Source organism: Paenibacillus sp. FSL M7-0134, assembly GCF_038007865.1.
GTDB classification, from domain to species: Bacteria; Bacillota; Bacilli; order Paenibacillales; family Paenibacillaceae; genus Paenibacillus; species Paenibacillus polymyxa_B.
Genome location: NZ_JBBOXV010000002.1, coordinates 1,960,828 through 2,018,498, shown reverse-complemented (window position 1 = coordinate 2,018,498; position 57,671 = coordinate 1,960,828). Strand labels below are relative to the sequence as shown.

Below are 57,671 nucleotides of genomic sequence, written 5' to 3'. Positions count from 1 at the left end.
ACAGCGCACTAAACCCACCAAGGAGGAAAAATGATGAATAAAGTTCCTGTTATTTTAATCAGTGGTTTTCTTGGAAGCGGCAAAACAACACTGCTTTTGCGCCTATTAGCCCATACTCGTCAAATCCCCCTTCGTGCTGCTGTTTTAATGAACGAAATGGGCGAATATGATGTAGACAGCGCTATAATTTCAGAGGAAATGCCTGACGTAACAGTAGAAGGATTGCTAGAAGGCTGCATTTGTTGCAGCAAAAGAAATGAGCTGGCAGGGGCTCTGCATACCCTGCTCAGCCACGAGCCAGATCTGATCTTCATGGAAACCACCGGGGTAGCCAACCCCGAACAAGTACTGGAGGAGCTTCGCTCCCCTCTACTGGCAGATCGGCTTTATCTGGTTCACAGCATCAGTGTTGTGGATGCTGAGCTGTTCCATGAATACAACAGCCGCTTTACGGCTGATAAAGAACTGGTTCGCACCCTGCACGGACAGCTGCGCACCGCAGACTTCATTGTGGTGAACAAGACGGATGCAGCAAGCAGCCGTGAAGTGACGAAGGTCGTCAAGAGCATCCGCAAGCTCAACGATACGGCCAAGCTGCAAACTACTGAATATAGCCGGGTTGACCTTGAACCACTACTAGAGCCTGTTCTGGCCTCCGCATCCGTTGCCGCGAAACCTGCACAGACACCTCAACCAGCACCTGCACAGGTCCAGCTCACTGATGCAGATGCACCGTTCGTCCCCATTCCCGTCAAAAGTATCGGAAGCACCAGTAGTGTCTCCAGAAGTACGGCTTTCAAAGTTATTTCGACACACAGTCATAACCACGATCCTAAGCAGCTTCATTCGTTCTCCCGTCTGGAGAGCATAACGCTGCATCAATATTCTCCTCAGCCACTCGAAAAACAACGATTAGAAAACTTTCTAACCGGGTTAGGTTCCTCACTGCTTCGAGCGAAAGGTTATTGCGTGCTTCCTCAGGAAGGTACAATGCTTTTGCAATTTTCAGGAAATCACTTGGAGTGGCAGCCTACTGCACTTCCCGTGAGTCAGGGATATGTCACGCTAATTGGGGAGCAGCTCGACAAAGCATCCATTACCGACCAATGGGAACAGTGCTTCCTTTCGCTATAAATGACAGGTCTAGATTAAGACAAAAAAACCTCCTGCATCTGCAGGAGGTTTTTTAAAAAGCGATGTTCACGGATTATTAGCATAATCCATAAACATAACGCTCGACTGTTCTTACTTAAGGTTATATTTTTTGTTAAAGCGATCCACACGGCCACCGATATCCACGTTTCTTTGTTTACCAGTGAAGAACGGGTGGGAAGCGGAGCTAGTATCTACACGGATAACTGGGTATGTGTTGCCATCTTCCCATTCCATCGTTTCTTGCGAATATTTAGTGGAAGCACTCAGGAAAGTAAATCCACAGCTAGGGTCCAAAAAGATAACTTTGTTCAATGTTGGATGAATATCTTTTTTCATTAGTTTCACCTAATCTTTCATATAGTTTTAGTTTCAAACTCAAACGTACTGGCGCAATACTCCATCAGTTGGCAAAAGGAACGGTTATGTCCCAGAAAAAAAGACGACAGATCATAACGGTTGCGCTCAAGCTCGTAAACGACAAGCAAACGATGCCGCATATATCGCATCGCCCATTGCACGAACGCTCCGGATCTTTCGTCAGCCTTCATCGTTATATAAGCATATAGTGAATGGTCCTCCGGCTCGTCCCAAATGCTGACACCAGCACAGGAGAACTCGGTAGCCACGTGCTTTCGATTCAAAAGGCAAAGCGTGCCATGTAGCTCGGCATCTATCATACAGCCTTGAAAAAAAGCCGATTTCTTAGGTGCAAGCTTTAACTTTGGACGCTCTGTCCACTGGACTAATTCAAGTTTTCGCCGGTTCCATAACGCAGGCTTTTGCAAACTTAACACGATTTCTTCATCGTTAACTGGAGAGATCATGCCGCAGCTCCTTTCATGAAGCCCTATATTCATTAGAATTACAGGCTCCGTTCAGGATGCAGGATCATTCAGGTTGCTATATAGCAAGCCTCAAATTATCTAGTTTCACGATGGATCGTGTACTTTTTCAGACGCGGAGAGTATTTTTTCATTTCAAGACGCTCCGGATGATTTCTTTTGTTCTTGGTTGTTGTATAGTTGCGATCACCGGATTCGGTGCATGCCAAGGTAACAATTACGCGCATTTCTCTTCCTCCTTAATTGGAATACATGGTATACAATTACAATAGTAATTTTTACGATTAGTTCTATTCTATAATTCATGCTCCGCTTTGTCAACCTTAGAGTCACGGTTTGTCGCTTCTTCTACCGTGTTCCAGCGATTACGGTACTGTGCAAGCTTCGGATGAAGTTCCTGGGGTTCGCTCGAAAGCAGCAATCTGACATTTCTAATCCATTCTCCAAACGATGCATAGGAAGCGCACAAATTTGCAGTTTCAGGACTCATGTACAAAAAAAGTGGGGTCGTATACTTTTCCGCCAAAAAACGGATGGCTGCTTCAATCGGCGTATACTTTTTACGCTTACCTTCCCAACTCTCAATCACAACAGCACTCAAAGCCTGCTCCCGCTGCCACTCTCCCAGCTCGTCCACCCGCTTGTAATACGAACGTACCGGCTGCTTCCACATTCTTCTGACGGTTTCTTCATGTAGCGGATACAGCACCAGCTTTGTAAAAGATAATGCAGCCCCCGTTTCGGCAAAAAGCTCTAGCTCTCTGGCTGTAATCTGCTCAAACGTATCATAGTAGACCATGGTCCCTTTATGCGTCTCGATCGGAGGCTCATAACCATAGGGCACATATTGAAGGTTTCTTGTCATGCTGGACACTCCGTCCTTCCATAGATGAACTTTTCCTTCTATATTATACCCTTGTTTTGGCATGAGTTTGCATCAAATGTTTATCCTTGTTCAACAGCAGGCGTATTACGGCGTGAACCCCTTCGGAATTGCAACGCATAAAGTCCCATCGTCACAAGCGCAATCAGTGCAAGCACCGTAAAAATATTGCTAAAATTGAACACCTGCACATTAGATACGACAGGATTCAAATGAAAGGACGACGAACTATCCAGCGTTTTGCCCAAAATACTTGTCGTGATCGCTCCGGCAATGAAATTCAGCAGAGATAGCAGCCCCATTCCAACACCAATCTGGTCTTTCGACAAGGTACGAGAAATCGTGTTGGACATGGCAATTTGCATGAAGGTCTGACCTACGTTTCCGAAAATAAGCAAAAATAAAATCAGATACGGAGATGCACCCACAAACGTAGACAAGCTGATAAAACAGATGAACAAAAGCGATACAGCTGTATAGACGAGAAACGAATTTCCTTTACTATCCGCCAAACGCCCCCCTCTTTTACCCAATAGAGCCGAAGCAATAGCAGCCGGAAACATAACCAGTCCAATTATTGCCGGCGTAAGCTGATTGAGACTGTTCAGAAACTGCGGTGCCAAGTACGGCAATCCAAAGCTAATCCCCGTCCCTAAAAAAGCGATAAGGAGCCCGTATGAATATTGCTTGTTACGGAACAGCTTCGGCTGGATGAATGGATCATGCGCAGTGTTAATGCGCCATATAAACAGTGCAAATAACACCATACCGAGCAGAAAAAACATCATATTGGTTTGCGAAATCGAAAGTAACAAGAAGGCTACTGTTCCACCCAGCAATAATCCACCAAGAAAATCGAACTTCTGATCCTCTCCACGCTGATCGTCCAAATATTTACGAAAGAACGGCAATGCGATCAGTGGCAGCATGGAAATGACGAACAAAAAACGCCAGCTTGCAAAGCCTGTGATCAAACCGGAAATAATCGGAGCCAGTGCAGTACCTAACGCCAAGCCGATTGCTGTGACACCCAAAGCACGTCCTCTTTTTTCAGCCGAGAAATAACGGACTGGGACGATCATAGCAGTTGCCGGAATAACAGCAGCCCCTGCAGCCTGAAGCAAACGAGCTACAATGAGCATCCAAAATTGATTGGCCAACAGTCCAATAAGCGAACCCAGTGCAAAAAAGATAATCCCAAACGTCAGCAAATCCTTAAGACGATATTTATCTGCCAATTTGCCGTAGGTCACTGAACCAACCGCATACACAATCATATAGCCAGTCAGCAACCAACTTACATCGGAAGCACTAATATGAAACTCCTCCCGAATCACAGGCATAACGACATTAAACATAAAAGCGTTCATCACTGAAAAAACAAGTGTGAAAGCCAACACACGCATAAGCTTATCCGCATTGGGATAAGTTTGTTCATTTATCATTTGGTTTTCTCCCTCTCCTGTAAACCTCTTATCTAAGATCGTATTTCACTGCTTTTGAATATCCCTATCCGGGCAAACTCTCTATATATCCGCTCAAACGCGGGTGTTCGCATAACGGTAATCGTGGAGAATTTTTTTAAGCAGGCCGCGCAGCGTCTCCGATTCTCCGACAGATAACGTTTCACCTACCGAGCTTTTAATTGCCTCAATGGTACGTTCAGCTGTCTTGTGAATCTCCAAACCTTCCTCAGTCAAATAGATTTGCTTCATTCGTGCATCTTCCGGGTGACTTTTGCGTACTGCCCAGTTTTTCTTAACGATCCCGTTAACCAGGCTGGTAACGCTTGATTTATCAATAAGCAATAGCTTTTCCAAATCCGTATTGGTGACTCCAGGCGACATCGCCAGTATATAGAGCGTCTGCGATTGTGGGGAGGTGAGCCCCAAAGGGCGCAGTGCTGTTTCAATTTCGCGCCGGACGGTAGTGAAAATCCATTTAATTAAATACATCGTGCTCTCTTCCTCCCAAGGAAGACAAACGGGATACACCTCACTTCCCATCTCACTACTAACCTCCATAGCTATCTAATTTTAATAGTTTGAATTCCAACTAATTTTAATCAGCTGCCTACTTGGTGTCAATACTTTCGTAAAATGATGTTTTATTAGATAAGGTGAATTTCAAATTACGAATTCATCCTTTATGTAAATATAGGCATAATAAAAGACGAGTCCTTGAAGGAAACCCGTCTTTTACTTCATTCATCATTCATTTCTGTTTTATAGTTGCTTAGTCTGCAGTTTTCACTTGAACTAGCGGATATTCTTCTCCATCAACGGTAACCGTACTAGCATCATTCAGCTCCAGCCGTTGCCAAATGGTCAACAGCGTACGATAAGGATACTTCTTCAGATCATACTCCGATGGTGCGTCAGTGTCTGTGTTGGTTCCATTACCACTACCCTCAGTAGAAATCTCTGAAGTCGAGCCTCCGTCCGTATTGTCTGTCACTGCTCCAGACTGATCGCCGCTTTTTCCGCTGGATGTACCACCACGAGCTGTGGAACTACTGTCCGTGGATTGTCCATCTGCTGTTGTGCTTTTTGTAGTGGGATTCCCAATGTTTACGTCACTGGATGGATCATTGTTCGCTTTAATGGCTGCTTCCTTGTCGTTCTGTTCAGCAAGCGTAAAATTTTCGTATAAGTGCTCCTGTTGATCCGCCCCGACAATGACGAGCTTCTTCGGCTTAAATTCTGCCTGCTCTGTCGATGTCTGAAACGCAAACAACAGCTTGACCATTTTCGTAGTGGACTTGGTATTAGGCACATGTGTCACTATGGCCGTAGGCTCCTCTTTTACGGGCACTGTAGGCTCTACAGGCTGTTGTACAGGCTTCGGGGCAGCAACAGGCGCAGGTGTGTCACCAGATCCGATCACCCCGGTTGCTTTAAGGCCACCTAGCGTACCTGCAATGACAATCAGCACAATCCCGGAAATCACCCCGCCTTTACGGAAACGACGAAGTGTTTTGACCAACGGCGTGTCCGTCTCCCGCTTTGCTGCCAAATAGAAATTTTTAAAAGCAGGCTTTGCAGGTTCAAAATATTGACGCCACAGCGTTTTTTTGTGCAATCCCTCTCGTCCTTCCTTTTGGAAGAATAGAAGTAGCGCACGTCGATACGCCGGTTCGAAACCGCCACGTGGAGTAGCAAACTCGGGGTGTTCCTCCGACCATCGGATAAAGCGGTACATCGTATCGTTATCCTTTGCCCATTTTCGGATCGAACTGACCAGGCGAGCGAAGTCCAATATTCCTTCTCCCGGCCCGTCAGAACGATAGAAAGCAGGCAACAGACGGGCAAAATGGCCTTCCGCAAGCTGCTGGGGCAGCCAGCCATAAGCCCAATCCTGTACCTTTTCTACTTCGCCAGGCTCCAGGCCCTCCAGCACCGCCGGTTCCGGTTCCTCCGTATTAAACCAATCGTAAGCCGCAATCAATCGCACTGCTTGTCCCTTGAGAGGAGCAGGCAGCTTTCCAACCCACTGCACCAAATCGGGCCGTGTGAAAAATGGAATCTGTACGACCTGATCGGGTGATATTTCTTTTAGCTCTACTTCGGTAAGTAAATACCGATCCGACGCTTCCTGCAAGCGCTCTGTCAATCCAGATTGCTCCAGCGGGGACAGTTTGCCTACGGCAGAGCTGCTGTCCCATTGACGCAAGCGTTGGTGAATGGCAGCCACAGCCTCTACTGGTTTTCTTTCGGCACGCAGTCTGCCCATCAGCGCAGATTCTGCCAAAAGCTGAAAATCGGCATTCGCCGACACTTCGATATACCGACTGCCCCATTCGTGCACAACAGCCAGCAGTCCCTTGGCATCCGGTGTTCTTTTCATCTGACTGTCCATGTAGGGAATGAACAGCATTTTTGTAAGTGCTGGATTACCCAACACTTTCGTAAAATATGCCTTGCCTAATGATGGATTTTCTTCAATCGTATGATAAATATACGTAACTGCTTCCGTATTTCTGGCAGTATAAGCATTGTTTAGCGAACGGATTAAATATTCCACCAACCGATTTTCGCTGCTGCGTGCATGAACTTTATAATAGTCCTTGAAACTATCGACTAGACCTACGTCTGGAATATATCCATCCTTCACCCGATCAAATTCATGATCAAAAAACGACAGAAACAGATCATTCAGCCTCATTTTACGTGGCAGCGCATCGGGTGGCGATAAATAATCAGTCAAGCTTCGTAACACAGCGATTCGTTGTTCGTTGTATAATGCCCGCTCTCCCTGCTCAATTCTGTACAACGTAATGAGCTCATGATAGCTGGATGGCGTCAAATCACGCCCGGCCTCCATATCTGTCAGCATTTGCTCGGCAAATTTGAAGAAATCGTCCGGCGTCTCACCATTCAGCAACGTACGAACAATCCAGTCAAAATACGGCTGTCTCACCTGCTCTGCATCCACATTAAGTATTCGACTATGGTTAGACAGGTCAAATACAAAGTCCTTTTCCACATTCCGATCACCGGGACGCAAACTAAAAGGCTCAACGAACATCAAGTGAATGCCTTTTCTGCTGTTCGGTTCCTGTGCATATGTAAGAAATCCGAGTCTGTTACGAAATGCATAAGGCAGTGCCGCATACAGCACACCCAGTAGCTGCTTGGCTGAAGATCCGACCGCTTCTACAGGAACATTCAGCGCTACATATACCTTTTTGCGACCTGCTGCGGACATCATGACTGCGTATAAAAGCTGTTTGAACACTTCTTCGCTCAGCTGTAATTGAGTCAGCACTGTAGACGGGTCAACAGCCGGAAATACACTTCCACCCGGTAGACGCTCCAATTCCGACAAATCCGTTCCCTGCTCAATATCATAGGTATCAACAAAGGATGTGTTCAGCCACTGCTTATAGTCAGACGGAGATTCACCATGTCCGGCTGGAATCACATAGTTGTGCGTGAAAAAGGCGCTCCGCAGCCCAGTAAAATCCGCGGCCTTATAAATACTGCGGCCAAGCACTACATCCCCGGACTCCGTCCGTACCAGATGTATAGCTTCCGGATAGACGCTTTCCTGTTTCTCACCACGCGCCGTCAAAGCAGCAGGCGCATCATATACACATAAGGGATGGAGCACCTTTTTAATAAAAGAAGCATCCAATCCTTTGGAATTAGCCACTGTATCGAAGCCTTCCGTAGAACGGAAAATACCACGCCGTTCCCGTGTGTACATCTGCTGTTGTATTAAATGAGAGGTAGAATAACTCACTGTGATTCTCTCCCCTCAATGTACTTCAACTTATAAAGCAGCCAAATGAATGGCTCATCCACACGGATCGGACTAACCAACCCTTGCAGCTTTTGCTCCACCGGATTGCTACCCAGCGCGGAAACTGCGAAATAGGCCGTATCCGTAAAATATACATCCATCGTGCCCTTGAACGGCTTATCCACCTTTTCGATGAAGCGTCGAACTTCGCCATCAATGTTCGCGAACTCATCCAAATCCATATATTTGCGATGCTCCATCGGATTAAAAATATTGCTGTTCGTCTTGATGTATGTGCCTTCTTCATCTGCCAACGCAGTAAGCATATCACTTTTGGTCAGGACGACAGCGGTCGGAATGTCCGTTTTCCCTTTTTCCTGATAAGCGATAAAATCGCCGAACATCGTAAGTACGACATCACGCGGTTCATCATATTGCGAGACCCATTCACCCGGCTTATCGCCAAGGTTAATCTTAATGCGCTCCCGAATAGAGCGGATTTGCAGTGGATCGACCATAAAGAGAATACCTGCAGAATTCTTAATATGCTGTCCATGCAGTCCCAGATAGTCCTGATCTACCATTCCCTCACCGGCGACATCAAAAAATACCAGCGTCAGTGGCGGCTTTTCCTCATCCTTAAATACAAACTGGAAGATAAAAGGCTCCTGCATCTTTTCTTTTTGTGTCGATGTAAGCAGATCCCCTCGTTCAAATAGGGGTTCCTCATACATGGTGCGGAACTTTCGGCTGATCTCTGCATTGAGCGGCATGCAAGCCGCGTCAAAATGATCGGCCGTAACATGCTGCAACGTGTGAATCAGTGAGGTCATATAAACAGATTTCCCCGCCTGCGAAGCTCCAATGATCGAAATGATATTGCTAGGCACCTTACCCGCGGTCACGGGCAGTTCGTTATGGCAGTGCGGGCACAGTCGGTGACGCGTCAGCTCGCCATAACGGTCCGTCAGTCCTGTCAGTACATGATCAGAATACAATCGATGTTCCTCAGGGACATCATGGGGATGCAAAATCGCCTCCATATCATGCACACTGTCCAAACCAAAACGCTCCCGATATTTGTTCAACAGCTCATCTTCACCCAAAGCGTAGTCCTCGTCATCTTCACGGTGATGAGAAGCACGGAATACCACTTCCTCCGGGGAAAATTTACTAAAGCAATAAGGGCACACAATATCATAAAATAACGGCCTTGGCGCTGCCTGTGGCTTTCTTCTGAATAAATTGCTAAGAAAACTCATCGGTTGCGGCCTCCTTTCATTCAGGGACTAATTCATATACCGTGCCATATTTCTGGCCATCCGTAAAAAACAGCCGCACATATTCATCTCCCCCCACTTCAACAGAGGGTAAAACATTCCGTCCCGCGGCAAAAGGTGCCGTGAACGGATACAAGGTTCCATCGTCCCGGTCTGCTGGATAACCCCCGCGCTTCTTCACGTAGCAAAGCGCCTCTTGCGGGACAGGAACTTCGGCTGTCACCTGAATCTGGACGGTTTTGCGGCTGCGAAACCAGCTTTTTTTATGGTGAACTGCATATCTGATTTTAGCCCTCCCCGTGCTCAACTCCAGTTGGTTGGCTCCGTCTTGCTGACGGATCACGTAAGTGTCTCCATCCTCCCGAACAGCTGGATATACGATATACCGCACGCGTCCAATGCCTTCAATTCGGTCACGATAGCTGCCAGCAGCCTTATACTCCTCGCGTGTAAAAAGTTTTAGGCTTGAAAAAGGCGGTAAAACTTCACCTTCATTTTGCCCATTCACACCTGCATCGGCTGATTGTTTCGCAATATATACCACGGCTGCGCCCTCAGGCCACTGCCAGCGTAACACAACCCGGTTGTCATCAATTTTGTGGCTCAGCTCCGAAATAATAGGATCACCGGGCTGTGCTTCCCTATACTGCATAAGTTCCAGCCTCCCGTTCTAAAATCCACTGCTGCGTCGATTGCGCGTCGGGGCTTCCGGTGCCCCTCTCCGGCGTCCTGATGGCGCACCCTGACTTCCTCCACCGGAAGATCGGCGAGTATTTTCCGCAATCGGCAGAACAAGCGAAAAGACAGCAATAAGGGCTGCCAGTACGAGCGCTGCCACCAAACGAATCATCAAGTCGCCTATAGGCGAGCCAGATAGTCCCTTTTCCAAAATAAAACCAGCGAGCAAGCCTGCCGGGACTCCTCCAATCGCAAAATTCCGTGCGAGAAAACGGTTATCGAACATCAGCCCAAGAGCCAATCCCAATAAAGCGCCGATAATGACCAGCGCCGTTACGCGATAAATGGCAAAATACAGACTGTCGGCATACTCACCTGTCCGCTCCGTTACCAGTGTGCGATCACCGATTTTGTTATATATTTTTCCGAACGCCTGAGTAAGTCCTTGGGCATTGGCTACATTAGAATAAGTTCCGCCCGTCAGGTCAGCAATATTTTGCAATAAGGCTATACCATCCGACTCTGCCAGTTTCAGCCCGATCGTATTAATCGGAATCTGGCGGGCGATATAAGGAGCCAATGCTGTCTGGGTATCCAGATCGCTAAAGCCATCAGAGAGCATGATAACGAGAGAACCTTTTTCTGCATTACCTTGGGTTTCAATCTCTTTGATCGTCTCGTCCAAAGCAAGCCCGATCTCTGTACCGCCTGACATTATAGTCTGCATACTATCGATTTTGGAATAAACCGCTTGCTTCTCTGCATCTGTGCCAATGGGAGTAAATGGCTGAACCAACTGCGCAGCAGATTCAAATGAAACAATGGCTACCCGCTTGTCTCCATCCATTTGGCCAATCAGACTCTTGGCAGCCGTTAGGCGCTCATTATCGGGATCTGTTTGCTGCATACTCCCGGAATTATCAATCACAAGCACGAGGTCCTGTACGCTCTTGCGCCCTTCAGGGTTAACCTGATAGCCCAACTCCAATAGCAGACCTGCCACGAACAACATCACTAGTGTAGCAGGCACCAGTAACTTCCAGGATAACCCGGAGTAGCGCTGCCGCCATGAATGCCCATTTAACTGTGGCGAAATTAGTTCGCCAATCAGACAACCTAGGCCAATGCACAGTGCCATGATGCCAAAATACAGCCCAATCACGACGATATGCGGCCAGTGCCCTATCAATTTGTGAAGAATAAGCTCTCCCAAGATGAAGCCTACTACAGCACCCAACAAGCCGAACAGTAATAGGAGAACGTTAAATTTACGTTGCTTCATAAGAATCGTTGCTTCCTTCCATCATTAAAGTAGGATTAATATGTGGCTACCGCAATTCCGGCAACCGGTCCACGTCGATTCCGTGAAACACGAAACCATTCGCAGTATATGTCTCATAATACGTTTTGCCGTTGCGGTAAACCATCAGATCCTCCAGATGGAAGCCGCCCATCAAATGCAGCTTTTCCACCCCGCTGCTGCGACGCTCATGTACAAAACCCAACTTGTAAATACGCGAAGTAATGTCCACATCCATCGCATAAGGAAGAAATTCGCCTTCGTAGTCACCAAAGAAGTACTTTTCTTCATACCGATGCTCATGGGTATAGTCGAGCAAACGTACGTTAATTCCACCATGTTCCTCTAACGTTTGATACAGTTTCTTAAACAGCTCATCCTTCGGAACGACCAGCCGATTTTCATATGCAGCAGCTACATTGGCACGCCGCAATAATTCTTCTTCGAAGGTCTGATTAAACGGCTGTGAACTGAGAATCAAGGTTCGACAGGTCTGCGTAAGTCGATCCACCAATGCGGACAGGCCCCCGTCCAGCAATCCGGATACAGGCCCCATATGCCGGGTATCAAAGAATATAGATTTTCCCCGCTTGCTTTCCAACTCACGCATGACATCCTCCGTCACACGCTCGTAATACTCGAACAGGTTTTGACCTGTGTAACTATCAGCCTGCCGAATACTATCCGTTGCAGCTTGATGCAGTTCACGCTCCAGGCTGGAAAGCTGTACTGTAATATGCTTCGCCTGTGCATGCCATTTTTCTAGTGCCAGTTCATAGCGACGAAGCAGCTCCAAATCGGCTTGAATTCGCAGCATGTGCAGTTTGTGCCCGTAAACCGTCTCGGTCAGGTAACGAATCAAGCTGCGCACATTATGCTTATCCATGAGTGGCAGTCGTTGAAAAGGCTGGTCCTCCACCTGACCGCTATACAGGGTGTCCAGTTCAGCGGTACTAATCTGCAAGTCATTGGACGTATCCCGAATCAGCCCCCGAATGGCCGTAAGCACATTTCCTGTTTTATTTTCATCCGTCCAGTCTGTCAACTCGAATAAGCCGATTTCAGGATATTCCTTGGAAGCTGCATTCACAGCCAACTGCAGACCTGATTCCGCCTGAAAATCTCCCAACCGTTTGTGCATAATCCGTTCACAGTTATCGCGGAAAAAGGCTTCGCAGCCCTGACCGAACAAGGCTCCCTCCGCCTCACGTAATGTCATTCGCTTCAAGGAGCCGTAGCTGGCTCCGCTGGTCATCAGTGCGCTCATGTCCGTGATCGCCTCATTACCAGGAACGAGATCATTTCGCGTGCGACCGCGCTCAGCAGCATCTAAACCAAAATAATTCAGCTTATCGCGTATGTCCCACTCCTGCTCTGTTCTCATACGCTCTAGCAGCTTCACATAAAAATGATACAGCACCGTAAGTGCGATTGACTGGTTAGGGCGGTTGACTCGGGAAAATCCAGCCGACACATAACCCTGCCGCCCGGATTCCGTCATGATGTTGTTTTTAAACGATGTATTGTTGTATCCCCCATCCTGTGACCGATAGGAATCTCCTGCCTGATAGCGGTTTTTAAGAAGCTGAATGTGGCAAATGATGTCACAGCTTTCCCGCAGGCTATTCGGCACCGTTACGCCGCGTTCGTTCTTGTCGGACAGCACATAGACGAGATCGAACAACGGTGATGGAGCATGGGATACTGGAATGGTCAATTTGTCCTCAGTCATATGAAGCGGTGCCGTAAACGTATACTCTGGACTCTGGATATAGTCCAGCTCCCGCATAAAAGCAACGGACGTTGCACTACTGTAGCCGAATTGGACAGCCTGATCGCTTTCATTCACCAACACATACAGATCCATTTGTACCGATTTAAAAGACTGTGCAAAAATATACTCCGCCAACAGCGTAATTTCAGGGATTAATACGTTCATGGGGTCATCCGCTGTCGTCAAAATCGACAAATGAACACGCTCGAACGAAGAATACAACCGACCGTAATCTGCCAGATGTCCACTAGCCCGGCGCAACGCGGTGTTAAGCTCAATTAGCTGCGATTCATGTGTATAAAAAGCCTGGTGCAAGTCACGGCGTATCGTTTGGTGGCCACTTTCCTCCGGTACCGCTATCGTATGAACAATAGCATCCACCGAACGATCTACAGCCGCATGTTCTTCCTGCGAGCGGATCTGAATATACGTTACTCCCGTGCTGTTATCCCACTTGGTCCGGTTGATATCTGCAATGGTGTTCATCACCGGGTTCATGCGATCACCGATAAAAAGAAACACGGACGGGAAATGGATGCTACTGCGTCCATCTCCGCTTCCGATTAATTGGTCCTCTGCGACTGCATAGTCAGCCGCATAACGTAACAGCTGCTCTCTCATACTTTACTTCAACTTTCTGCGGATGTCGTTTAATTTTCCAGCCATTTGAGCATAGAATGCATAAAGTTCCGCTCCGTTAGCCAGCTCCACCTTTTCATATTCCAATTGATTGCGGGCCTCTGTGTAAATCGCAGCCAGTTCGTCCAGCTTCGACAGCAATGGTGTAATATCCTCAGATGAAGTCAATACAGCATCACGGCGATCCGCCTTGCGCATTAGAGCAGCAAATTTCTTTTCTTCCAAACCGCGGAAGTTTGTAAACACTTCAAACTCCACATAATTACGGCTCTTCATGACATTGGCAAACGGCTCCCAAGCCTCTTCCTCTTCGTCGCGATCATAGACGTACAAAGCACCTTTTTTCGTAATCGTGTCCGTATAGAGTGCCTGAATGAACTGATCCAGCCATTTTTCTTCATCCTGATATTTGCCCAGCAAAGCTTCCAATTCAGCGGCTTTCGCTTCAATTTGTGTATATTTCGCCAGTTCTTCACGAACCACCTGTGTTAATTCTGGTGAACGGATCAGGTTTTCCTTCGCCATCTCTTCATTGATGCTGCCAAAGATGTCCTTGCTTCCGGCCTGCTCCAGCCCTTCAGCCAGCAGACGTTTCAACTCAGACCATGCTCTTTTTACTTCACCCAAATTCGGCTTGGATTCCTGCAAGCGCATATCGTAGCCTGCCAGCATCGCATTCAGATCTAGCGCATGTGAACGGATTACAGTGAAGCGGCTGCTCGTATTCTGATCGACATCCTTTTCCCGAATCACGCCAAGTGACTTGGCACGGTCAAAATCATTACGAATGCGGGCATTGTAAGCTTGCACACGCGAATTGACGTAAGTTTCGCCCCATGACTTTTCAGGAATCGGCGACGGCAGATTAGTCCAATTGTTCTGACCTGTTTGCACCAGATGACGGCCAATACCTTCGCGGTCAAGAATCGTTTTTTCATAGCTTTCTTCATACACTTTGAGCGGCGTATATACAAACAGAGGAACACCATTACGCGTATTGAGCCAGAAAATCCGGTTACGAACTTCACTCTCTTTAATAGTAAAATGTGATTTGCCAATTGCATTATTTTGATAATTGCGAACGCCTTTCAGGATATTAGGCGACTGTACAGGTACTGAAACGAATCCCCATGATGGGAAGTACAAGTTGCCAGAGCTATTGCTCAGATGGAACACAGGTACAGCTTCCTCATCCAGTTTACTCGCAATGTAGCGCTCCACAAATTTTTCAATGGCTTCATCTTGCCCGTATTTCATGACGAGGAAATCCTCCATGGAACGGGTAATGAGATCACCGAACTTATCAGTCAAGAAATTGGAGATTGAGCTGATGATGTCCATATCCTGATCCTTCACCCATTGATCTGAATTTTCGAGCAATTCTTGGGCAAAATCACGAATCAAATCATCACCGTTGCGGTTGTCCAGCAGCTTGGTCACAACTTCAGAAATATCCGGTACACTTACCAGATTCCAATAGTACGTTTTATTACCTTTGTGATCGGACTGTTCCTCGCCGTTAATCAGCAGATCGCCATTCTTCTCGAAAATTGCGCTCAATGCGTTCAAAATTTCAGTAAATACATTATAAATGCGGCTATTTTCCTTGTTCAACAGGTCATACAGGTCTTCATAAAATTCAATGAGCTGCTCTGTACGTTCCACATCAGCCCGCAGCCAATATTCGTTAATTTTCGCTTCAATGTACGCATTTTTCTTTTTATCCTTGGACACAAACGCGCTCTTGGCATCGCCCAGCTTTTCGTTCGCCTGCTCACGCGCCCATTCAATGTCCGTTGGAATACGGTGCAGTGATTCACGCAACGTCTCAACATATGACAGCAGCATTTTCAGCAAGCTAAATCCTTTTTCAGTATAAATCATGCGGGATACATAAAACGGCCCTTGCTCAGGATGCAGAAACATCCGGCGGATTTGGTCCGTAAACTGTCCTGTAATTTCGCCAGGAAGCTGTTTCTTCGCTTTGATATACTCTTCGCGGGCACGCGTCAGGAACGTTTGCTCCAGCTCGGTGTCCATATTGACAACTTGCATTTTAACAACATTGCTATAACTCAACCGTTCACTGTTTTCAAAGCCCGGAAGCGGCTCAGGTACACGGGATTCAAAGTTTTTGATCATGCTATCCAGATCCACGCCCAGCTTGCGGGCAAACTTCTCTACATCCTCTTGATTTGGCGATTGCTCAAACATTTTGGACATTTTGCCAAACATTCGATAGGCCAGATATGTCGTCATTTCCTCCATTGGCAGTACCGCCGAGGAAGCCCCGATAATATTGTAATCGTAGTTTGCCGGATAGGCCTTATTCATTTGTGCGATGTTGGTACGGATATTGCTGATATAGTCATGAATGGCAAACTCTTCACCTGACTGTTTTTCCTCACTCGCCATAAAGTTGGTGATGTTCTCGGCGGTGACATTCATGCAGTAATCATAAGCATTTTCCAACAGCTTGCCTTCCGTATTCGTGGCCGAAATGAGATGACACAGATTAAACGGCGGAAGCGGCGAGTTCACGGTCAAAATATTTCCGTACTGCTGTTTAAAGCGTTCACCACGGCTGTCTACATTCATCCAATAGTCCAGTTCTTTCAGTGCAGCATAGCCGTTCTTTTTAATATATTCACGTGTATGCTCGCTCAGGCTTTTGTTCGCTAAATTAATATCCGGTGTAAACAGATAACCTAATGTATTTACACGGTCTACACCTGCAGAGCCATAGTCACGCTCAATAATTCCTCGGACGATATATGAGATATCGAGGAAAGTACCGCTTCCTGTACCGCCGGACAAACCGGACAGCAGGAACACCATAAGCTTCTTGTTGGTGCCTTCAGACAAGGTTTTGATTTTTTTGTCAATGCTTTGTACGACCTGATTGATTTTGGTGAACAGCAGTAATCGTCCTGCCTGACGTACCCCTGCCGCCCCGTTCATACCATCGGTAATGCTCAGCTCTGGAGACAGCCAATCGGTAATGTACGGCTCAAGAATGCTGCGGTTTTGCAGCAATCCGCCGATTTCCGCATTGGATAGCAATACAAACTCATTGATGGGGTCCAAACCAATCCCCTTGTATTTTTTGTTACGGTCTTGTTCATTCGTTTCAAAAGCGAGAAATTCCACATTGTCCGGTTTATCGCTCTTTTTCTTGGAGATCGGATCTGCTGGAAGCTTGAATCTGCGGTTAATTTGATATTTCAAGCGGAGAAGGGCATCAATTCCCGTGCCTCCGAGTCCGATAATTAAAATAGGATTATCAATAGTATCAACTCTGATCTTATCGCTTACGATCCCCCCGCCGAGTGATACGTCTAATTGTTGGATATGCTCTCTAACTACTGGTTTCATAGATATGACCTCCTAAGGGTTCGTTTAGCTGTTTACTGAAATAAATTCCAGTAAAATGGTTTTGTCCACACTGGCTAACGGGATGGTCAGACGATCACCGTTTTTGAGTTCAAAACCGTTGCCTGTGTCTACAGCCCGTCCGGATTTCTCAATCGTAATCTCGGGGGTACTGCGCACAATGATACGATCCTGATTGGCTGGTGTGAACACGACCTTGTCGGTTCCAGCAAATTCCGGTGCCAGTTGCAGCAACTGGTGCAGATTAAATTTGCCCCGGAAGGTGTTCAGCTTCTTGTATTGTGGATACGTTTTTTCGCCAGTGTTCTCATCCCGGATTTCCAGTACGATTTGACCGACAAAGCCACGGTTGGCCTTTTTGACAGCCTTCCAGATGAAATATGCGGCAACCAGCAGAATGAGCAGCCCCAGCCCTAAAAGAATGAGTGGCATTAGCTTGGACTTTTCAGCAGGTGTTGTTGGCTGCGTTGTGCCTGTATTCGTACCGCTCGTCGCCCCTGCTTTAGCACTGATGGTTACAGGCTGTGTTTCACGGTAGAAGCTCTTCTCCTCTGCTCTAACGGTTAGTTCGTAGTCATGCTCATCTGGAATCGTATAGCTACCGGTAAAAGAATCCCCTGCATTGGTTAACGGCACCTCATTCGTTGTACCGGAATCCAGATCCTTGACCTTCAGAACAGCATTCATATTCGCATACAATTCCTGATCCTGAAGCTGCTGGCTATTGCTCGTCAGGTAGGAACGAATTTGAACTGCATCGCCTTTTTTGTATGATTTGGCGGACGGTGCGTCCATTTTCAGCTCCAGATCGTAGTTAAACACCAGATTAATATCAATCTGATCCTGCTGGACTCCCTTGACTTGGAGCTTCCAGTCACCAGCCACAGGCTTGAGCAGTTTAATCAGCGAGTAGCTTTTGGACTTGGACAGCAGCACATCGCTCGAAGGAATCGGCTTGGTGTTACCCGACGGGTCTATCAGTCTCGCATCCACCGGTTTCGAGGACATGATCGAAATGTTAGCCTCCAGCACACTATCATTCGGTACGGTTACCGTTACATCCTGATAGTCGCCGTTTGCCGTAATGGACTGCAAAGGCACCACTTTCAACTTCAAATTGCTGGCGAAAATTTCACTTAAAATGTTCGGCAGGTCATCCGCTGAGCTTGTAATAAAGGACTTGCCGCCCGTTTGCTGCGCTATGTCGGCAAGCTTGTTTTTATTCAGCTTCCCATCTGCATTCAAGCCGATGGTGTAGATCGGAACGCCGCTATTTTTAGCCTCGGCTACAGCCTGTGCCATATCCTGATCTGATTGGCTTTCGGTTCTGCCTGTCGTCTTATTAAAATCGTTGTTACCGTCGGCCAACATGACGATCATAGGCGCATGTCCAGCTGTTTTACCATCTTGCAAAATGCGGATCGCTTCCTTGACACCCACGGAGGTGTCAGTATACGCCCCCCGGTTCAGTCCGTCAATAAACGTCTTCAGTTCCTGCTTATCCGCTTCGGATGTAATATTAAGCAAGGCTTTCTCGCGCTGTACGACATCCGTATACGCTACAATCCCGACCTTGTCATTTTGCGTCGACAGCATATCAATGAACATTTTCATGGCTTCATTGCCAATTTTCCCAGGATCACTGGTGTTCATTGAATTACTTACATCGACGACCAGCACCGCATCCACCTTAGAAGCAGAGGGCGAAGCGGCATTCGCCATCTGTGGCTGCCATGCCAAAATCGAGGTCATGATCATTGTACATATGATTCCGATGACCAAAAACCATTTTCTGTCTCTACTAAACATCGCTTGTACCCCTTTGCCGGTTAATTCTCATTCTAAATTACAGTTGTACTCCCCTACTATTAAATTATAATGAGTTTTACATGAACGCCAGCTGAAAATACTGCCCAAATGGTCTGAATCCAACCAAAAAGCCTGTCATACCGCGAGATTTTACCAATATCCTGCAGTAATGATATAATTATACCCCAACAAGGGCAATCGGGCACCAGCCTTCTCCTTTATACGACAAAAATGACAGTAGCGAAACCCGCCCATGTAAAATATTGAAGTAAAAATCCAAGCAGAAAGAGGAAGTACACTATGATCTCATACGGATGTCTGGCGATTATGTTTCTTTTTGTCGCCATCAAATCACTAATTTACTATATACATAAAAAACGCGCCCCGTCGATTACACAAATCGACACCGAGCTTCTGGCACTGCTGAACCGGAGAAGTGAGCGCAATGAATAGTTCCAAACAAGCTGTACAATTTCGCCCATTTACCCGCACAGAGCACGCCTTCCAAAAGCTAAGAGTCTGCAAGCGTTGTGGACAATTCACCGCCCTTTGGGAAGAGAAATGTACATCATGTGGTCGGGATACACTAGTTCCTGTAGAGCAATATGCCAAACTTAGAGCCAAACGTTATTTTCGTAAAGACCTTGCCGTCGGCGTCATATTGCTGGCCGCTACTGTTTTTTTCGGCCACTCGCAGCAACAAATGTTTCTATGCGGTATCGTCGGTGCGTTCTTTCTGCTGCCCTTGGTGCTTCTACAGCAGGGTATTTATCCTTATGAACAGCGTAGGCAGCTTATACGTCTGTTCAGAGGTCGTATAGGGCAGATCCAGGAAGGACTAAACGTTAATCATAAAAACGCGGTTGCCCTGCGGCAGCTCAGTGAGCGTGTCTCCTATGAAATGCTGCGTGAGATGGCTGTACTCATTCACAATGATCGGATAAGGCTCCAGCAGGTCGCCCTGCTGCAATCTTTTGTTCTCCGCAAAGACATGGAATTAACGCTCGATCCTCTCCTGATCAAGAGCTTCGAGCCGCTTATGGTCAGATATATCGGAGAGATTGCCAGACTCAATCGTGAGCTGATCAAGGACCGGACATTCCGATACGTAGTCTTTTATGAGCGCCGTATTCTGGAATTGGCAGGGGGCGAAGATATTCTCGTCCGCGTAGCCAGTGCAGCTGTCCGTAAAAAGCGCTACGTAGTCACCCATGCCGCTTTCATTTCCAGATATGTACGCAAACTGCCAAAGGAACGAGTCCAGCGTTTATATCATATCATTCAAGAGAATCCGTTAGAACCCTTTGGAGATTTGGCCGATGAAGTAAAGATCATGTACCTGATGGAGCAGTATAAAAACTGATCTGTCCTAACGCCCTTCTATATATGACGTCATTACCATGACAAACCACTGCAATAAAGCAGCAAAAAACCGTCAGGATCGCCTGGGTGGTATCATCCCCTTCAAGTAGACACTCTAAAAAAACCTTGTGTGTTACCATGAGGGTATGAGTGAACCTGGAGGGGATTTTCGTATGGCTAACCAACTCAAAGTTTGGGTGAAGAAGGTTCGAAATGCTGAACCGCTCGATTGGCGCAAGGGTTCATCCAACCCGATGAAGGGGCGTACACGTTCCTCCTTTTCCAGTATCAAAGAAGAACGAGATTACTTGATAGCTCAGGGGTGGACTACTTAAAAAGCGATATTCAAATCTGGTGACGGAGCGAAGCTCAGCGGTTTCAGGATAAACTCAAAAAGCGCGCCCCGATCGAGTATCGGCACGCGCTTGCAGCTTAGCTTTTTTCATTCGTCTACTTGACAGGGGTATGACTACTCAAGGATTCATTTTATTCCTCTTGGTACAAACTTGTTTTTATTAAGATTCAGGCAAGCTCTGTCCTCCGTCGATAATAATTGTTTGTCCCGTGATGAAGCCAGCCTCCTTAGAGGCAAGAAACGCAGCTGCATGTCCCATTTCTTCAACGGTTCCAAACCGTTTCAATGGAATAGCTGGAAGCATGGTTTCAATGTATTCTGGGAAGGTTTGTATCATTTCAGTCATTGTATTACCGGGCATGATCGCATTGATTGTAATACCAAACGGAGCTAACTCAAGCGCTGCACTGCGAATAAAACCGAGTTGGGCAGCCTTACTCGCACCGTAATGCGACCATCCTACAAATCCTGTCGCCGGCCCCGTAATCGAAGATGTTAACACCACTCTTCCATATTCAGCTTTTTTTAAGAATGGCAGACAAGCCTGTACAGAAAATAAAGCTCCACGCACATTAGTATTCATCACGCTATCCCATTCTTCAGCAACCATTTCTTCAATTGTAGTCATAGGGGCAATACCTGAGTTAGCACATAACACATCAATGCCGCTAAAGGCCACCGATACTGAATGTGCCATCATTTCCATAGAAGATCGATCCGTGACATCACCTCTAAAGCCTTGCGCGTATCCACCGGATGCTCTGATTTCGGCAGCGCATATCTCGGCCTCATCTAGGTTACGAGAAATAATGGCTACTTTAGCTCCCTTTTCAGCAAAGACTTTGGCGATTCCTTTACCAATCCCCTTACTCGAACCAGTTACAATAACCGACTTGTTTTCAAATGAATTTTCCATTATGTTTTCCCTCCTTCGGAGAGAGAGCATTTGCTCTCTAAATAGATCAAAAAAAATATCTTATAAGAATATTAATAGATTGCATGACTAGATTAATCTTTTCCTGTGCACTTTATGTGCCTTTCCCTGGATAGAAGAAGGATTCAAAACGTTTATGATGATATTCACATTTTTTAGCTTTGTCAATAAAGTGGACGCACAAGGCTACTTCCATATCTCGACATGGTTGAGCTCTCTTGAAGGAGTTTTGATTTGTCTCACGTTAAGGGGTCAGTCCCCCTCCCCAACTCCGGACGTTTTTTTATTTTAGGATTATCGTGTCTAATTAGCTGTCTTCTTTATTGGCCTTGCAGTTTTTGCTGCGCATGTCTGATGGAAGTAAAGTTAAAAGCACGCACTCCCTTGCTGTCATACACAATAATCTCTTTATTCAAATATGGGTGTAAACCATTAAAATATCCAGGCATAATCAGTCTGCGCATAAATAGGTTTTTACCCAACATACGGGGGGAATTGGTCGCTACGACAAGCATTTGCTGGGTTGCAGACCATGGGCTAGGTTGAATATATGACAGACAATACTCGCCTGCCGTAAAATCGCCGCCCAATGTATACCCTTCCTCCGTACATGTAATTTGCAGATCAGCTTGGTGCTTCTGAAGCAGCTCATGTCTGGACAAGCCCGAAGTGACACATATCACGTTGCTATCAGCCAGTGCTTCCTCTGTAATATCATTGGAAGACACCACCGGATAATGAACACCGATATACGGATTCCAAGTCGCTGTTCGTGGGCTAGCCAAGGCGTTCGCCGTCCGTCTCACCGCCTGCTCTTCCTCCGGTGTAGCATAGCTGGATGGAAGGACAATGTGAAGACGATCCATATAAACGTCAAGCACACCCATACCATGGCTCAAAACGTTTCTTCCCACGCTTTTCGAATCCACAATTTCCTTTTTGGCATCCGATTCTTTTGAAAAGCATTCACTGCTTTCTTCCTCCCGTTCGGCAATCAAACGGTATTCAGGTGAGGGACGTTTATGTGAGTGTGTTTTAACAAAGCGAAAGCGGCTGTATTCCCGCAAGTCCAACACGAAAATACGGGCTCCGATACGAACTTGGGCCAATTCCAAGGGCATGACCTCTTGAGAAAGATGAATGATAAATTCTTCGGCGTGAACTGCCTCAATATCCAACTCACCTGTGGCACTCATTTCACCGTACAACTCGGCATATTCCTCATTTTCATCCATTCGCGTCAGTTCCAGCCAGTAAGCCCGGTTATGTCTACCCCGTTCCGTCCGATAGGCAATACGCTGAGGTACGACATCCCTTTTCCATTGCATAAGCCAACCCAGTACGCCGTCCAGAAGTCTCAGCTCATGCGTATCCCAGTGATTAGACTGCCGCTCTACGACACCTTTAAAATGATCAGATGGAAGCTCTGTTACAGGGGCTGTGTATGCTTGTGCAAATAAGTAATCCTGATCTCCGCATACATTCAATATTGGCATATTCAACAGATTTATCAGATGCTTGGGATGTGGCGCTCCAGAGATAACCGCAATAGCCGCAAACCGAGAAGGATAAGCCTGTGCCATCGCCCAGGCCGCATATGCTCCGTTCGAATAACCCGTCAGATAGATCCGCTCTTCGTCCACTCGGTACGCTTGCAGTATGACATCCAGCGCCTCCAAAAAAGCAGCTTCTCCAATATAACTGCCCAACGTTACACCACGGCATGAAAAAGTAACGAATATAGCTTCCTCTTCCCAGCCTTGCCCAAAACCTCGATTCTGAAAATCCGGCAAGCCCAGTTCATATCGCTTGCCTGGCATCAGAACGATCAGAGGATACTGTCGGTCAGTCGAATAGCTTCTGGGAAGCTGAATGGTATAGCGTTGCAAACTATTATCCAAACGGGAGACAAAAAATCCTTCCCCAATTCCGTCATTAGACAAAAAGATGTGTTCTTCTTGAAGTAAGGACGGGGAGTGTGACTGTTCGGCATGTCCACACGTGAAGATTTGTTTTAATAGCTTGATATATTCACGTACAACCCGGTAATCCCAGATTTCAAAAGGATCTTCCGGCAAACCCGTTAACCTTTTTAATTCCTCAAGCAGACCCTCTATTTGTATTTTCTGCGCAGAATGAAGAATACCTATAGCGCGGGCTTGAATGTACCGGTCATACTCTTCCTGCAAGCCCTCCACGACGACTGACAAAGGCCGCACAAGTGCCGAATACACAAAATGATGCTCCACAGCCTCATGATCCCGATATGTAACGGTGAAGTGCAGCATTCCCGTATTCCTGGCCTTTTCCTCGTCCCAGTCATAGCATTGCTCCTGCTCCCAATGTGCTGGAAAGCGATCCAGCTTCATGCCTTCATCATTCGTTACCTCGACCCATAACGTTTGATCTAAGGGAAGATCTATCCGATCCTTACGCAGTAAATAAAATAAGATCGGGCTGTCTTCACCCTCCCTGCCAGCACTTTTCTCAACCTCTAACCAAGCCATATGAAAACGTATATTACGCTCTACAAATTCACGTTGCAGTTCTGTCACATCTGGTTCGTCGCATACCTGATTTCCACTGATACGAATAGAGCGGGCCTCCTCGGGAATAAACGCAGCAATGATAACTACCGTGTGATCGCCTTCCTCCAGATACAAGCGAAAAGGACCGGATTCCGCATATACCAGTGTGCCATCTATCCAAATTTGTCCCGTTCCTTCAAAGGGTCTGAAAATCACTTCCTGTGCAGCCATACAACGAAGATTTGAAACCAGCAAAAGCCTTTCTTGTTCGGCCAAAGGCGGAAAAACACCTAGATTTAGTTCGGCAGTCCGAGGGTCCAGCTCGGTCAATAATCGGCACGCTGCCTTTCCTCCGGCTGAAAGCTCTACTCCTTCTTCATCACAAGCCTTTTCCAAATTCCATTCCTCATGGGCAAAATAACTTGTCCATTCCCTGCCCACACCGCAATTTTCCGGGAGCATGACCGGACCGACTGCATAAGCAGACCTCAGACGTACCGGATGATCCGACAGCACAGTTGTTGCTTTTTCCAGATGTGTGAACCTCATAACATTCCCCCTCCAGGTTTTTGTTTCCTCAGAGACGTAGTCGCGGTTATATTCCGTTTAACATTCAATTTAACTATATAAAACTATTCGTTATTACCTCTACGTACTCCTCTGTTCTTCTCAAAAAAGTAGCTATGATAAAACAAAAAAACGAAGAAAGCAGAGTGCTTCACTTCGTTATTAAAAATTTCTATATCTAAAAACCTATTTAATGCTGCCATGATTGTTGCTAACAATACTAGGGTATAGTATGTTTAGGGTGAAGTTACTATTTTAAAAATGTGCATAACTCGCTTGAATTTGCTTTTCCAACTTAATGCGTTCTAACTTTAGCTCCCAAATCTGTTCGCTCCACGAGTTTCGATCCGCCGCGTTATTACTATTTCGTAAGAGATCAAACAACCTCAGCAATTCATCGTTAATCTGATCAAAATGCCGCCACAGCGTATTAATCTCAGAATCTTTAGTCTCTTTGCCATTCTCCAGCAATTGATGCCGCAGGGCTTCTTTGAGCTCCTGTTGCCACTCTATATCGTTCAATTGTTTCGCATAATTAAGAAGATCCAGATAGTCATCTACCTGCAGGTAACTGCGTGTTTTTATCTGTTTCATAGGGTCTCTCTCCTTATGGCTCAATCTATTACCAAGTATTATACTCGGTTATTAAGGGAAAGCAATACTTTATTCTACAATACACAAAAAAAGAGGCAGCCTCAGCTACCTCTCTTGAACATTACGATTATTTTCTTACAATGCTGCCTGCAAATCTTCGATCAAATCTTCCAGATCTTCAATCCCAACCGAAATCCGCACCAAACCTTCGGTAATACCTAGCTCTGCACGACGTTCTACTGGAATAGAGGCGTGCGTCATACGTGCCGGAACACTAATCAGACTTTCAACCGCTCCCAAGCTTTCAGCCAGTGTAAAATATTTCACCTTTTTCAGAAGTGCAACCGCGTTAGCGTCGCTACCTACATCAAAGGAAATGATGCCGCCAAAGCCTTCGGCCTGGATTTTGGACAGTTCATGCTGTGCATGGCTTTCCAGTCCAGGATAGTACACTTTGCTAACCTTCGGATGTTTTTCCAAAAAGGCTGCAATTTCCTTTGCATTTTGCTCAATCGCTTCCATACGCAGACCCAATGTTTTAATACCTCGGATCAATAACCAAGAATCTTGCGGGCCGAGAATAGCACCAATGGCGTTTTGCAGAAAATGAAGTTGTTCTCCCAGCTCGTCGCTGTTCACAACAGCCAGACCGGCTACAACATCGCTATGGCCGCCCAAATACTTGGTAGCAGAGTGAATGACGATATCAGCCCCAAGTGTAATTGGCGTCTGCCAATAAGGGGTAGCAAATGTGTTGTCGACGATCAATAAAAGATCATGTTTTTTTACAAGCTCCGAAACAGCGCGGATATCCGTAACCTTCAAAAGCGGGTTCGTTGGCGTTTCGACATACAATGCCTTCGTATTCGGACGAATTGCTTTGGAGATGGCTTCCAGGTCAGTCGTATCCACAAATGTGGACTCAATTCCGATACGGCTGAGGACTTTGCTTACAATACGGTAGGTGCCTCCGTATACATCATCGGTCAGCAAAATATGATCCCCTGCATTAAACAGTGAAAATACCGCATGGATTGCTGCCATACCCGAACCGAAAGCAAAACCACGCTTTCCTTCCTCCAGATCCTTAATCAGCTCCTCCAGAGCAAACCGGGTCGGATTGCCTGTACGCGAATATTCGTATCCCTTATGGACGCCAATTTCCTCTTGCTCATAAGTGCTTACCTGATAAATAGGAACGTTAACCGCGCCTGTATGGGGATCGGTAGGAAGCCCGCCGTGAATCAGTTTTGTTTTGCGTTTCATTTTATATCCCGCCTTCATATATTTTTTTGCTCAGATAACGTTCGCTGCTATCCGGGAAAATGGTAACAATATGTGCGCCATCCGGTGCATTTTCGGCTTCCAGTAAAGCGGCATGTAAAGCAGACCCTGAAGAACTGCCAACGAGAAGACCTTCACGTGCAGCCAGTTCCTTGACACGGTCAAAAGCATCGACATCGCTAATGGTGTGAATGGCATTAAAATATCCTTTATCCACAAATTCAGGGATTAATTCCATGCCAATTCCTTCCGTTTTATGTGGACCTGACTCGCCGCCATTCAAAATGGACCCTTCCGGCTCCACGATGACCGTTTTAAGGGCTGCATTTTGTTCCTTAAGATAACGCGAGGTTCCCATAAACGTTCCCCCCGAGCCTGCACCTGCCACAAATACGTCCACTTTGCCGTCCAGATCGTTCCATATTTCAGGTCCCATTGTCGTATAATATGCCTCGGGATTATCCGGATTACTGAATTGCCGTGGCAAGTATGCATCTTTTATTTCAGCAGCCAATTCTTTTGTTTTTTCGATAGCTCCTTTCATCCCCTCACTTGTCGGGGTATGAACGATGCGTGCTCCCAATGCCTTCATCAGGTCCTGCTTCTCTTGGCTGAACTTCTCAGGCACAGCAAAAATAACCGAGATATTATAATGAAGCGCCGCCATCGCAAGACCAATACCTGCGTTGCCTGCTGTTGCTTCAATTAATGTCCCCCCTGGCTTCAGCTGACCTGTTTTCAATGCTTTTTCAATTAGAGCCTTACCTACCCGATCCTTTACGCTGCCGCCGGGGTTCATAAACTCCAGCTTCGCAAACAGGCGAATTCCTCTCGGTAGAGAATAGCTGCTCAGCTCCACTAATGGCGTACGTCCGATGAGTTCGAGGGTATTTTGATATACATTCATAATTTCAAGCTCCTTTTAATGGCGAATCCAAAATAAACCAATGGTCAAAAATTAACGCCTATTGTCGGAGAAGTTCGCTATCATCTCCGAGAAAACACAGTAATACGGTAAGTATTGATGCAATAAGATTTTATGTGTATTTGAAGCTTTTGTCAAATGGACCAGTCACAATACCCACACACCCTGCCTGCTTGCTCGATATGATAGAGAAGATGTCACAAAATATCCCCGTGCAACATAAGGAGGAGTGAGTTCATATATGGGAAAGCAATTTCTGAAGATAGCTGCCGTATATTTTGCCCTCAGTGTGCTGCTTAGTGTAATTATTGGCGTGTCGGGTGATTACAGCCTGTCCAATGTTCAATCTCATATCCATTTGTTGGGTTGGATTGCACTTGGAATTATAGGTCTGATCTATGTGACCTTTCCTGCACTTTCAGTTACTATTCTGGCACATATCCATTTTTGGATGCATAATATCGGTCTGCCTGGCAATTATAGGTGAAAATTACGAGGTTCCAGAGGCTGGAGTTTGGGTCGCCATAGGGTGGGTGTTACTCGCGGGGGGGACTATGCTGTTTATGGTGAATGTGTGGGATAGACTGCGCTAGAGCAAATAAGTTCTCTTCATTAGACCATAAAAAAGGAGCCTGGTCATCCCAGGACTCCTTGATATCTTCATTATATGTTAGCTATACACCAGCTGTACTAGCTAAGTGTTCTATACTGTTACTTCACTGTTTCATCCTGTACATGTTCTTTACAGAAGTTCTCAACAGCTTGCAGCTCATCATCTTCAAGTTCAAGATCAATGTAACTATTCGTTACTTTTTCAATTAATTCATACTTTAGCAGTCCCGTCTTTTCTTCGTCTACTAAATAAAGACAACGGATATACAGTCCGTTTTCAGTGTATAGCTCGTCGTCCTCCTCTACCTCTACATCAATGATAAATTCATAACGCTGTCCAGTCAAAATACCAAAAGCATCTTTAATCTGATCTACTGTGTACGTTGTAAAATTCAACATGTTTTTATTCCCTCCGGGTTTCCTTCAATTACGGTGCATTCTACGCCCGCAGGCAGTAGTTGTTCAACTTGTGTGCGTACTTCTTGACGTCTCAAATCCTGGCCCATGATGGATATCCAGCCTCGATCATTACGCGAGCGAATTAAACGCCCTATGCCTTGTCTGAGTCTAAGTGCCATGTGAGGCATATCTATCTGAATAAACGGATCTGCTGCATCCTTGCGCAGAGCCGTAAAAACCGGATCATTCGGAGGAAATGGCAGTGACCAGATAATGACGTGCGACAGAGACGGTCCAGGAATATCCAATCCTTCCCATAATGTAACAGCGCACAACACACTTTCCTCATCATTCTGAAAAGCTGAGATCAGATGGCTGATTTCAGCCGAACCTTCGTACAGAAAACGATAGGCTGATGCCTCTGGGTAAGCAACGAGATCCTTCTTGAATGCAGCCAGTTCCTCCTGTGAAGGAAACAGGATAAGCGCTCTTCCCTGCGATTTCTCCAGCAGTGTCAGCGCTCTCTGGATTGGATCATGCCCTGCTTGCAACGGGTACAGTGCAGCTTGCATCTGATCGCTGTAGTCATAAGGTGAAGCAACAGAAAACGTTAGCGGATTTTCAATACCGAGACTCTGCGCCATATAGTCAAAAGAGCTCTCTACGGAAAGCGTAGCTGAAGAGAATACGATTGGTATATGCTGCGCAAATACTCGTTCTTTGAGAATCTCTTTTACCATCTTCGGCATAACCACAAGCGTTAACCCATCCTGATCCTCCATCACCCACGAAATGAGAAGTTCAGGACGCTTAAACAAAGCCAATGCGGTTTGAATCATTTCCAAATGTTCTTCCACAATTTTGACTTGATACTCATCCAAAGAGAATAGCCCGCTTTCAAATACAAGCTCTTCTTCGATCGTGCCGATCAATTCACCAAAGCGGTTTACCTCTCGAATCAGCGACTCATTCAGGATGAACTCCTTGCGATTAGAACCCTGTACAGGCTGACTGTTCTTATCAAGCGCAGCGAACAAAACCTCACTTTGGGAGATCGCATCTTCGATCGTCATTGCCAAAGATTCTCGCACTTCCCCCTCGAGAAGTCGGGTAATAATAGACTCAAACTGAGCGTGCTTAAGCTTGTAGGTAAGTGCATTTTGTGCCGCTGTCTCCAGCAGATGCCCTTCGTCAAAGACGACAGAGCTGTGCTCCGGCAGCAACGGCAGCTGACCCTCCCGCTTTCTCGCTTCGTAGGTCCATACATGCTCCATATAAAAGTCATGAGAGCAAATGACCAGATCTGCCGCTTTGCGGTAATGATCACGAGACAACGTCTGACCGCAACGATGGCGCTGATGGCAAACGAGACAGTCTTGAAATACATCCCATCCGAGTCTGCTCCACTGTCCATCTGTTAGCTCGGGATACTCCTTCCGATTTCCGTAAGGAGTGAAGGACTGTAACGTATCTGGAAAATGAACAAAATCCGGCAGTTCCTGATAAATATCACGGAAAACATCTGCGTCCTCATCCAGTCCGCCTCGCACCTCATCCAGCTTATTCAGGCAAATATACTGATCCGGCGACTTCCCCAATCTGGCATCAATCGTCAGACTCAAATGCCGTGCCAGCTTGGCGATATCCCCTTCCGGCTTTACCAATTGTTCAATTAACGATTCATCCGCACAGGCGATAATCGCCGGTTTTCTCATGTATCGAGCATATGCAATAGCGTACAGCAGGTATACCAGCGTTTTACCAGTGCCCACACCTGCTTCTGCAAAAATGGTCTTTTTTTCCTTATAGGCACGTTCTAGCTGGAATGCCATATAAATTTGTTCATCCCGAACCTCAAAGCCGACTTCAGGCAAAACTTCATAAAATACATCCGCAATCCAGTCACTTGCCTGCTCAATAAACGGCTTGGACGGATCAAAGGCAAAAGGGTAAGTAGTCAATCGGGCTGTGCCTCCAATTCGTTCATAATGTGCATCCTTTCATTATAACGCAAAACAAGCTAAAAAGAACATGAAAACTGTAAGAACAGCTTACATTTTTTATTTCGCCATGAAATTCTATAAATAAAGGACATCAGGGTTCGTTTGTGTGAGTACGCTACGAGGAGGATTTGGCGAAGGATTTGGTGGAGAAAGCTTGATAAGAGATAGGTTAAGCAAGGGAATTATTCATAGCATAATGAGAAAACAAAGAAACCAGCTAATGCTTTCAGGCACTGGCTGGTTCCATGTTTACTTTTGCTTCATCAAATCTGGAATTTGTTCAAGAAGCCGTTCTCTCGTGATGGCATCATCAAAATTCCATGAGCTGTCGAGTGTATATACCCGTTTGTTTTGAACCGCGGGAATGGTCTTCCATATTTCACTGTTCATCAGATTATTAGTAACTGCAACTGTTTCTTTACTCTGATCCGACAGAATAAATAGTTCATCCCCGATAAATGCAGGAAGCACCTCGTTAGAAATGGTAGCAAAGCGCTCTTTTTTATCAATCAGGTCTGTTTGTACCTTGGGAGCCGGTTTAAAGCCAAGCACATCATACAAGGACACGGATGCACCCTGATGTCCCATAACATACAGGTTCTTCCCCATAACTAACAACACTGTCGCTGTCTCTCCTGGCTTAATGTCAACATCCAGCTTGGCCTTCATTTGTTTGGCCTTCTCGTCATATAAGGTTTTGAATTGGTCTGCCTCTTTAGTTTTTCCAAGAAGTTTACCTAGCTCCTGCATACGTTCAAAAGTTGCCTGGTCGGAATGAAGAGCCACGGTAGGTGCAATTTTAGCTAACGTATCAATCGCCTTTTCATCCCAATTGTCGTGAAGAATAAGGTCCGGTTTCAGCATCGTCACTTTTTCCAGATTCACTGGGTAGCCTACATCGGTAATATCCTTGGTAAGGTCCGCATACACAATTTGTGACTGAATGACACTCAGACTCGCACCTGCTGGACGTACACCCAAGGCAAGCAAATCCCCCGGATCACTGCCTACATAAACGATCCGCTGTGGATTTACCGGAATCGTTACTTTACGTTTTTGAGAGTCTGTATATTCTCGGGTGGTCGGCGTTGTTGATGCCTCTTCCTTTTGAACCGTGCTGTTTGCAGCCTGTCCTGCTGTAGGGGAAGTTTGGGCAACATTTCCTTGAGAGCTACAAGCTGATAGTACAACGGCTATAATGAGCAGTACTCCCGCCAGTATAGGGAGTTTGGTCGATTTTTTTACATGTAGCATATGGATGTATCCTCCAAGTTATATAGTCTATAGAAAATGATAATCATTATCATTCACTTAATATTACATAATAGACCCATCTTCTGCAACGGAAATTTCCTTAATTCATGATATTTGAAGCTACTGGAGTGAAGGACAATTGCTGCTCATGTGCTGCAACTCCTTTTTATTCACAACAAAGGTGTTGGTACAAAGATCGTGGAGTCCCTGTTTTTTGGCAGTAAAAGCAACCACAATATAAATAATATGAGCAATTACAAAAGAAATGGCTTTAATCCAATAACGTCCTGAGGCATGTAAGAATCCAAGACGCTTTCCTTCCTTGTCTACAACAATTAAAGAGAACACCAGCTTACCCGGTGTTGCTCTTACCTTCGATGATTCCCATAACACACAGTACAACCATGGCACTACGAGCCATAAGATCAGCGGCCACAACATAAGCAGTACTTGTATGAAACCCGTCTCCTTTATGCCCAGAAGATCTGGGATAATGTAAATTGCGCCCCCTACTAAAAGGACTATGGCAGTAAGGATGATCAGATCAATCACAAACGCTGCCGTTCTTATCCAAAATCCTCCGTATATTCTTTTTGTACAATCACTTGTTGCTGTCATGATATGTATAACTCCTTTTGCAAATGAGATTTAAAATCCAGTTTATTCCTTTACACAAGAAGATATCATACGGTTACCCACCTATATTGTCAATTTACGAGTAAATGCTCTTAAACAAGTAAAAGGACCTATTTCCATGCATCAAAATGAAAATTTTCATAGGAGTTAAGAGCTTATATCAATGATTTTTCTCTGATTGGGTACAAAATAAGCTCAGCCACAATCTCTTAACCCCCTATAAGTAGTACTTTGGCATCGAAATAAATCCAGCCTTTTCATGCATAAAAAAACAGCGTATATGTAAATGAAATTACACACACGCTGCTTCACAATTCATTCCGTAAATCTGACAAACGACCGTATGATTAAAATGAGTTCGTTCTTGCACGCTTATACACTATATTTTTTTGCATTCAACACTAAACAAACCTTCTTCTCCGCGCAGCTTTGCCAATGCCTCGACAAAGAAATAATCGCCATAGATAATGGGAACGTTGATGTATTTTTGCTCAGGATAATGTACAGTCCCGTTCATCAGCAATCCCTCATGCTCCTCGCCCCACGCCGTACATGTATGATGCAAGCCCTCGAGGATAGATGCTGCAGCTTCTGTAAAATGCTCTGCACGCGTCGAATATTTTGCCAGCTCCAGCAAACCACTGGCCGCAATTGCCGCCGCCGATGAATCCCATGCCCCGCGGTGCTCTTCTTCTGCTCTAAAATCCCACACAGGCAGGCAAGCATCGCCCAGCTGGGACAGGAAAAAGTCAGCCGTATTCTCGGCCACCTTCAAATAACGCGAATCGCGCGTGTACCCATACGAAAGCGTAAAACCATACAGAGCCCAAGCCGTGCCACGTGCCCAGGCAGAACCGGGAGCAAATCCCTGTCCGCCATGCTCGGCGACCTTTTTTCCAATCTCTGGATCGAATTCGATCACATGTGCGATAGAACCGTCCGAACGGACAAATTCACGTGCTACGGTATCTGCATGCTGCACAGCGAGAGCGGCAAAACGCGGATCTCCGCTTTCCTCCGAAGCCCAATAAAGCAAGGGTAGATTCATCATACTATCTATAATCGCAACGCCCCGTGTATCCATGTCCTTCGAGGGGAAGTTCCACGCACGAATAAAACGGCCATTCACGTTAAAACGGGCAGCCAGCAGATTGGCAGCCAATAACCCACGTCTTCTGGACTCAGAATCTCCGTTCAATCGGTGGGCGGCCACGCCGCTGAGCAGCCAAATAAAGCCAAGATCATGGTCTACAGCTTCGCTATTATAGAGTATTTTTTCCAAACGACCCTCGCACCGCTGTGCAATCCCGGCAGCCACACTGTCAGGACGCGCCCGATTGGCTAGCCATAGCAGTCCCGGATAAAAGCCTGCTGTCCACCACGCTTCTTCACGATTATCATAACGTCCACCCTCTGCAACATGTGGAAAAGCGTCCCCCAGTCTTGCCGCCAAGGCAAGCGTTTTATCCAAAGCCAGCTCCCACGATTGCTCCAGCCACGCTTCTGCTTTCGTCATTTCTTTTTCCTCTCCTTTTTCCACATGTTAAACCATATTTATGGCTCCAGCTCTATCTATTCAGGTAACCGAATGATAAAGGAAATGCGATTACCTTCACATTCCAGACGCGCTCCCTTAAGTAAACCATTCCGACAGGCCACAGAAGCTAATTCTTCCGGCCAGACCACATTCGTTCCTTCCGTCGTCGGGATGACTTCAAGGCTTGCACCTGCGTATTCTACTCGAATGCTTTCCGTTTCTTTCCCAGCTGACATGACATGATGAATAACACTGCGCTCCCGACCGTCGTACGCCATTAGGGGAATAAGTGCCCCTACATTCTGAATATTGCCTTGAAGCTCATACGCCACTTCAATTTTGCCGGGTACCTGACGATAATGCGTTCGGATTTCCCTCACTCCCGGGAATGGGCCTTCCCACAGGAGTGTAAAATCCGTTGCTCCGTCAGACGCTGAGCTTTGTTCCATCTGTACGGTTCCTCCACCATCCTGCGGGTCAATCCCTCCATCCCGGTCGAACTCCAGTGTACCGGGAATGCCCTCCGACAAGCTGTGCCACTTTCCGTCCTCCGTTTGCCAGGCCGGGGTATAGCTCAACGGGAAAATATCTCCCTCCGCGAAGCCTGTAAAGCCGCGGTCTGCATGACCTGCTGAGGACGGACCGATCAGCGACGGCAGCGCAGACTGCTGAATACGCACGATGCCCGGAATATTGTACGGGTCGTTGACCGATGTTTGCACAAGCATTTGCTGCCCGTCTACGGCTGCAATGACAGTCTGGAACCAGCCATCCGTTGCCAACACCCGGCTGCCGATCTCCGCCGGGATGAAGGTTGGGGAAATGCGATCCATCTCCTCCCCATGTAGAAGGGTGTGGGCCAGCACAGCCGCCGTCCACAGACTGTAGCAGGTATGATTCGAGTACACCTCAAAGCCATGCCGTGCCTCGGGCGAATAATGGTTGCGGACGATATGCAGCTTTCCTTCATCCGTCTGCCAGCGGCTAATCGCTTGCCAGCATAGATCTGCTGCCCGTCGGAACGCACCTGCGAGCCCATGCTCTCCTGCTGTAAAAGCCTGCTGTGCATGTGTTGTAAAGACAAAGGCCGCCGCCGCTTCGTTCCACTGATGCTGGGCGCTTCTTCCACGCGGCGGAATTTCCCCGTGCGGGGATAGCGCCAGTAATGTGCTGAGCGCCCCCCTGCGAAGGTGGTCACGCAGTTCGAGTGCGCAGCTGCCATCATATCCGTTCTCCAGCATCACGCCCAGATGAAAACGTGTAACGATATCGTAGGCAAATGGGCTATTGGGCCGATCCAACGGACCATCCTGATACAGGCCCAACCCGGTAAAACGAGGCAAATGGTAGCTGCGGATATACGTCTCCATCCATTCCGAATCGGCTGCAATTCCTTCCGTTGCACGCAAAAACTCGCCGGAAATCATAATCGCATTCCAGTTGATCATCCGGTTCGGATTTTTCATTTTGCTCATCGTAAAAATGTAGGTCTGCTCCGGCTGAATTCTGCTCAGTTGCTGCTTCCATGCCATGGCTTGTTCTGGCAGCAGATTTTTAAGGAGCCGATACGCTCCCATCATCATAATTGGAAAAAAGTCTGGGTGGTGATCTGGCGCTTTTTCCTCCACTACACAAGCTATGCTATGCGTCAAGGCCGCAGCAGCAGATTCCAGTAAATCATGCCGACCTTCTTTGACCAACACCGCCGCAGCCAACGCATAGGAGGGGGTGGAGTAGTACCGTTCACTTTCAGAATGGGGGTCAATGATAGCTCCGGTTTCGTCCTGATGCAGGGCATATGCACGAACCAGCTTTTCCAGCACAGCCAGCTTATGTTGGTGAGTCCATCCGTCATTCACTCGATTTGGCGCGCTTTCCACCTGTTCTATAAATCTCTCCAGCTCCGTCTGCCAAGGGTACACGCTGCCTGTCTGCAGCTTATTCATCCTGTCTGCCTCCCATTCAAAATGAAAATTAATGTATGGTAAAAAACAGATTGCAATCTACGCTTGCAGAACCGTTCCATTGATTGGAGTCCAGTTGCAGCGATGTTTTATAAAACACAAAAGGAATTCCGTCATGATCTATGTGCTTCACAGCCTCCAACCCCGCCCGCAGCACGCTGGCATCATAATCTAACCTGACCCCTGCGTTCGCTCCCTTCCATTCCACGAAGCCTGCTCCCAGATTAGGCTGAATACGACTGATCAAAAGCTCCTCCACATCCCGTGACTTCATGCTCACGCCAGACGTTTCAAACTCAAAATGATCTGTGACGGTAAGCCTTGCCCCCTCGTTTCCCTCCAGCACATTCCATGTAAAGGAGCGGGTGAAGACTGCCAATTCTTCTACAGGATAAGCAGATGTCAAATCAAGCTTAAGCCTTGTGCCCGTCTGTACCTCCTCCTGCTCATCCAAAGCAATATCCAGCACAGCCGCCTTTGCCTGTGCGCCCGATTGCTGCATAGTCCCATTGATGACAGGCACGGAATGACCGCCGGAGGAGATATTAATAATCGACTCTCGTCCCGATGAAAAATAGGCTTTCGTGTACAAGCCTGCTCCCAGATCGCACAATATATTTTCGCCACCGCCATGAAGGATGAAATGTCCAAGATCGTTATGATTGTGCGGTTCATTGTTATGCCCAGCCTTCGCTGAAAATGCAAGCATGACACCTGGTTCACCCTTTTGGCTTTCGGGTCCACTATGGCTGGAACTGCATCTGTGGCACATCAGCCAACCGAGTTGCGGCAAATAATTGGTAACGGTCTCACCGCTCCCGAATGCCAGAGGATTCGTCCAGACCAAGTTGCGCAATACATGAGCCCAGCGGCGACAGGGGTCTTCCAACAGACCAGGTACGCGGAAAGGGAGTGTAGATGGTCCTCCTTGCAAAGAATTCAAATGAGAAATGAGTCCGGAAGGCAATCGTTCCGTTTCACTACTGTCCGAATAATTAGCGAAAATACCATCCGACAGATGAACCCGCTCTGCAAAGGCTGCGATTTGCCTAACCTTTTCCGAGTTCAGAATATCCACAGCTCCCTCGGTAAACTCACGCAGCATATCGGCAAAATAAGTGAAATAACCAAAGCCGTACACCCAGTAACCTACGCCTTCGGGACATCCCCCGTCCTCTCTGTAGCCTGCCAAAAAACAATCCAGCGCGCCCAGCATACTCTCGATGGCTACCGCTCTGGAAAAGTCGTCTTCTACCAGCAGCAATGCTGCAATTCCGCAACCGGAAGCACATACTGCCGACCAATTATGATCTGCGGTTTCCCATCCAAAATGACGAGGCTTCCAAAAAACGGGTTCCAGCACACGACGTTCAATCTCTTCGTGCACCTGAGCGACCACATGGCTAGCCAGTTGTTCTCCTAGCAGCAATAAAATTTCAACCAGCGTTTGTGCTGTTTCGGACGCGAATAAATCCACCTGCTGCCAAGGCGGTGTTACTGTGTCCTCTTCATTGACATGTGCAGGAAGCGCCCATGTGTACTCGCTACATATGTCCAGCAGACCGCTTTCCACCTCTTTCATCTTTCGAGGCTCCGGCTTGACAACAGCTTCAAGCACTATAGCAACCAGTCGTCCACGCCGTTCAAAGTACACATCCTCATACGGCTTGCGCTCTCCTGTATTAGTAAATTCCCGAAACAGAGACAACGGCAGTTCAGGCCATGATGTTTCCCGATTATCTTTACAGACACGCACAATATCCATCCAAAGTTCGGCGTATATCGGCTCAGAGACAGTCGTCCGCAGCCTTTTTGTCCAATTACTCCTTAACCGTTGCCTTGCTGAATCCTGCATGCCGCCAGCCAGCGCCTTAACGAGCCGCGAAGCAGGCCAAGCCTCCCTCAGAAGACTCATTTGCATTTCCTCCCCATGAGAAGCATTTGTTTCACCTTCTTTTTTGTTAACGCTTTCATTGTATCTAACAATCATCCTAAATTCAAAGGGGTAGTAAAACAATTGAGAAAAAGTAAAAGAACCTCCATGCCCCGTTGCTGTGGTCATGGAAGTTCTTGTTTTACACTATTGCCAATCCCCGTCCAGATTCGCTTTGATCATTTTTTCTAAACTGTGGGTTTCTCTTGTTTCCACTTTCTAATCCCGTCATCTTCCAGAATACCCAATGCTGCATCTGAGATATTAGGATCACGTAGCAAAGCGTCCTCGACTCTAAATTTAATATCGTCAGCATCTGCCAGCGTCATGCCCGGTGTAAGCTCAATCAACCCTTCCACGTGATAGTAGCGTCCCTCCTGCAAAATACGCATTTGATAAATATCCGTTACATGTGTATCTGCTAGAATAATGGAAGCCACACGTTCTTCGATATCAGGAGGAGCAGATACACCAATCAAGCCTACCATGTTGTCGTAACCGACCCGGAAAGCAACACCGACCATCAGACAACCGATGAGTATACTCGAAATTCCGTCCAGCAGTTTAAAATCTGTCAGCGATGTGACCACCACTGCTAGCAGAGCAAGTACTCCACCCGTTGTTGCTACCAAATCTTCATAAAACACCAGCCGGGTTGGCGGTGCAGCACGCCCCACATGGCGGAACGCAGTGGTGAAAATGCTTAGCCCCTTCGCTTCTACTCTGGATTCATGCAGCACTTCTTTCATCGCTTTGCTCCATACAAATCCGTCCACCACTAGTGACAAAATCAGCACTACTACATTAATCCAAAATCCATGTGTAGATTCAGCTGGATGCTGCAGCAAATGAATGCCTTCCAATGCGGTTTCATAGGCCATAATCGTTACAACAATAACGGCAACCATACAAAACAGGTTAATCACTCGTCCAAAGCCGGTAGGAAAGCGTTTTGTCGGTTTTTTCTCTGCTAGTACACTGCCCGCGAATACAAACATTTGATTCACTGCATCCGCAATGGAATGCATCATCGTAGCAAACATAGAGCCGCTGCCTGTCAAGGCAAAAGCAATCCCCTTAATCAGAGCAATGCCGGTATTACCTAACGCCGCCGAGCCCGAGGATTTGTTTCCTTTTTTGACCATACTCCAAAAGGAGTCCTCTCTCTGTTTCACTTCCATCTTGTAGCTCCTCCTGAGGTATACATAATCTGATATATCCACATTATGTAATCGTTTGTTATGTATATTTTTAACCCGTCCATATTCTACCTAACCATCTGAGGAGAATCAATACAAACGATAATATTTTCCATGGAAAAGGAATGCCCCATGTCCCCCTACGACATGAAGCATTCCCGTTACAACCTTCTATCAGACATATCCTCAGGTTAACAACACAGATAATCTCCATGCGCTGACGATCGACATAAGTACCTGTTTACCAGCTTGATTTCGTAATTCCTGGAATTTGGCCTTTATGTGCCAACTCGCGGAACGCGATACGAGACAGCTTGAATTTGCGCAAGTATCCTCTAGGTCTGCCCGTCAGCTCACAACGGCTTTTCAGGCGGGTTGGAGATGAGTCACGCGGAAGCTTTTGCAAAGCTTCGTAGTCCCCTTTTGCTTTCAATTCACGTCTCAGGTCCGCATATTTAGCTACAATTTCCTGGCGTTTCTTCTCTTTTACGACTTTTGACTTCTTGGCCATGTAAAGCTCCTCCTTGTGATATATGCCAATCATGAAGGTTCACCATCACTACCGCGAGATTGATGAACACGGATATGGACATGATTTTATACCTCAAATAGTAATCGTTACGATTACTATTTAATATAACGCTGCTCCAGGTATGTTGTCAACCCAAGCGCTTTGAATCACGACATTAAAAAGCCGTTGAAACAGCAGCCCCCTTCACTCTTGTGAACGGTCTGCCGTTTCAACGGCTTTAAAATTTGCTGACTGACTTTGTTCATTCAGCCAAATGGCAAGCTACCCAGTGATCTGGACGAGCCTCACGATAGAGTGGAATCTCTTTGGAGCAACGGTCGATTGCAAAGGGGCAGCGAGTATGGAACTTGCAGCCCGAAGGCGGATTAACCGGACTTGGAATATCCCCCTTGAGCAAAATACGTTCTCTCTTCAGCTTCGGCACCGGAATAGGTACAGCCGACAGCAACGCCTTCGTATACGGATGCAACGGATTCCCGAATAGCTCGTCACGCGATGCCGTTTCGACCATGGAGCCTAAATACATCACGCCAATACGGGAACACAAATGTTCCACCACGCTCAAATCATGCGAGATGAACAAATATGTCAGACCCCGTTCGGCCTGCAATTTGGCGAATAGGTTAATAATCTGCGCCTGTATGGACACATCCAGCGCTGATACCGGCTCATCAGCGATAATTAAATCCGGCTGAAGCGCCAGCGCTCGGGCAATGCCGATCCGTTGGCGTTGACCTCCCGAAAATTCATGGGGAAAACGGTCGATATGATACTCTGACAATCCACATAGCTTGAGCACGTCCAGCACAATCTGCCGGACCTCCTCCTTCGTTGCTATACCGTGATCCAGTAGCGCCTCACCAATGGCATCACCAATCCGTACACGCGGATTCAGCGAGCTATATGGGTCTTGAAAGATCAGCTGAATTTTGGGACGAAGTTCCTGCATCCCTTTGGCTGACAAGCTGTGTAGATCCACCCCTTTGTATTTTACGGTACCGTCCGTTTTATCCGTCAATCTAACAATCGTGCGGCCCACCGTGCTTTTACCGCTCCCCGATTCCCCTACCAATCCGAAGGTTTCACCCTGACGGATCGTAAAGCTGATATCGTCTACCGCCCGCACATGTCCTGAAGTACGGTTCATAAATCCGGACTTCACCGGAAAGTACGTTTTTAAGCGGTCTATTTCCAACAACGGCTCAGCCATGAACAACCGCCTCCTCATATAACCAGCAGGATGCTTTCTGCTGAGCTGAAACTTCTTTTAATGTAGGCTCCTTTACACGACAAATGTCCATGCACTGCCCACAGCGGTCATGAAAATAACAGGAAGTCGTCAGCTCCAGCGGATTAGGGACCTGCCCGGGAATGGAATACAGTTCCTCTTGGCGCTGATTAAGCACCGGTTTGGATTTTAGTAACCCTTGTGTATAAGGATGCTTGGGATGATTAAACAGCTGTACCACTTCGCCTTCCTCGACGATCTTGCCTGCATACATCACAATGACGTAATCAGCCATTTCGGCGACAACACCCAGATCATGGGTGATTAGCATGAGCGACATATTGGATTGGGCTTTAAATTCACGCAGCATATCCAGGATTTGCGCCTGAATCGTTACATCCAACGCCGTGGTTGGCTCATCCGCGATAAGCAGCTTGGGACCACAAGAAATAGCAATCGCAATCATAATTCGCTGCAGCATCCCCCCGCTCAGCTCATGCGGATAACTTTTTAAAATCTGCTCCGGCCGGGATATACCGACCTGTTCGATCAGCTCCAGTGCTCGCTTACGAGCTTCCTTACGGCCCATTTTCAAATGCTCAATCAGTGGTTCGGATAGCTGTTCACCAATGGTCATGACCGGATTCAATGAAGACATCGGCTCCTGAAAGATCATGGATATTTCATGTCCGCGAATCGTGCGCATCTCATTTCTGCTAAGCTCTAGCAGATCGGTTTCCTCAAAGCGGATGCTTCCGCCTGCCACTTTACCACCGGGACTCTGGATCAGACCCATGATGGACATCGCGGTAATACTTTTGCCGCATCCCGATTCACCGACAATGCATACCGTTTCCCCTGGCTTCACACGGAAGCTGATATCATCCACCGCTTTAACCGTTCCTTCTTCTGTATAAAAATGAGTGCTTAAATGTTCAATAGAAAGTAAATTGTCCATGGTGTATGATCACCTACCTCTTATGTTTCGGGTCAAGTACATCCCTCAGCCCGTCACCAAAAATATTAATAGCGATGACTGTAGCAAAAATAGACAGTCCTGGCGGTATCCACAACCACGGACGTTGCTGAAAATCCAGCACATTGTTAGCGGCATCAATCATGTTGCCCCAAGTCGGTGTTGTGGGCAGCACGCCAAGGCCAAAGAAGCTGAGCACAGATTCACTCAGGATGGCTCCGCCAATATTCAATGTAGCGATAACGATCAACAACGGTAAAATATTCGGCAGCAGATGCTTGAACAGCTTTCGACGATTCGAGAGTCCCAGTACCGTCGCGGCTTGCATAAATTCACGTTCCCGCAAACTAAGCATCTGGCCCCTCACCATCCGTGCAATCCCCGGCCAGTTGACCAGACTAAGCATCAGCATGACAATATACATCCGTTGATCGGGCGGAACCTTCCAGTCAGATAGCAGCGCACCCATAATAAATAGCAGCGGCAAACTGGGAATCGTCAGCAGCAAATCAGCAACGCGCATAATGATTTGATCTGCAATCCCGCGAAAATATGCGGATATGACCCCCAGCGTAGCTCCCAAAAAGACAGACAACACCATAGAAGCCAAACCCACAGTAAGAGAAATTTGACCTGCCTGCATCACACGTGTCAGCACATCCCGCCCCAGCTTGTCTGTTCCTAACCAGTGATGGATATTTGGCGCCTTGTTCATCATTAATATATTTGTTTTATTATCGGAATAAGGAGAAAATAACGGACCGATAAAACAGAGCAAAAACATAAATACCACGACAAGCAGACCAGCCATAGCAAGCTTGTTTCTGAACAGCTGCCGGAGCGCTTGCTGCCACATTGAAGATTTAACAGTTGTTCGCAGTCTGCCGCTGCTCTTGCTCAAATTACTGCTCACGGATGACATTCCTTAGCCCCCTCCTTACACTTTCACACGCGGGTCCGCGATGCGATACAAAATATCGGACAACAGTGTTCCGATAACGCTCAATATGGCAATTAGCATCGTAAAGCCCATAAGTAGTGGATAATCCCGGAGCGAAAAGGATTGCATGTACAACTGACCGATTCCTGGCCAATTAAAAATCTTTTCAATAATCAGGGACCCGCCAAACAGCGCAGGTAATTCGAAGCCAACGAGCGTAATGGCAGGCAGCAATGCATTTCTCAATGCGTGCGTAAAAAGTACCTTTCTTTCCTTTAAGCCCTTTGCACGGGCTGTGCGTATATAATCCTGCTGGATCACGTCGATCATATTGCTACGGAAGTAGCGGGTCAACGACCCCAGTCCCAACAGCGTCATAACGATCACTGGCAAGGTCATATGCTGGAGAACCTCCTTCACATACTCCATACCTGTAGCGTTACTCCCCGTATTAAGCATGCCACCGGGTGGCAACCACTTCAGGTCAACCGCTGCGATTTTAATCAGATACAACCCGATAAAAAATGAGGGCACAGACATGGCAGCGAAAATCACCACCATTACCAGAGTATCAAACCATGAATACTGCTTATAAGCAGCAACCACACCGATAATGACTGCGATAAACCAGGTCAGGAAGGTCGATACAACGGCCAGCAAAAACGAGTTCCAGATATACTCATTAAATAAGGTCAGCACCGGCTTTTGCTGGGCAAGCGAAAAACCAAAATTTCCATGCAGCGCATTGCCCAGCCAATTTCCATAGCGTTCAAGAATAGGCTTATTCAGGCCGTAAATTTCTCTCAGTTCCGCCTTTCTCTCTGGCGACAGCTTCAGATTGCCGCTAATGAAATCTCCCGGTGTCATGGCATACAGGAAAAAAATCATCATCGAAGCGGCCAACAAAATAATAACCATATACGTCAGTCTTTTCGTTAAAAACGAGCTCATGACAGACTCCTTTCAATTCAAGGTCAGGCTACTCATTACGTTTCCCCCATTTGGGAGGCCCCTTGATCCGAACCTGATGTTCTTCACAAGGGGCCCGCAAATGTGGCTTATTTAAGGGACCATTCGAACAGATTACCAGACAAGCCAATGAACGGACTAACCTTTACATGTTCCATCCGACCATTGTAGGCATACACCGTCTTCTTATAGTTGGTAAAAATTACGGGCAGTTCATCGTTTAGCAGCACATATAATTCTTGATATATTTTCTTGCGTTCTTCCATATTCGTCGTAGACAAGCCTTTTTCATATAGCTCTTTTACCTTTGGATTGTTATATCCCTTGACTTCTCCATTGACGAATTGCTCGATTCCATCTGATGGATCTGTCAGCATGCCTGTCGAAAAGGCGGCAAGATCATAATCCTTACCTTCTACTTTGGCGACCATTGCATTAAAGTCTGCAAAGATTTCCGGCTGTAGGTCAACGCCAATCGCTTTGTAATTTTCAGCCGCAAGCGCAATAAAGGTATCTGTTTCTGGACGTTTAGAGGTCAGCAGGTGAATGGTCAGCTTCTGACCGTTTTTCTCACGGATGCCGTCACTACCTTCTGCCCAGCCCGCTTCATCCAGCAGCTTTTTCGCTTGCTCTGGGTCGTAGTTATATGGATTGATTCCATCGGTCGTGTAAGACCAGAATATTGGGGAAGCTGGAATATTTGCGACCGCCCCTGCTCCCTGTGCTGCGTCGACATAAATACTTTTCCGATCCAGTCCATAGGTCAATGCTTGACGAACCTTTTTATCCTTAAGCTTTTCATTTTCAAGATTTACTTGCAAATATCCGTAAGTGCTAGGGGTATACGGCAAAATGTTTAAAAAGCCAAGCCCTTTTAGTTTGTCTATATTTTCCTGAGTTGCGGTGAATTGAGCAAAATCGGTATCGCCTGTTTCTATGAATTGCCAAGCGTCGCCTTCTGCTGTTTTGTAAATGAAATGCTGTGTTTTCGGTTTGCCTTTGAAAAAGTGATCATTCGCCTCCAGACGAACTTCTTGCCCTGGAATGAACTTTTCCAACTTATAAGCCCCATTTCCCAGAGGGCTACTATGTAAATTTTTAAAATAATCCAGCTGTCCGAACTTGTAATCCTTGCCGTAGTAGGCTTTGGACAGTACATAGTCACCCAGAATCGGCAGAGCCAGCGCGTTTGGTTTTTCTAACGTCGCAGAAATGGTCTGCGCATCAATCACCTTGATTCCTTCAATTTGTTTTGCCTTGCCTTCCGTATAGTCTTTGCCGCCTTTAATGTTCAGCTTTCGGATTTGGCTGTCACCAGGATAGGCTTTGTCATAGATCAACGTCCAGGTAAAAGCGACATCCTCTGCTGTCAAAGGAGAGCCATCACTGAATTTTGTACCGGGAACCAGATGAAACGTGTACGTTAGATTATCCTTAGAAATATCCCAGCTCTTAGCCAGATTGGGCAGCGGAAGCCCCTTCTCGTCTACCGTGACCAGCGGAGTCCACAACTGCGAAATCACGTTGCCGTCATAGCCGCTTTGGTTAAAATACGGAGTAAACACCCCGGCTGGGTCAGTCAGACCAACAATAATCGTGTCGCTTCTCTTTTTGGACACTTCCGGCAATTTGGATAAATCTGAAGCTTGTACCAGACTTGTTAATGGCTGCGCTGTAGCGGCTGTCTGTGCGACATCACTATTATGCGAAGTAGCATCATTAGCGCTATCTGATCCACCACTAGAGCAAGCTGCTAATAAGGTAGAACTTGCCAGAAGTAGACTGCTGAGTAGAATAATTCCCTTTTTCAAAATAATCCCCCCGAGTTAATTTAGTAAATTCCGATCGAACAAGTTGTAATTAATAAGATAAATCTCATTATAGGAATCTATTCCGGTTCTGTAAAGAGAGAACTCCATTTTTTATGTAAAAAAATAGACGTCAACTCATCTGGATTCCAAATGATCGACGTCTTTTTGTTTAAAGTGTTAAAGTCTAACTGGTGCGTACAGCCTAATTTCGCTCCATATAGCCAAGAATGCTTCGATGCATTTCATCCACAGCCGAAAGCCGTGCGCTATATCCGAGTAATGTTTCGCCATCAAAATGTGCATGGATGAAGCCAGAGGCCCGGAGCTTGAAAATATGATCGTGCGTGATTCCCTTGGACAGCTTGAGATGACGGACAATCTCAATAAAGGTTCGTGGGGACTGGCTTTGGTACAAATATTTTAAAATCTTTAGCCTGCTCTTCTCCCCCAAACTTCGGATCATTCGATATTCCTGTGGGGATAAAAAATCGTCCTCCTGAACATAAATCCCTGCCGAATAATGGCACAACAGGAGCGACCCAAATCGATAAATGATATTAATCGGCTGAAAATGGTATTGAGGCACCAGCAACACCCGTGTCAGCCCTTCGGAAGGCTCGAACCGGAAGCCATTAGTGGTACGATCCACCCACTCCATAGAGCTATATACGCCCCTCTCCTTATTTCTCCGTTCAGCTTCCTGTTCCAGACCGCTTAGAATACTTGTATCCACATGGCGGAAATACTCCTCGTCCCAGCCAGATAGCAGTTGCAAAGCAAGTTTGCGAAGCTTCTCCATGTCGTCAGGCAGCGAGACCCCATAGGCTGATGCCTGTTCATTTAATTCCTGTACAGTCCGGTTCTCCAGACGGTCTACGACTTCTTTAACGTTCCCCTGATCAGAAAGCATACAGACGAGTCCATAAATAACCTTCCAATCTGCATTGATTTCCATGGACTCCAGCAATTTAGACAAACCTGGAGACAGCGTTCTACGCACTTGCTCCGCCCACCCGGCTGATAAATCGGCCTTCTTGTAAGCCTTGCGGCAAATAAAGGTGTGTAAGCTGCTGAGCAGCTCAAACACCGGTCCATATGCTACATGTACATCGTAAGGAGCATTCACGTCGTGACTCATCGCTTTCTGTCCTCTTTTCTTTCATGTCTGATGTCCATTATACATACTATCGTACACCCGTTCATTCTTAGTGATCCATTCATACGAGAATTTAGCAAAACATAGATACAAATATGAAGGAAACAAACGCCATAATCAAGGCGCAAAAAAAGCCTGATCTCATCAGACTCTAACTGATCAGCTATGAATTAGAAAAGGTTGTCTCCCACAAATATTGTAGGAGACAACCTCTGGACAAATAATATGATGCTTAAAGTTTGTTAGCTGCTACTTTCCACTCTAATATTCCTGTGGATGCTGAACCTTTGGATACCATTTCAATTCTTAATTTCGTTGTTTTTACAGGCGTAAAAGTGGTCGTATTATACTGGTCTGCCGAAGTACCCAATCCATTAGCCTGCTTGACATTGGACCAGCTACGACCATTCCAATACTTAATCTTGTAAGATTTAGGAACATCAACGCCAGCGCCATCTTTGAACCAATATACATCCGTTTGGGATACCGTATATTCTTGATCAAAATCATATTGAACCCATTGTGTACCCGTCTCAGGCCAATTGCCGTACACGGCATGACTTCGATCATTAGAGCTGGTTGGATCAAATCCATCATGGAGTGCGCTTATATCTTCCCAAGGTGAAGTATAGAAAGTGCTGACCGTTGCAGCTGGCGCAATGTTTACGTTTTCATCAGGTGATGTATCGATAGGACCCTCATTACCTCTAGTCGTATTAGGGAAACGGGAAGTATCTTTTTTGAGCTGACTCCAGGTATAACGCAGCATCCAGATATCCCAGTCTGTGATATGATCGGAATCACCAGCCCACATAATGGTGTTGGTTGGGAATCCACCCGGTGGACGCTCGTGTTCTTCATAAAAATCAGTTAAGCCAAATCCATGCCCAATTTCATGTTCCGTGATTTCAATCTCATCCGAGTTTAAAGTGCTAAAAAGGTAATCATCATTCACACGTTGGCCCCAATCCTGACCGGTTCCTCCTACAAAATTTTCGGTTACCCACAAATACATATCAAAGTGTTTATCATATCCACCCGGATACGAATAGTATGGGTCCCAATAGTGCTCATATCTGGACAAGGCTGCCGGCGCAACCGGGAGTACAGCGGGAATTTCAGGTTTTTCGGAAGCTAACTCATCTGTAGTCGTATCCGTATAAACGACCTCGTCAGGTTGCTTGTCCAGTAATAGTGAAGGATCAGCAACAGCCCACCCTACCACTTTTACTTTAATATCCTGATAGGGCCAGCCATCATATCCTTTGAGATGCTCCGTCCAATGATTCATCTGGCGACCTAGCATTCTAGCAATATCTTGGCGTTGTTGCAGTGTAACGGGCTTAGAAGATTGCCAGCGCACAACGTAATTGAGTGACCCTTTTCCCGCATCAATTTGATCAAAAATCGTGTTGTTACGAGCAGTCGAGCCTTCAGTCAACATCCTATTCTTCCAAACCCATTCCACTGAGGATTTGAGATAGGGCGGCATATCAGCCAATGTCGAATCACCTGTTGCCGCAACCACAGAACTCCCGTTTAGATGAGAATCCGCTGATACAAAACTAGCGTTTCCCATCAGTAATGAACTAGCAATGGCTACTGAAAAAGAAGCCGCCATCATTCCTTTTTTCTTCAACATTCGTCGTTTCCCTCCATCTCATTTCAAGAGATTACTTACTGATTCGCTGCTACTTTCCACTCCAAGATTCCTGTAGATGCCGATCCTTTGGACACCATTTCAATTCTTATTTTGGTTGTTTTTACAGGCGTAAAAGTAGTCGTATTATATTGATCTACCGCGGTGTCCAGCCCTTTGGCCTGCTTGACATTAGACCAGCCCTGACCATTCCAATACTTGATCTTGTAAGACTTAGGAACATCAATGCCAGCGCCATCTTTAAACCAATAGACATCCGTTTGGGATATCGTATATTCTTGATCAAAATCATATTGGACCCATTGTGTACCCGTCTCAGGCCAGTTACCATACACAGCATGACTTCTATCGTTGGAATTGGCAGGTTCAAATCCATCGTTTAGCGCGCTTACATTTTCCCAAGATGAAGTATAAGAGCTGCTAGCCGTTGCCGCAGGTGCTATGTTCACGATTTCATCAGGATCTGTTTCAATTGGGCCATCGTCGTCTTTAGTCGTGATTGGGAAACGAGTCGTATCCTTTTTGATTTGACTCCAGGTATAACGCAGCATCCAAACATCCCAGTCGGTGATATGATCGGAATTGCCGGCCCACATAATGGTGTTCGTTGGGAATCCACCTGGTGGACGCTCATGTTCTTCATAAAAATCGTTTAACCCAAATCCGTGACCAATTTCATGTTCAGTAATCTCAATCTCATCAGCGTTCACCGTACTCAGAACGTATTCATCATTCATACGCTGTCCCCAGTCGCCGCCGGCTCCCCCGCCAAAATTTTCTGTGGCCCAGAGATACATATCAAAGCGTTTATCCAATCCACCCGGATACGAATAGTTCGGGTCCGAAAAATGCTCAAACCGGGATATTTCATTAGGCGCAACTGGAAGCGCAGCAGGAATTTCCGGTTTTTCAGAAGCTAGTGTATCTGTAATGGTATCCGTATAAATGACCTCGTCAGGCTGCTTGTTCAGGAGCAGTGAAGGATCGGCAACAGCCCAGCCTACCACTTTTACTTTAATATTCTTATAGGGCCAACCGTCATATCCTTGAAGATGATCTGTCCAATGGTTCATCTGCCGATCTATCATTTTAGCAATATCCTGGCGTTGCTTCAGTGTGACGGGCTTAGAGGATTGCCAGCGTATAACATAATTAAGAGTCCCTTTTCCCGCAAAAATTTGATCAAAAATCGTATTTTTACGAACCGTCGAGCCTTCGGTCAACATTCTATTCTTCCAAACCCATTCCACCGAGGATTTGAGATAAGCTGGCATATCAGCTAACGTCGAATCACCCGTTGCCGCAACCACAGAATCCCCGTTTAGATGAGAATCCGCTGATACAAAACTAGCGTTTCCCATCAGTAATGAACTAGCAATGACTACTGAAAAAGAAGCCATCATCATTCCTTTTCTGTTCAACATGTATGTACCTCCATATCCATTTGTATTATTGCAATAGTTTTCTTGAAATAACTATCTCTATCACCTCTCTTTTCGTGTTTGCGAACTAATCTAGGAGATTAAGAGTACACTATCAAATCTCCTTGTCGTTTTTTGTAAATAATCACAAATCATATTATCACTGGATTATTGCATCGTCAATATTTTCCTTAATGATTTAAATTAGTCATTTTAATCGTATCTTGGAACATATACTTGATCTTTGCATGCACAAAACTGGTATTTTATAAAATGAAAAAACCGTTTATTCACTAAATCAATTCCACCATAGAATTTGATTTTGGAACAAACGGCTCTATTTATAAGCTTTTTTCACACTACTCTAGCATTTTTTAGCGGTTAGGAAAACGAGAGGTATCCTTCTTAACCTGGCTCCAGGTATAACGCAACATCCAGGTATCCCACTCTGTTATTTTGGGGGAATTTCCGGCCCACATAATAGTTGGCACAGGAAACCCACCGGGTGGACGCTCATGTTCTTCATAGAAGTCAGGCAAGCCGAATCCATGCCCCATCTCGTGCTCTGTAATCTGGATTTCATCCGAATTCAAGGTGTTCAGGATATAATCATCAGGCATACGTTGCCCCCAATCCCCGCCGGCTCCGCCTTGAAAATTGGACGTTCCCCATAAGTACATATCAAACCGCTTGTCCAGGCCACCTGGGTAAGAATAGTTAGGGTCCATAAAATGTTCAAATCTCGATAGTGCGTTAGGAGCAACTGGAAGTTTAGCTGGAATATTCGGGTCTGTTTTACTTAAGTCATCCGTAATGGTATCCGTGTAAACGATTTCATTAGATTGTTTATTAAGAATCTGTGATGGATTCGCAACGGCCCAGCCTACTATTTTTACTGTAATATTGTTATAAGGCCAGCCATCATACCCTTTCAACTGCTTATTCCAATTATTGATTTGGCGACTCAGCATGGAAGCCATATCTTTACGCTGCTGAAGAGTGATATTTTTAGAGGATTGCCAACGCACTACATAATTTAGCGTTCCTTTTCCCGCATAGATTTGATCAAAAATCAAATTTTTACGGTTGGTGGAGCCTTCTTTGACCATTCTATTCTTCCAAACCCATTCTACCGATGGCTTAAATTTAGCAGGTATATCAGCAGCAGCCAAATTAATATTTGTCGACGCTATATCAGAAGTGCTTTCCAAATCTGAGGCTGCTGAACCAACGTTAGCCCCGCCAACCAGTAAAGAAGCAGCCACTACTAATGAAAAAGAAGCCATGATCATTCCATTTTTCTTCGGCATTTATTTAACCTCCATACCTTTTATTTTTACGAGACATCTAAAAGGACAACGCCTACTCTCTTATTACACCTACTCTCGTTTTTGAATAAAATTACAATTTTATACTATCATTGGAATGATATAGCGTCAAACAAAAATATCCCCTCTACAAGGAGGGGATAAGTATCCATAGACTAGGCTCGCACTCCTACTCTATGGATATCAATGCCGATTCTGCCAGTGAAGCCAGTAGCTTCGCTGTTCCGGGCAACGCGCGTTCGTCCAGATCAAAGGCAGGATGATGCCATTCCTGGCTTCCCGCAGTGCCGACAAAGACAAATACACCGGGGATGTTCTTCTGATAAAACCCAAAATCCTCGCTCGCCGAGGATGGTATGGGACGAACTACGTCCAGGCCGACCGCTTCTGCCGCCTCCTCCGCGATGACGGCCAACTTACCGTCGTTCAGCACAGGCGGCGGACCCTCGATCCAGCGGATGGATGCTTTCGTGCCGAAAGCATCCGCAACGCCTTTTACGACCTGCTCGAAGCGCTCAGTCACCTGGGCGCGAACATTTTCGTCAAATGTGCGAATTGTTCCGTCCAAATGGGCGCGGTCAGGAATGATGTTCCAGGCGTTGCCACTGTGCAGCTTCGTGACGCTAATGACCGCGCTATCCAGCGGATTAACGCTCCGACTCACAATGGATTGCAGCGCCGTAATGATATGTGACGATACCACGATGGGGTCAATCCCTGCATGCGGCACTGCCGCATGTGTGCTCAGACCCTCCACCTCGATGTAAAAACCATCCGCCGCTGCCATTAGCGGACCTTCTTTGATGCCGACCGTGCCTACGGGCAGGTCCGGCTTGTTATGTAGGCCAAATATGGCCTGCACCCCTGCCAACGCACCGCTGTCCAGCACTTGGGCAGCGCCTTTGGCCTTTTCCTCAGCTGGCTGGAACACCAGCCGAACCGTGCCTTTCAGCTCCTGCTCCCGCTGCTTCAACAATACGGCTGCTCCTAACAGGGATGCGGTATGAAAATCATGACCACAGGCATGCATCTTGCCGGGATGCACCGAAGCATAAGGCAATCCCGTCTCTTCCTGAATAGGCAACGCATCAATGTCTGCACGAAGCGCGACAGTTGGTCCCTCCTGCTGTCCGCCGATTTCCGCTACTAATCCGGTACGCAGCGGCACATCCAGAATGGTTATGTTCTGTTCTTCCAGCAGACGGCGGATAAAGGCGGTAGTTTCAACCTCCTCGTTAGATAACTCGGGATTTCGATGCAGATGGCGGCGAATGTCCACCAGCTTCTGCTCCAAAACCTGCTCCTTCGTCCCGGTTGATCCACTCATCCCTATTCCTCCTTCGTGAACCCAAAATAGTTACAATTCTCTCAGACCAACAACATCTAGGACTGCACAGGCAACCCGGCAAAAGCTTCATGCAATAACTCGAACGAGCGCACGCGCTTGTGTATATCCCTTATTCCTGTCGTAACAATTAGCTCATCGGCCTGATACTTCGCTTGAATTTCCGTCAACACAGCATAGATTTCGTCTTTATTCCCTTTGTTAATTTGCGCTTGTGTAGCTTCAATTGTATATTCTTCACCTGATTGCTTGCCGAACTCTTCTGCACTTTCCAGCGTGCCCACCGTAGCCGTCTTGCCACTGGCCAGATGAATTTTGTACAGCTTGTGCTCCCCTGCTAACTCCGCAGCTTCCTCGGAAGTGTCCGCTACGATGACTGAAAGCGCAAAAAGAGCTTTCGGCTCACGTCCATAACTATAATCGAAAGACTCCCGATACGTACGGAATGATTCCACTGCAATCTGCTCATTACTATTGATAAATTGCGAGAAAACGTAGGGCAACCCCAAACGCGCAGCAATTCCAGCACTGTCTGTACTTGTACCCAAAACGTAAATATCCGCTGGTGTTTCTGGAATCGGATTCGCCTGTAACCCGGCTAACGGTCCTTCTTCAGACGGAATATTATGAATATAGCGACTTACTTCATCAATTTTTTCTTCGAGAGAAGGCGCGTCATGAACGTTTCGTTGTAACGCCTGTGTGGATTTCGGCAACCCGCCCGGCGCGCGTCCAATTCCCAAATCTACGCGACCCGGTGCAAGAGAGGACAGCACATTAAAGTTTTCAGCTACTTTATAAGGGCTGTAATGCTGAAGCATCACTCCACCAGAACCGACTTTAATACGTTCAGTGCGTGCCAGCAAATGGGAAATGAGTACCTCTGGCGAAGAGCCCGCAACCTGCTCGGAATCGTGATGCTCTGATACCCAGAAGCGCGTAAACCCCAATTCCTCTACACGCTGTGCTAGCTTAATCGTATTACGAAGGGCCTGCGCTGCCGTTTCCCCCTCGTGTATAGGGCTTTGATCCAACACTCCGATTTTAATACTCATGTCTCCCTCTCCCGTCTAAATTGAATAGTTATATTCCGGTGTAATCCGTTTCAGGAATTGTTTGGTACGTTCCTCTTTGGGGTGGTTAAAAATGTCGTCCGGTGTGCCTTCCTCGATAATATGACCGCCATCCATAAATACCACATGATTTGAAACATCGCGCGCAAAGCCCATTTCATGTGTAACGACAATCATTGTAATGCCTTCCTTCGCAATCTTGCGGATCACCGACAGCACCTCACCCACCAATTCAGGGTCCAGCGCCGAAGTCGGCTCATCGAACAAAATCACTTCCGGGTTCAGCGCCAAGGCACGCGCTATGCCGACACGCTGCTGCTGCCCGCCGGATAGCTGGCTTGGATAATGATTCAGCTTTTCACCCAGACCGACCTTTTCCAGCACTTCAATGCTAATTTTTTTCGCTTCCTCCTGCTTGACCTTGCGGACAACGACAAGCCCTTCCATGACATTTTCCAGTGCTGTTTTATGCTTGAACAAATTGTACTGCTGAAAAACCATAGCCGTCTTTTGACGTAGAGCCAAAACATCCCTCTTCGCAGGTCGCTTGCAGTTCACTGTAAAATCGCCAATGCTGACTTCCCCATCATTCGGCTTTTCCAGATAATTAATGCAGCGTAGCAGAGTCGTTTTTCCTGAACCGCTCGGGCCTAAAATAACGACGACCTCGCCTTTGTTCACGGTCAAATCAATGCCTTTGAGCACTTCATGTTTGCCGAACGACTTCGTTATATTTTGCAGACGGATCATGATGCTCGACCTCCATTAAACACATTGATTTTTTTCTCCACCAAGCCGGATATTCGCTCAATTAATACCGTCAAGCCCCAAAATAGCAGTGCAGCCGCGATATATACCTCTAAATATTTCCAGTTGGTAGATGCCAGAATTTCAGCCTGTGCCTGGATTTCTGTGACCGATACCGTGAAGGCCAAGGTAGAGCCATGAAGCATCCCAATAACGGAATTCGTCAGGTTTGGCAAACTCACCACGAACGCCTGCGGAAATACAATCCGTCTCAGCACTTGCCACGTCGTCATACCAACGGCATAAGCCGCCTCGATTTGCCCCTTGTTGACCGATTGGATTCCAGAACGGACGACCTCAGACATATACGCGCCACTGGTAATGGAAAACGAAATGAGTGCAAATACCATATAAGGAACATCTTTGGAATGCAGAGGCCAGCCGAAATGCTTCGCTCCCGCATCAATCAACAAAGGCAAACTGAAATAAATAAGCAGCAAATGCATCAGCATCGGTGTGCCACGGATAAAGGTGACGTAACCGTGAGAAATCTGGGACAACACAGGAACCTTATAGATTCGCGCCAGCGCCGTTATAATACCGATGACCAACCCTGCCAGTACGGAAACCACCGTAATAATTAAAGTGTTGGGCAACGCGGAGAACAACCCTAAAAAGGCAGTATATATAAAGCCAAAATCCAGACTCATATGCCTTTACCTCCTTTACTAAGACGAGGACTTCTCAGGTAGCGCACCACAAAACTTTTTCGTTTCTCGGGTTCTTTCTGTACTGCATCCCGATGCTCGTGCCGGAGAAGCGTATTTTCCAGCACCTTGAACAATTTTTGTAAAATCAGACTGATCACCAGATAGATAAGGGATAACGCGATATAGGTTTCAACAAAATGCTGGGTAGCCGACCCTAATGTCTGTGATTTCCCTGTCATCTCCATCGCTCCGATCGTAAATGCCAGCGAAGTATCCTTCAGATTGCCAATCACCAGATTGGAAAATACCGGAACCACCACAGCCAGCGCTTGCGGCATTATGATACGTGTAAAGGTCTGGTAGCCTGACATGCCGACGGACTGCGCAGCCTCGATTTGTCCTCGATCTACTGCCTCTACTCCTGACCTGATAATTTCGGAAATAAAGGCTCCACTATTGAGCGCGTAGGTTGCTACGGCAAACCACAGCACATCCCATCTGGAGGAATTGATATCCACCAGCTTTAGTAGCTCTGGCAGGCCGTAATACACCAGAAACAATTGGATTAGAATAGGTGTTCCGCGAAAAAAGGAGACATACACTTGAGAAACACGTTTGAGAAATGGAATGTTATACATGCGAGGCAGCGCAACCAACAGACCAATGATAAGCCCCAATACAAGCGAGCTTGCCACAATAAACAAGGTGATGTGTAAGTAAGACAGCATTTTCGGGATAAAGCTAAAAACATAGTCAATATTGAACTCTCTGCTCATATGCCTGCCTCATTTCTATACATCAACGGTCAGAATACATAGAGTACCCTGACCGCTGAAATGTCCAAGTCTATCCTTACTTCTTACTGCTACTACCTTCTTTTTTCACATCTTCCAGAGACTTAGTGAAATCCTCTCCAAGCCATTTAATGCTCAGCTTCGACAACGTACCGTCGTCCTTCACTTCCTGAATGGCTTTGTCCAGGTCATCCGCCAACCCTTGCTCATTTTTGTTCAGTACATACAGTACATCCGATTGAGTCAAAGGATCACCAACGGTCTTCAGAGCTACTTCTCCTTTTTCATCGGTGTTAAAACGGTTCGCAAAGTCTGTCGTAACGGTAGCATCTATACGGCCGCTCGTAATTTGTTGCACCGTATCATTGGCTGCACCACTCGTATAAACGATATTCAGGGCATCTCCGTGGGTTTTGTTATACTCTTTCAGCACATACGCCGCATTACTGGTTGGGCTGGTGAGCACCTTTTTCCCTTTCAAATCATCAATTGAATGAATGGTATTGTTATCCTTCGCTACAGCGACTCTGTTCAGAAAAATGCTATACGGATTTTTGTTGAACAGATACTTGGCTTCGCGCTCCGGGTTTTTTTCCATTTGATGCGATACCAGATCAATCTTGCCGGCATCGAGACTTAGCAGCAAATTTCCAAAGTCCATCGTTTTGAATTCAAATTCGTATTGAGGCAGGCGCTTGTCCAGCTCCTTAATCAGCTCCACATCAAAACCTGTTAAATTTCCGTTTTCGTCAATAAAGCATACATTTTTGAATTGAGTACCTGTGCCTACGATAATTTTCTTCACGTCTCCGCTTGAACCTGACGCGCTAGACGCGTTATCTGAGGAACCGCAGCCTGCCAACACCAGGATGATTGCCATAACAGACAATATTGCAAACCACTTTTTCATATGAATCCCCCTCATCTCTTTGTATATCAGCAGTTTGCGACATACATGGTAGCTACAACATCCAATAATTCATAATTCCTATAAGCTTAATCGGTTTTAGGATGTGATTAATTTAACACCTGGAAACCTATACGTCAATCCACCAAGCTATAGAACATTTCTATAACAAAACAGCACCCCGGAAACCTTCTGTCAGTGCATCTGCAAAATCCGAGGTCACTGCACAGTCTTCTTTGGTCGCTATTATGCTAATCTGCATAGACACCCCAGCTACCTCTGGAACATGGATACGGAATAGTTTCTGATCTTTCACTTCACGGTTCACACAGACATCCGGCAAAAAGGCAATACCCGCTTCTTCCAATACCAGCTTTTTGGCCGTGACCACATTGTCTACCTGAAAAGCAATGTCCGGTGGCTGCTCCAGTGATTCAAAAGCGCGATGAATCCTCATCCAATCTAGTGATCCGCATTCGAAAAATACCAGTGTTTCACGTTGAATATCCTGTATGCTGGCCTTTCCTGTTTTCATAAACGGATGGCCGTCGTATACATACAGGGAAATCGGATCTTCATAAAAAGCAAGCGTACGGATAGCCGGATGCATCACTTTACGTACAAAACTAATGTCTACCTCACGGTTCAACAGTTTATGTACCAGTTGATCCGTCGTAGCCGTCACAATTTTGTAGTTAACCTCTGGATAACGGGCACGAAGCTGCTTTAATATCTCAGGAATGATGTAGTTCGACACCGATATCGTGCAGCCAATTCGAATTTGCTGAGGGGCTTTCTTACGCTGTTGGAGCTTTTGCTTCCCTTTTTGCAGCACCTGAAGCATCTGCTCCGCATAAGGAAGAAACTTTCGTCCATCCTCCGTCAGAACCGTTTGCTTGCTTTGGCGGTCGAACAGCTTGCATTCTAGCTCGCGCTCTAGCGTCTGAATCCGTGCTGTAACGGAGGGCTGGGACAAGAACAAGGCTTCTGC

At 46.5% G+C, this 57,671-nt stretch carries 49 protein-coding genes (2 of these 49 only partly in view); 6 read left to right on the top strand and 43 right to left on the bottom strand.

Translation table 11 applies throughout. From position 1 onward, the window contains the following. Together NSQ58_RS24880 and NSQ58_RS24875 are read left to right on the top strand one after the other, a co-directional pair. Positions 1-12, top strand: partial view of a TIGR03943 family putative permease subunit gene (locus NSQ58_RS24880; RefSeq protein ID WP_071558808.1) — the 3' portion only. It extends 966 nt beyond the left edge of the window; the window shows 12 of its 978 coding nt (coding positions 967-978); its start codon lies beyond the left edge, outside the window; its stop codon occupies positions 10-12. 18 nt (positions 13-30) lie between these two features. Continuing rightward, the gene (locus NSQ58_RS24875) at positions 31-1,134 is read left to right on the top strand and encodes a CobW family GTP-binding protein (protein WP_341058380.1); all 1,104 of its coding nucleotides are present in this window, start codon (positions 31-33) and stop codon (positions 1,132-1,134) included. Positions 1,135-1,245: 111 nt separating this feature from the next. Here the strand turns inward: NSQ58_RS24875 and NSQ58_RS24870 are convergent, their stop codons facing one another. The 13 genes from NSQ58_RS24870 to NSQ58_RS24810 form a co-directional block, all read right to left on the bottom strand. Then, positions 1,246-1,491 (bottom strand): type B 50S ribosomal protein L31, encoded by a 246-nt coding sequence (locus NSQ58_RS24870; protein ID WP_013310118.1) that lies wholly within the window; start codon positions 1,489-1,491, stop codon positions 1,246-1,248. A gap of 17 nt (positions 1,492-1,508) precedes the next feature. After that, entirely contained in the window at positions 1,509-1,979 is a 471-nt protein-coding gene (locus NSQ58_RS24865) for a hypothetical protein (RefSeq protein ID WP_341058378.1), read from the bottom strand. 95 nt (positions 1,980-2,074) lie between these two features. After that, entirely contained in the window at positions 2,075-2,224 is a 150-nt protein-coding gene (gene rpmG / locus NSQ58_RS24860; RefSeq protein WP_007430271.1) for a 50S ribosomal protein L33, read from the bottom strand. 68 nt (positions 2,225-2,292) lie between these two features. Continuing rightward, positions 2,293-2,862 (bottom strand): hypothetical protein, encoded by a 570-nt coding sequence (locus NSQ58_RS24855; protein ID WP_053325330.1) that lies wholly within the window; start codon positions 2,860-2,862, stop codon positions 2,293-2,295. Positions 2,863-2,942: 80 nt separating this feature from the next. Next, on the bottom strand, positions 2,943-4,325 hold the full coding sequence (locus tag NSQ58_RS24850; RefSeq protein WP_028542356.1) for an MFS transporter: 1,383 nt from the start codon (positions 4,323-4,325) through the stop codon (positions 2,943-2,945). Between the two features lie 93 nt (positions 4,326-4,418). Further along, positions 4,419-4,886: a MarR family winged helix-turn-helix transcriptional regulator gene (locus NSQ58_RS24845; RefSeq protein WP_023988393.1), complete on the bottom strand. Its 468-nt coding sequence runs from the start codon at positions 4,884-4,886 to the stop codon at positions 4,419-4,421. Between the two features lie 229 nt (positions 4,887-5,115). Further along, complete coding sequence (locus NSQ58_RS24840; RefSeq protein WP_341058376.1) at positions 5,116-8,124, bottom strand: GAP1-N2 domain-containing protein; 3,009 nt, start codon at positions 8,122-8,124, stop codon at positions 5,116-5,118. Then, entirely contained in the window at positions 8,121-9,386 is a 1,266-nt protein-coding gene (locus NSQ58_RS24835; RefSeq protein ID WP_023988391.1) for a TRAFAC clade GTPase domain-containing protein, read from the bottom strand. The genes NSQ58_RS24840 and NSQ58_RS24835 overlap by 4 nt, the downstream gene beginning before the upstream one ends. Positions 9,387-9,402: 16 nt before the next feature. Further along, positions 9,403-10,056: a beta-mannanase gene (locus NSQ58_RS24830; RefSeq protein WP_068940786.1), complete on the bottom strand. Its 654-nt coding sequence runs from the start codon at positions 10,054-10,056 to the stop codon at positions 9,403-9,405. A gap of 18 nt (positions 10,057-10,074) precedes the next feature. Further along, positions 10,075-11,364, bottom strand: a complete 1,290-nt coding sequence (locus tag NSQ58_RS24825; protein ID WP_023988389.1) for a vWA domain-containing protein — start codon at positions 11,362-11,364, stop codon at positions 10,075-10,077. Between the two features lie 46 nt (positions 11,365-11,410). Beyond that, positions 11,411-13,777, bottom strand: coding sequence for a transcription initiation factor TFIID (locus NSQ58_RS24820; RefSeq protein ID WP_053325327.1), 2,367 nt, complete (start codon positions 13,775-13,777; stop codon positions 11,411-11,413). 3 nt (positions 13,778-13,780) lie between these two features. Next, a complete protein-coding gene (locus tag NSQ58_RS24815; RefSeq protein WP_053325326.1) occupies positions 13,781-17,170 on the bottom strand; it encodes a tubulin-like doman-containing protein in 3,390 nt (1,129 codons plus the stop codon). A gap of 24 nt (positions 17,171-17,194) precedes the next feature. Then, complete coding sequence (locus tag NSQ58_RS24810; protein WP_341058375.1) at positions 17,195-18,997, bottom strand: vWA domain-containing protein; 1,803 nt, start codon at positions 18,995-18,997, stop codon at positions 17,195-17,197. Between the two features lie 300 nt (positions 18,998-19,297). Between NSQ58_RS24810 and NSQ58_RS24805 the strand changes: the two genes are divergently transcribed. The 3 genes from NSQ58_RS24805 to NSQ58_RS24795 all read left to right on the top strand — a co-directional run bounded on the left by NSQ58_RS24805 (position 19,298) and on the right by NSQ58_RS24795 (position 20,694). Further along, complete coding sequence (locus NSQ58_RS24805; protein ID WP_023988385.1) at positions 19,298-19,450, top strand: hypothetical protein; 153 nt, start codon at positions 19,298-19,300, stop codon at positions 19,448-19,450. Then, positions 19,443-20,360: a hypothetical protein gene (locus NSQ58_RS24800; protein WP_023988384.1), complete on the top strand. Its 918-nt coding sequence runs from the start codon at positions 19,443-19,445 to the stop codon at positions 20,358-20,360. The genes NSQ58_RS24805 and NSQ58_RS24800 overlap by 8 nt, the downstream gene beginning before the upstream one ends. Before the next feature lie 172 nt (positions 20,361-20,532). Beyond that, positions 20,533-20,694 carry a hypothetical protein gene (locus NSQ58_RS24795; RefSeq protein WP_256026366.1) on the top strand — a complete coding sequence of 54 codons (162 nt, stop codon included), beginning with the start codon at positions 20,533-20,535 and terminating at the stop codon, positions 20,692-20,694. A gap of 180 nt (positions 20,695-20,874) precedes the next feature. Here NSQ58_RS24795 and fabG read toward each other — a convergent pair whose 3' ends face one another. From fabG to NSQ58_RS24770, 5 genes are all read right to left on the bottom strand, one after another. Beyond that, on the bottom strand, positions 20,875-21,630 hold the full coding sequence (fabG, locus tag NSQ58_RS24790; protein ID WP_068940776.1) for a 3-oxoacyl-ACP reductase FabG: 756 nt from the start codon (positions 21,628-21,630) through the stop codon (positions 20,875-20,877). 338 nt (positions 21,631-21,968) lie between these two features. Beyond that, positions 21,969-24,725, bottom strand: a complete 2,757-nt coding sequence (locus NSQ58_RS24785; RefSeq protein WP_341058374.1) for a PHB depolymerase family esterase — start codon at positions 24,723-24,725, stop codon at positions 21,969-21,971. A 273-nt stretch (positions 24,726-24,998) separates the two neighbouring features. Further along, the gene (locus NSQ58_RS24780) at positions 24,999-25,337 is read right to left on the bottom strand and encodes a hypothetical protein (RefSeq protein ID WP_023988379.1); all 339 of its coding nucleotides are present in this window, start codon (positions 25,335-25,337) and stop codon (positions 24,999-25,001) included. A gap of 135 nt (positions 25,338-25,472) precedes the next feature. Beyond that, entirely contained in the window at positions 25,473-26,603 is a 1,131-nt protein-coding gene (locus tag NSQ58_RS24775) for a bifunctional cystathionine gamma-lyase/homocysteine desulfhydrase (protein ID WP_025724184.1), read from the bottom strand. Position 26,604: 1 nt separating this feature from the next. After that, positions 26,605-27,528 (bottom strand): PLP-dependent cysteine synthase family protein, encoded by a 924-nt coding sequence (locus NSQ58_RS24770; RefSeq protein WP_053325324.1) that lies wholly within the window; start codon positions 27,526-27,528, stop codon positions 26,605-26,607. A gap of 259 nt (positions 27,529-27,787) precedes the next feature. On the opposite strand from NSQ58_RS24770, the gene NSQ58_RS24765 reads away from it, so the two are divergent. Then, positions 27,788-28,033 (top strand): hypothetical protein, encoded by a 246-nt coding sequence (locus NSQ58_RS24765; protein ID WP_341058373.1) that lies wholly within the window; start codon positions 27,788-27,790, stop codon positions 28,031-28,033. Positions 28,034-28,257: 224 nt separating this feature from the next. Here the strand turns inward: NSQ58_RS24765 and NSQ58_RS24760 are convergent, their stop codons facing one another. The 25 genes from NSQ58_RS24760 to NSQ58_RS24640 all read right to left on the bottom strand — a co-directional run. Then, entirely contained in the window at positions 28,258-28,557 is a 300-nt protein-coding gene (locus NSQ58_RS24760) for a DUF6509 family protein (protein WP_023988376.1), read from the bottom strand. Then, on the bottom strand, positions 28,551-30,518 hold the full coding sequence (locus NSQ58_RS24755) for an ATP-dependent DNA helicase (protein ID WP_076294847.1): 1,968 nt from the start codon (positions 30,516-30,518) through the stop codon (positions 28,551-28,553). The genes NSQ58_RS24760 and NSQ58_RS24755 overlap by 7 nt, the downstream gene beginning before the upstream one ends. A gap of 291 nt (positions 30,519-30,809) precedes the next feature. After that, complete coding sequence (locus NSQ58_RS24750) at positions 30,810-31,814, bottom strand: ABC transporter substrate-binding protein (RefSeq protein ID WP_023988374.1); 1,005 nt, start codon at positions 31,812-31,814, stop codon at positions 30,810-30,812. Positions 31,815-31,934: 120 nt separating this feature from the next. Further along, positions 31,935-32,432, bottom strand: a complete 498-nt coding sequence (locus NSQ58_RS24745; protein ID WP_023988373.1) for an RDD family protein — start codon at positions 32,430-32,432, stop codon at positions 31,935-31,937. A gap of 397 nt (positions 32,433-32,829) precedes the next feature. Next, entirely contained in the window at positions 32,830-33,966 is a 1,137-nt protein-coding gene (locus tag NSQ58_RS24740) for a glycosyl hydrolase (RefSeq protein WP_340958210.1), read from the bottom strand. Between the two features lie 56 nt (positions 33,967-34,022). Continuing rightward, positions 34,023-35,933, bottom strand: coding sequence for a glycosyl hydrolase (locus tag NSQ58_RS24735; RefSeq protein ID WP_338533523.1), 1,911 nt, complete (start codon positions 35,931-35,933; stop codon positions 34,023-34,025). A gap of 28 nt (positions 35,934-35,961) precedes the next feature. Continuing rightward, positions 35,962-37,866, bottom strand: coding sequence for a heparinase II/III domain-containing protein (locus NSQ58_RS24730; RefSeq protein ID WP_341058369.1), 1,905 nt, complete (start codon positions 37,864-37,866; stop codon positions 35,962-35,964). Between the two features lie 206 nt (positions 37,867-38,072). Beyond that, entirely contained in the window at positions 38,073-39,065 is a 993-nt protein-coding gene (locus tag NSQ58_RS24725) for a cation diffusion facilitator family transporter (RefSeq protein WP_023988369.1), read from the bottom strand. A 259-nt stretch (positions 39,066-39,324) separates the two neighbouring features. After that, positions 39,325-39,594: a 30S ribosomal protein S14 gene (gene rpsN, locus NSQ58_RS24720; RefSeq protein WP_028542369.1), complete on the bottom strand. Its 270-nt coding sequence runs from the start codon at positions 39,592-39,594 to the stop codon at positions 39,325-39,327. Between the two features lie 262 nt (positions 39,595-39,856). Continuing rightward, complete coding sequence (locus tag NSQ58_RS24715) at positions 39,857-40,825, bottom strand: ABC transporter ATP-binding protein (RefSeq protein WP_053325319.1); 969 nt, start codon at positions 40,823-40,825, stop codon at positions 39,857-39,859. Then, entirely contained in the window at positions 40,818-41,801 is a 984-nt protein-coding gene (locus NSQ58_RS24710) for an ABC transporter ATP-binding protein (protein WP_053325318.1), read from the bottom strand. Before NSQ58_RS24710 ends, NSQ58_RS24715 begins: the two co-directional genes overlap by 8 nt. A 13-nt stretch (positions 41,802-41,814) precedes the next feature. Next, complete coding sequence (opp4C, locus tag NSQ58_RS24705) at positions 41,815-42,741, bottom strand: oligopeptide ABC transporter permease (RefSeq protein ID WP_023988365.1); 927 nt, start codon at positions 42,739-42,741, stop codon at positions 41,815-41,817. A gap of 15 nt (positions 42,742-42,756) precedes the next feature. Further along, positions 42,757-43,710 carry an ABC transporter permease gene (locus NSQ58_RS24700; protein ID WP_339201968.1) on the bottom strand — a complete coding sequence of 318 codons (954 nt, stop codon included), beginning with the start codon at positions 43,708-43,710 and terminating at the stop codon, positions 42,757-42,759. Between the two features lie 107 nt (positions 43,711-43,817). Then, a complete protein-coding gene (locus tag NSQ58_RS24695) occupies positions 43,818-45,539 on the bottom strand; it encodes an ABC transporter substrate-binding protein (RefSeq protein WP_341058366.1) in 1,722 nt (573 codons plus the stop codon). A gap of 202 nt (positions 45,540-45,741) precedes the next feature. Next, on the bottom strand, positions 45,742-46,677 hold the full coding sequence (locus NSQ58_RS24690) for an ArsR family transcriptional regulator (RefSeq protein ID WP_341058363.1): 936 nt from the start codon (positions 46,675-46,677) through the stop codon (positions 45,742-45,744). A gap of 250 nt (positions 46,678-46,927) precedes the next feature. Next, a complete protein-coding gene (locus NSQ58_RS24685) occupies positions 46,928-48,337 on the bottom strand; it encodes a discoidin domain-containing protein (protein WP_341058362.1) in 1,410 nt (469 codons plus the stop codon). Between the two features lie 35 nt (positions 48,338-48,372). After that, positions 48,373-49,779, bottom strand: a complete 1,407-nt coding sequence (locus NSQ58_RS24680) for a discoidin domain-containing protein (RefSeq protein WP_341058361.1) — start codon at positions 49,777-49,779, stop codon at positions 48,373-48,375. Positions 49,780-50,150: 371 nt separating this feature from the next. Next, the gene (locus NSQ58_RS24675) at positions 50,151-51,086 is read right to left on the bottom strand and encodes a dockerin (RefSeq protein WP_023988360.1); all 936 of its coding nucleotides are present in this window, start codon (positions 51,084-51,086) and stop codon (positions 50,151-50,153) included. A gap of 187 nt (positions 51,087-51,273) precedes the next feature. Continuing rightward, complete coding sequence (locus NSQ58_RS24670; RefSeq protein ID WP_023988359.1) at positions 51,274-52,431, bottom strand: amidohydrolase; 1,158 nt, start codon at positions 52,429-52,431, stop codon at positions 51,274-51,276. A gap of 56 nt (positions 52,432-52,487) precedes the next feature. Then, the gene (locus NSQ58_RS24665) at positions 52,488-53,504 is read right to left on the bottom strand and encodes an LLM class flavin-dependent oxidoreductase (protein ID WP_053325313.1); all 1,017 of its coding nucleotides are present in this window, start codon (positions 53,502-53,504) and stop codon (positions 52,488-52,490) included. 15 nt (positions 53,505-53,519) lie between these two features. Beyond that, complete coding sequence (locus NSQ58_RS24660; protein WP_023988357.1) at positions 53,520-54,272, bottom strand: amino acid ABC transporter ATP-binding protein; 753 nt, start codon at positions 54,270-54,272, stop codon at positions 53,520-53,522. Next, a complete protein-coding gene (locus NSQ58_RS24655; RefSeq protein WP_023988356.1) occupies positions 54,269-54,979 on the bottom strand; it encodes an amino acid ABC transporter permease in 711 nt (236 codons plus the stop codon). Before NSQ58_RS24655 ends, NSQ58_RS24660 begins: the two co-directional genes overlap by 4 nt. Next, on the bottom strand, positions 54,976-55,755 hold the full coding sequence (locus NSQ58_RS24650; protein ID WP_023988355.1) for an amino acid ABC transporter permease: 780 nt from the start codon (positions 55,753-55,755) through the stop codon (positions 54,976-54,978). Before NSQ58_RS24650 ends, NSQ58_RS24655 begins: the two co-directional genes overlap by 4 nt. Positions 55,756-55,831: 76 nt before the next feature. Further along, on the bottom strand, positions 55,832-56,683 hold the full coding sequence (locus NSQ58_RS24645; RefSeq protein WP_028542376.1) for a transporter substrate-binding domain-containing protein: 852 nt from the start codon (positions 56,681-56,683) through the stop codon (positions 55,832-55,834). Positions 56,684-56,843: 160 nt separating this feature from the next. Beyond that, on the bottom strand, positions 56,844-57,671 hold the 3' portion of the coding sequence (locus tag NSQ58_RS24640) for a LysR family transcriptional regulator (RefSeq protein WP_013310069.1). Its footprint extends 63 nt past the window's final position; the window shows 828 of its 891 coding nt (coding positions 64-891); its start codon lies off the right edge, out of view; the stop codon is at positions 56,844-56,846.

Coding starts and splice junctions, on each gene's coding strand:
- NSQ58_RS24875 (WP_341058380.1), top strand. CDS start 31: ATGATGAATAAAGTTCCTGTTATTTTAATCAGTGGTTTTCTTGGAAGC.
- NSQ58_RS24870 (WP_013310118.1), bottom strand. CDS start 1,491: ATGAAAAAAGATATTCATCCAACATTGAACAAAGTTATCTTTTTGGAC.
- NSQ58_RS24865 (WP_341058378.1), bottom strand. CDS start 1,979: ATGATCTCTCCAGTTAACGATGAAGAAATCGTGTTAAGTTTGCAAAAG.
- rpmG (WP_007430271.1), bottom strand. CDS start 2,224: ATGCGCGTAATTGTTACCTTGGCATGCACCGAATCCGGTGATCGCAAC.
- NSQ58_RS24855 (WP_053325330.1), bottom strand. CDS start 2,862: ATGACAAGAAACCTTCAATATGTGCCCTATGGTTATGAGCCTCCGATC.
- NSQ58_RS24850 (WP_028542356.1), bottom strand. CDS start 4,325: ATGATAAATGAACAAACTTATCCCAATGCGGATAAGCTTATGCGTGTG.
- NSQ58_RS24845 (WP_023988393.1), bottom strand. CDS start 4,886: ATGGGAAGTGAGGTGTATCCCGTTTGTCTTCCTTGGGAGGAAGAGAGC.
- NSQ58_RS24835 (WP_023988391.1), bottom strand. CDS start 9,386: ATGAGTTTTCTTAGCAATTTATTCAGAAGAAAGCCACAGGCAGCGCCA.
- NSQ58_RS24830 (WP_068940786.1), bottom strand. CDS start 10,056: ATGCAGTATAGGGAAGCACAGCCCGGTGATCCTATTATTTCGGAGCTG.
- NSQ58_RS24825 (WP_023988389.1), bottom strand. CDS start 11,364: ATGAAGCAACGTAAATTTAACGTTCTCCTATTACTGTTCGGCTTGTTG.
- NSQ58_RS24820 (WP_053325327.1), bottom strand. CDS start 13,777: ATGAGAGAGCAGCTGTTACGTTATGCGGCTGACTATGCAGTCGCAGAG.
- NSQ58_RS24815 (WP_053325326.1), bottom strand. CDS start 17,170: ATGAAACCAGTAGTTAGAGAGCATATCCAACAATTAGACGTATCACTC.
- NSQ58_RS24810 (WP_341058375.1), bottom strand. CDS start 18,997: ATGTTTAGTAGAGACAGAAAATGGTTTTTGGTCATCGGAATCATATGT.
- NSQ58_RS24805 (WP_023988385.1), top strand. CDS start 19,298: ATGATCTCATACGGATGTCTGGCGATTATGTTTCTTTTTGTCGCCATC.
- NSQ58_RS24800 (WP_023988384.1), top strand. CDS start 19,443: ATGAATAGTTCCAAACAAGCTGTACAATTTCGCCCATTTACCCGCACA.
- NSQ58_RS24795 (WP_256026366.1), top strand. CDS start 20,533: ATGGCTAACCAACTCAAAGTTTGGGTGAAGAAGGTTCGAAATGCTGAA.
- fabG (WP_068940776.1), bottom strand. CDS start 21,630: ATGGAAAATTCATTTGAAAACAAGTCGGTTATTGTAACTGGTTCGAGT.
- NSQ58_RS24785 (WP_341058374.1), bottom strand. CDS start 24,725: ATGAGGTTCACACATCTGGAAAAAGCAACAACTGTGCTGTCGGATCAT.
- NSQ58_RS24780 (WP_023988379.1), bottom strand. CDS start 25,337: ATGAAACAGATAAAAACACGCAGTTACCTGCAGGTAGATGACTATCTG.
- NSQ58_RS24775 (WP_025724184.1), bottom strand. CDS start 26,603: ATGAAACGCAAAACAAAACTGATTCACGGCGGGCTTCCTACCGATCCC.
- NSQ58_RS24770 (WP_053325324.1), bottom strand. CDS start 27,528: ATGAATGTATATCAAAATACCCTCGAACTCATCGGACGTACGCCATTA.
- NSQ58_RS24765 (WP_341058373.1), top strand. CDS start 27,788: ATGGGAAAGCAATTTCTGAAGATAGCTGCCGTATATTTTGCCCTCAGT.
- NSQ58_RS24760 (WP_023988376.1), bottom strand. CDS start 28,557: ATGTTGAATTTTACAACGTACACAGTAGATCAGATTAAAGATGCTTTT.
- NSQ58_RS24750 (WP_023988374.1), bottom strand. CDS start 31,814: ATGCTACATGTAAAAAAATCGACCAAACTCCCTATACTGGCGGGAGTA.
- NSQ58_RS24745 (WP_023988373.1), bottom strand. CDS start 32,432: ATGACAGCAACAAGTGATTGTACAAAAAGAATATACGGAGGATTTTGG.
- NSQ58_RS24740 (WP_340958210.1), bottom strand. CDS start 33,966: ATGACGAAAGCAGAAGCGTGGCTGGAGCAATCGTGGGAGCTGGCTTTG.
- NSQ58_RS24735 (WP_338533523.1), bottom strand. CDS start 35,933: ATGAATAAGCTGCAGACAGGCAGCGTGTACCCTTGGCAGACGGAGCTG.
- NSQ58_RS24730 (WP_341058369.1), bottom strand. CDS start 37,866: ATGAGTCTTCTGAGGGAGGCTTGGCCTGCTTCGCGGCTCGTTAAGGCG.
- NSQ58_RS24725 (WP_023988369.1), bottom strand. CDS start 39,065: ATGGAAGTGAAACAGAGAGAGGACTCCTTTTGGAGTATGGTCAAAAAA.
- rpsN (WP_028542369.1), bottom strand. CDS start 39,594: ATGGCCAAGAAGTCAAAAGTCGTAAAAGAGAAGAAACGCCAGGAAATT.
- NSQ58_RS24715 (WP_053325319.1), bottom strand. CDS start 40,825: ATGGCTGAGCCGTTGTTGGAAATAGACCGCTTAAAAACGTACTTTCCG.
- NSQ58_RS24710 (WP_053325318.1), bottom strand. CDS start 41,801: ATGGACAATTTACTTTCTATTGAACATTTAAGCACTCATTTTTATACA.
- opp4C (WP_023988365.1), bottom strand. CDS start 42,741: ATGTCATCCGTGAGCAGTAATTTGAGCAAGAGCAGCGGCAGACTGCGA.
- NSQ58_RS24700 (WP_339201968.1), bottom strand. CDS start 43,710: ATGAGCTCGTTTTTAACGAAAAGACTGACGTATATGGTTATTATTTTG.
- NSQ58_RS24690 (WP_341058363.1), bottom strand. CDS start 46,677: ATGAGTCACGACGTGAATGCTCCTTACGATGTACATGTAGCATATGGA.
- NSQ58_RS24685 (WP_341058362.1), bottom strand. CDS start 48,337: ATGTTGAAGAAAAAAGGAATGATGGCGGCTTCTTTTTCAGTAGCCATT.
- NSQ58_RS24680 (WP_341058361.1), bottom strand. CDS start 49,779: ATGTTGAACAGAAAAGGAATGATGATGGCTTCTTTTTCAGTAGTCATT.
- NSQ58_RS24675 (WP_023988360.1), bottom strand. CDS start 51,086: ATGCCGAAGAAAAATGGAATGATCATGGCTTCTTTTTCATTAGTAGTG.
- NSQ58_RS24670 (WP_023988359.1), bottom strand. CDS start 52,431: ATGAGTGGATCAACCGGGACGAAGGAGCAGGTTTTGGAGCAGAAGCTG.
- NSQ58_RS24665 (WP_053325313.1), bottom strand. CDS start 53,504: ATGAGTATTAAAATCGGAGTGTTGGATCAAAGCCCTATACACGAGGGG.
- NSQ58_RS24660 (WP_023988357.1), bottom strand. CDS start 54,272: ATGATCCGTCTGCAAAATATAACGAAGTCGTTCGGCAAACATGAAGTG.
- NSQ58_RS24655 (WP_023988356.1), bottom strand. CDS start 54,979: ATGAGTCTGGATTTTGGCTTTATATATACTGCCTTTTTAGGGTTGTTC.
- NSQ58_RS24650 (WP_023988355.1), bottom strand. CDS start 55,755: ATGAGCAGAGAGTTCAATATTGACTATGTTTTTAGCTTTATCCCGAAA.
- NSQ58_RS24645 (WP_028542376.1), bottom strand. CDS start 56,683: ATGAAAAAGTGGTTTGCAATATTGTCTGTTATGGCAATCATCCTGGTG.